The organism is Lelliottia nimipressuralis, assembly GCF_004115925.1.
GTDB lineage: Bacteria > Pseudomonadota > Gammaproteobacteria > Enterobacterales > Enterobacteriaceae > Enterobacter > Enterobacter nimipressuralis.
Genome location: NZ_SDDX01000015.1, coordinates 171927 through 229091, shown reverse-complemented (window position 1 = coordinate 229091; position 57165 = coordinate 171927). Strand labels below are relative to the sequence as shown.

Below are 57165 nucleotides of genomic sequence, written 5' to 3'. Positions count from 1 at the left end.
CATGGACTGTCCGGTCGGAACGGTTCGTTCGCGAATCTTCCGTGCGCGAGAAGCTATTGATAATAAAGTTCAACCGCTTATCAGGCGTTGACGATAGCGGGATACTGGAAAAGGTATTAGGCATGCAGAAAGAAAAACTTTCCGCTTTAATGGATGGTGAAACGCTGGACAGTGAGCTGCTTAACGAGCTCTCTCACTCTCCCGAGATGCAAAAGACCTGGGAGAGTTACCATCTCATCCGCGACTCTATGCGTGGTGATACGGGCGATGTTCTCCATTTCGATATCTCAGCACGCGTAATGGCGGCAATTGAGAACGAGCCTGTACATCAGACCACTCCGCTGATCCCTGAAGCTCAACCTGCGCCGCATCAATGGCAGAAGATGCCATTCTGGAAAAAAGTGCGCCCGTGGGCGAGCCAATTGACCCAAATGGGCGTAGCTGCATGCGTATCGCTTGCAGTTATCGTTGGCGTCCAGCACTATAACGGTCAATCAGAAGCTAACCAGCAGCCTGAAGCGCCAGTGTTCAATACACTGCCGATGATGGGTAAAGCAAGTCCGGTTAGCTTGGGTGTGCCATCTGCCGATGCCTCAGTCAGCCCGGGCCAGCAACAGCAGGTCCAGGAACAGCGTCGTCGCATTAATGCGATGCTGCAGGACTATGAGTTGCAGCGTCGTTTGCACTCTGAGCAGCTCCAGTTTGAGCAGGCACAGACCCAGCAGGCTGGTGTGCAAGTGCCAGGAAACCAAACTTTAGGAACGCAATCGCAGTAATGAAGCAACTTTGGTGCGCCATGTCCTTAGTGGCGGGTAGCCTGTTCTTCTCTACCAACGCCTCGGCTGATTTATCGTCCGGGGCGTTGTTGCAGCAGATGAATATGGCGAGCCAGTCACTCAACTACGAGTTGGCCTTTATCAGTATCAACAAGCAAGGTGTAGAGTCGTTACGCTACCGCCATGCCCGTCTTGATAACCAGCCGCTCGCCCAGCTTTTACAACTCGACGGCCCGCGCCGTGAGGTTGTACAGCGCGGTAATGAAATCAGCTACTTTGAGCCAGGCCTTGAGCCGTTTACGCTTAATGGCGATTACATTGTCGACTCGCTCCCGGCCCTCGTTTATACCGACTTCAAACGTCTGTCGCCTTACTACGATTTCATTTCCGTTGGCCGTACGCGCATTGCGGACCGGCTTTGTGAAGTGATTCGCGTAGTGGCAAGAGACGGCACACGCTATAGCTACATCGTGTGGATGGATGCGGAGAGCAAACTGCCGATGCGCGTCGATCTCCTCGATCGGGACGGCGAAACGCTGGAGCAGTTCCGCGTGATTTCCTTTACGGTGAATGGTCAGGTGGGTAACAGCATGCAGAATTTGGCGAAAGCGAGCCTTCCGCCGCTTCTGTCAGTGCCTGCGGGCGATACGGTGAATTTCAACTGGGTGCCAGCGTGGATCCCACAAGGTTTCAGCGAGATATCCAGTAGCCGTCGTCAGCTTCCGACCATTGAAACGCCGGTCGAGTCGCGTCTCTATTCTGACGGCTTGTTCAGCTTCTCGGTGAACATCAATCGTGCGTCTGCCAACAGCAGCGAGCAAATGCTTCGTACCGGACGCCGGACCGTGAGCACGACGCTGCGGGATAACGCCGAAATCACGATTGTGGGTGAACTGCCACCGCAGACGGCGAAACGCATTGCTGACAGCATTAAATTCAGGGCCGCACAATGATCAAAGAATGGGCCACCGTTGTCTCGTGGCAAAATGGCGTTGCGCTAGTGAGCTGTGACGTGAAAGCGTCATGCAACAGCTGCGCCTCGCGCGCTGGCTGCGGTAGCCGGGTGCTCAATAAGCTGGGGCCGCAAACCACGCACACCATCTCTGTGCCAAGTGCAGAACCGCTTGCTGTTGGGCAAAAGGTGGAACTGGGGATTGCTGAAGGCAGCCTGCTGGGGTCCGCCATGCTGGTGTATCTCTCCCCGCTGGTGGGTTTGTTTGTGGTCGCCGGAATTTTCCAGATGCTGTTTGGCACCGATCTCGCGGCGATGAGCGGCGGAGTGCTCGGCGGCGTGGGCGGTTTTATGCTGGCGCGCGGCTTTTCTCAAAAGCTTGCTGAGAAAGAAGCCTGGCAGCCCGTTATCCTCAGCGTGGGGCTTCCGCCAGACATGCTGCGTGTGGAAACGCTCTCTTCAGAAGCCCGATAATTCATCGGGCTTTATCTTTATTTACATCCCATAAAACAAAACGTCCTTCTCTGACGCTATGCTTGGCTTTAACAGCATTTCCTGGTGACGAAGATGTAGTGTAGAATGCTGCGTTTTCGCACTGAAAAACGTCAGGCTAAGAACAGCGGCCTCCAGGAATTCGTAAGGCATAATTATTTAACTATATGAAGAACATACGTAACTTTTCGATCATTGCTCACATTGACCACGGTAAGTCGACGCTTTCTGACCGTATTATCCAGATTTGCGGTGGCCTGTCTGATCGTGAAATGGAAGCCCAGGTACTGGACTCCATGGACCTGGAACGCGAACGTGGTATCACCATCAAAGCGCAGAGCGTAACGCTCGACTACAAAGCCCTTGATGGTGAAACATATCAACTGAATTTCATCGACACCCCAGGCCACGTTGACTTCTCTTATGAAGTTTCTCGTTCGCTGGCAGCCTGCGAAGGCGCGCTGCTGGTGGTTGATGCCGGGCAGGGCGTAGAAGCTCAGACCCTGGCCAACTGCTACACCGCGATGGAAATGGATCTCGAAGTGGTGCCGGTGCTTAACAAAATCGACCTGCCGGCTGCCGATCCAGAGCGCGTGGCGGAAGAGATTGAAGACATTGTCGGTATTGACGCCACAGACGCAGTGCGCTGCTCGGCGAAGACCGGTGTCGGTGTTCCTGATGTGCTGGAGCGTCTGGTGCGCGATATCCCGGCACCAGAAGGTGACGCAGATGCGCCGCTGCAGGCGCTGATCATCGACTCCTGGTTCGATAACTACCTTGGCGTGGTCTCGCTGGTGCGTATTAAAAACGGCACCATGCGTAAAGGCGACAAAATCAAAGTGATGAGCACCGGTCAGGTGTACAACGCTGACCGTCTGGGTATCTTCACACCGAAACAGGTTGATCGTACTGAACTGAAATGCGGCGAAGTTGGCTGGCTGGTTTGCGCCATCAAAGACATCCTGGGCGCGCCAGTGGGCGATACCCTGACTCAGGCACGTAATCCGGCTGATAAAGCGCTGCCAGGTTTCAAAAAAGTGAAGCCTCAGGTTTACGCAGGCCTGTTCCCGGTCAGCTCTGACGATTACGAAAACTTCCGTGATGCGCTCGGCAAGCTGAGCCTGAACGATGCTTCCCTGTTCTATGAACCAGAAAGCTCTACCGCGCTGGGCTTCGGCTTCCGCTGTGGCTTCCTGGGTCTGCTGCACATGGAGATCATTCAGGAGCGTCTTGAGCGTGAATACGATCTGGATCTGATCACCACGGCACCGACCGTAGTGTATGAAGTCCAGACCACCAACAAAGACGTTATCTACGTCGACAGCCCGTCTAAGCTGCCGCCGCTGAACAATATCGAAGAGCTACGTGAGCCGATCGCGGAATGTCACATGCTGCTGCCGCAGGAGTTCCTTGGCAACGTCATTACGCTTTGTATCGAGAAGCGTGGCGTGCAGACCAACATGGTTTACCACGGTAACCAGGTGGCGCTGACCTATGAAATCCCGATGGCGGAAGTGGTGCTCGACTTCTTCGACCGTCTGAAGTCTACCTCTCGCGGCTATGCGTCGCTGGACTACAACTTTAAACGTTTCCAGGCGTCCAACATGGTGCGTGTGGATGTGCTGATCAACGGCGAGCGTGTTGATGCGCTGGCGCTGATCACCCACAACGATAACGCGCCGTACCGTGGCCGCGAACTGGTCGAGAAAATGAAAGAGCTGATCCCGCGTCAGCAATTTGATATCGCGATTCAGGCCGCCATCGGCAACCACATCATTGCCCGCTCTACGGTGAAACAGCTGCGTAAAAACGTCCTGGCGAAATGCTACGGCGGCGACGTAAGCCGTAAGAAGAAACTGTTGCAGAAACAGAAAGATGGTAAAAAACGTATGAAGCAGGTCGGTAACGTTGAGCTGCCGCAGGAAGCGTTCCTTGCCATTCTGCACGTGGGTAAAGACGGAAAATAATCCTTAAGGAGTTGGCATGGCGAACATGTTTGCCCTGATCCTGGTCATAGCGACCCTGGTGACGGGGCTGTTGTGGTGTCTGGATAAGTTTATCTTCGCCCCGAAACGTCGCGAACGTCAGTCTATTACGGGTGAACAGCTGGATGCGAAAACCATGAAGAAAGTCAGCCCGAAACCGGGCTGGCTGGAAACAGGGGCTTCCGTATTCCCGGTTCTGGCGATTGTTCTGGTGGTGCGTTCGTTTATTTACGAACCTTTCCAGATCCCGTCCGGTTCGATGATGCCTACGCTGCTGATTGGCGATTTTATTCTGGTAGAGAAATATGCCTACGGCATTAAAGATCCTATCTATCAGAAAACGTTAATCGAAACCGGTCATCCAAAACGCGGTGACATTGTGGTCTTCAAATACCCTGAAGATCCGCGTCTGGATTACATCAAGCGTGCCGTTGGCTTGCCAGGCGATAAAGTGAGTTACGATCCTGTCGCGAAAGAAGTGACCGTTCAGCCGGGCTGTAGCTCCGGTACGGCGTGTGAGAACGCGCTGCCGATCACCTATTCGAACGTGGAGCCGAGCGACTTTGTGCAGACCTTTGCCCGTCGTAACGGCGGCGAAGCGACCAGCGGTTTCTTCCAGATGCCGAAAGGCGAAACCAAAGAGAACGGGATTCGTCTGGTTGAGCGTAAAGAGACCCTGGGTGACGTGACGCATCGCATTTTGACGGTTCCGATCGCGCAGGATCAGCTGGGTATGTACTACCAGCAGCCAGGCCAGCAGCTCGCCACCTGGATCGTTCCGCCAGGGCATTACTTCATGATGGGTGATAACCGCGACAACTCTGCGGACAGCCGTTACTGGGGCTTTGTTCCGGAAGCGAATCTGGTCGGTAAAGCGACCGCGATCTGGATGAGCTTCGAAAAACAGGAAGGGGAGTGGCCGACCGGCGTTCGTCTGAATCGCATTGGCGGAATCCATTAATTCCTGATAATTGCACACGTAACCCTCTTAAATGAGGGTTACGTGAATTATTTAAGAGATAATCTCTCCTGGCTAACGACATACCCTGTCGTTGCGTATAGAATATTCCCCCGAAGTTTAAGGTTGGCGCTGACTCAGTGCCACGGCACACGAAACCGCGTTGGTCTTATCAGGTCGGTTTCGTGTGCTGCATTTTTGACGCATTCATTTACTGGTATCGCATGAACCCCATCGTAATTAATCGGCTTCAACGGAAGCTGGGCTACACTTTTCAGCATCAGGAGTTGTTGCAACAGGCATTAACCCACCGCAGTGCCAGCAGCAAACACAATGAGCGCCTCGAGTTTTTAGGCGACTCCATTTTGAGTTACGTGATCGCAAATGCGCTTTATCACCGTTTCCCTCGTGTGGATGAAGGTGATATGAGCCGTATGCGCGCTACGCTGGTGCGCGGCAACACGCTTGCCGAGATTGCACGCGAGTTTGAACTGGGCGAATGCCTGCGACTTGGGCCGGGTGAACTGAAAAGCGGTGGTTTTCGCCGTGAATCAATTCTCGCGGATACTGTCGAAGCATTAATCGGTGGTGTTTTCCTCGACAGCGATATTCAGACGGTAGAGCAACTCATTCTGAACTGGTATCAAACGCGTCTGGACGAAATAAGCCCGGGCGATAAACAAAAAAATCCTAAGACTCGTTTGCAGGAATATCTGCAGGGTCGCCACCTTCCGCTGCCATCTTATCTGGTGGTGCAGGTGCGCGGCGAAGCACACGATCAGGAATTTACCATCCATTGCCAGGTTAGCGGCCTGAGTGAACCGGTGGTTGGCACAGGTTCTAGCCGTCGCAAGGCGGAACAGGCTGCCGCCGAACAGGCGTTAAAAATGCTGGAGCTGGAATGAGCGAAGAAAAGAGTTACTGCGGTTTTGTTGCCATTGTCGGACGTCCTAACGTCGGCAAATCAACCCTGCTGAATAATCTGCTTGGGCAGAAAATATCCATTACATCCCGTAAGGCGCAAACCACGCGTCACCGTATCGTCGGCATCCACACGGAAGGCGCGTATCAGGCGATTTACGTCGATACCCCAGGCCTGCATATGGAAGAGAAGCGTGCCATCAACCGCCTGATGAACAAAGCGGCGAGCAGCTCTATCGGTGATGTTGAACTGATCATCTTCGTGGTGGAAGGCACCCGCTGGACGCCAGACGATGAGATGGTTCTGAACAAACTGCGCGATGGCAAATCGCCAGTGATTCTTGCGGTCAACAAAGTTGATAACGTGCAGGAAAAAGCCGATTTGCTGCCGCACCTGCAGTTCCTGGCAAGCCAGATGAATTTCCTCGACATCGTTCCCCTGTCTGCGGAAACGGGCATGAACGTCGATACCATCGCCGGTATCGTGCGTAAACATCTGCCGGAGGCGATCCATCACTTCCCGGAAGATTACATCACCGACCGTTCCCAGCGCTTTATGGCCTCTGAAATCATCCGTGAAAAACTGATGCGTTTCCTCGGTGCCGAACTGCCGTACTCCGTTACCGTGGAAATCGAACGTTTCCAGACTAACGAGCGTGGCGGGTACGACATCAACGGGCTGATCCTCGTTGAGCGAGAAGGGCAGAAGAAGATGGTGATTGGCAACAAAGGCGCCAAAATCAAAACCATCGGCATCGAAGCGCGTAAAGACATGCAGGAGATGTTTGAAGCACCAGTTCACCTGGAGCTGTGGGTGAAGGTGAAATCAGGCTGGGCTGATGACGAGCGCGCCCTGCGTAGTCTCGGTTACGGCGACGACGTCTAAGACAAAACATCGTGGATGGATGGCAGCGAGCCTTTGTCCTTCACAGCCGTCCGTGGAGCGAAACCAGCCTGATGCTGGACGTCTTCACGGAAGAATCGGGTCGCGTGCGCCTGGTTGCAAAAGGCGCACGTTCCAAACGCTCTAACCTGAAGGGGGCGTTACAACCCTTCACCCCGCTGTTGGTTCGCTTTGGCGGACGCGGCGAAGTCAAAACCCTGCGCAGTGCCGAAGCCGTCTCCCTGGCGCTTCCTCTGTCAGGCATCACGCTCTATAGCGGTTTGTACGTCAACGAACTCATCTCACGCGTCCTTGAACACGAAACACGCTTCTCCGAACTCTTTTTCGACTACCTGCACTGTATCCAGGCGCTGGCTGGCGCAACAGGCACGCCCGAACCCGCACTACGCCGGTTTGAGCTGGCGCTGCTTGGCCACCTCGGTTACGGCGTTGATTTTTTGCATTGCGCGGGAAGCGGCGAATCCGTAGAGGACGCCATGACCTATCGCTATCGCGAAGAGAAGGGGTTTATTGCCAGCGTGGTGATCGACAACACGACGTTCACCGGGCGGCACCTCAGGGCGCTCTATGAGCGAGAATTTCCTGACCAGGATACCTTACGCGCGGCAAAACGCTTTACCCGAATTGCCCTCAAGCCGTATCTTGGAGGCAAGCCCTTAAAGAGCCGCGAATTATTCAGGCAGTTTGTGCCAAAGCGTTAATGAACAATGAGAAAACCGAGGATTGTCATGGCTGAATTACTGTTAGGCGTCAACATCGATCACATCGCCACGCTGCGTAATGCGCGCGGTACTGCTTATCCTGATCCGGTTCAGGCGGCATTTATCGCCGAGCAGGCTGGCGCCGACGGCATTACCGTTCACCTGCGTGAAGACCGCCGCCACATCACCGATCGTGACGTACGCATCCTGCGCCAGACGCTGGACACACGCATGAATCTGGAGATGGCGGTTACGGAAGAGATGCTGGCGATCGCCTGTGAAACCCAGCCGCATTTCTGCTGCCTGGTGCCGGAAAAACGTCAGGAAGTGACCACCGAAGGCGGGCTGGATGTCGCCGGTCAGCGTGACAAAATGCAGGATGCCTGCAAACGCCTCGCCGATGCCGGTATCCTGGTTTCCCTGTTTATCGATGCGGATGTTGAACAGATCAAGGCCGCTGCGGAAGTCGGTGCGCCGTACATCGAAATTCATACCGGTTGCTATGCGGATGCCAAAGACGAAGCCACCCAGGCCAAAGAACTGGATCGCATTGCCAACGCAGCCCGCTATGCCGCGAGCCTGGGTCTGAAAGTCAACGCCGGTCACGGCCTGACATATCATAACGTCAAGGCGATCGCTCAGATCCCGGAAATGCACGAGCTGAATATCGGCCACGCGATTATCGGTCGCGCGGTGATGAGCGGTCTGAAAGAGGCCGTTGCCGAGATGAAACGTCTGATGCTGGAAGCGCGTCAGTAATGGCGATTCTGGGCTTAGGCACGGACATCGTTGAGATTGCACGTATCGAAGCGGTGATCGCCCGCAGTGGCGATCGCCTGGCAAAACGGGTGCTCAGCGATAACGAATGGGCCATTTGGGAAGCGCACCAGCAGCCGGTGCGCTTTCTGGCGAAGCGCTTTGCGGTAAAAGAAGCCGCGGCAAAAGCCTTCGGGACCGGGATTCGTAACGGGCTGGCGTTTAATCAGTTCGAAGTGTTTAACGATGAGCTGGGCAAACCCCGTCTGCGGTTATGGGGCGAGGCGCAAAAGCTTGCAGAAAGACTCGGTGTGAACCATATGCACGTTACGCTGGCGGATGAACGTCATTACGCCTGCGCCACGGTGATCATCGAAAGCTAGAGTTTGTCAGCGTGATGCAGCTGCACGAACTTATCCCACAGCTGCTCTTCTGATTCGGCATGGACCGGATCTTTGAGAATGGTGTTGGGGATCGGGCACACTTTCTGACAGGTCGGCGTTTCGTAATGGCCGATGCACTCGGTGCAGCGCTCGCTGTTAATCTCATAAATGCTATCACCCATTGAAATGGCCTCGTTAGGGCATTCGGGTTCGCACATATCGCAATTGATGCATTTTTTGGTGATTAACAGCGCCATCAGGAAAATCTCAGAAACATCACAAACAGGGCGGGCATTATACGCTCATTCCCTGCTCAAACCAGTTTTTTTACCAGCTCTTCGCTGTGACGAATGCGTCCCGGCGCATGTTCCAGATCCTGCTGTACCAGTGCCACAAAGAGCAGATCCGTCAGCATCATCTGCGCGCTGGTAGAGGAAATCGCCGCGCTGCGGGTGGCCTGTTCTTCGGCAATGGTGTACAAGCAGCGCGTGGCCCGCTGCTGCAGGGCATTCGGGTTAAAACCGGTAATCGCCAGGATTTTACCCCCGACGCGCAGCGTTTCATCAGACGCCAGATTGATCTCCCGACGTTCTCCGGAATAGGAGATGGCTAACAGCAAATCATTCGGGTCCATCGCCTGCACGGTAGACAGCAGGGCGTGCATGTCCTGTTCAACCACGGCGTTATAGCCGATCTTAGTCAGTTTCCAGCCAAAATTACGCGCCACCAGCCCCGACGCGCCAATGCCGGTCAGGATAATTCGCCGCGCCGCGCGCAGCATCGCCACGCTCTCTAGCAGTTTCTCTTCGCTGTTCACGTCAAGCGTAGCGTGCATCGCCGTTACGTTCTCTTTGATCAGCTTTTCACCGACCAGACGCATCGGATCGTCGCCGCGAATCTGATTGTGCAACGGCATGGATTGCGGATTTGGATTGTTGACCAGCGCTTCGCTGATCGCCAGTTTTAGTGCCGGAAAACCTTTAAAACCAATCTTTTGCGCGAATTTCACCACGCTGGACTGGCTCACGCCCGCTTCACTTGCCAGCTGCTGAGAACTGAGATGACGCGCATGATCGGGCTGGGAAAGCAGGAAATCCGCGAGTTTTTTATCGCTCTGGGCAAAGCCCGCGTACCGCTGGCGAATACGAATTAAACAGTTCATACGCCTCCTGGCGAAATGTGATTGCTGCTGCAAAACAGAATTTTGCTCGCCTGAATGAATTTTATATTCCATTATAGTACGGTTAATATGAATTAAAAATTCCTGAGGGACAAAAAATGAATCTTGGCTCACTCGTTTCAGAAACCCGTAATCCGCAAACCATGGATCTCGATGCGCTCTCCACGCTCGATCTTGTTAACCGTTTTAATCAACAGGATACGCTGGTCGCGCTGGCAGTGAAAGAGACATTGCCTGAGGTGGCAAAAGCCGTTGATGCCGCCGCCGCCGCGCTGAAAGCCGGTGGACGCATTATTTACATGGGAGCGGGGACCAGCGGACGTCTCGGGGTACTGGATGCCTCTGAATGCCCGCCGACCTTTGGCGTGCCGCACGGTCTGGTGATTGGGCTGATTGCCGGTGGGCCGGGGGCGCTGTTGAAAGCGGTCGAAGGGGCTGAGGACAATAAACAGCTGGGCGCGGATGATCTCGCCGCCCTGAGCCTGACCAAAAACGATCTGGTGGTCGGCCTGGCGGCATCCGGGCGTACGCCTTATGTCATCGGCGGTCTGGAATATGCTAAACAGCTGGGCTGCACGACGGTGGCGATCTCCTGTAACCCCGGTTCGCCGATTGCACAGGTTGCGGCGATTGCCATCTCTCCCGTCGTGGGGCCAGAAGCGCTGACCGGATCGACGCGCCTGAAATCGGGCACTGCGCAAAAGCTGGTACTCAACATGATCTCCACGGGGGCAATGGTGAAATTCGGCAAGGTCTACCAGAACCTGATGGTGGACATGAAAGCTACCAACATCAAGCTGGTGGATCGTGCCTGCCGTATGGTTGTGGAAGCCACCGGCGCCAGCCGTGAAGAGGCTGAAGCTGTTCTCCAACAAACCGATCACGACGTTAAACCGGCCATTCTGATGATTCTGAGCGGACTGGACGCCACAGCGGCACGCGCAAAACTGGAAGCCCATCAGGGATTCTTGCGGTCTGCATTACAAAACTAAAACTGAGGCGTATATGGAAAAAACAGCAGCGCTCGCCAGCGACATCTTGCAGGGGATTGGCGGGGAGAAAAACATCCGCCGTCTCGAAAACTGCATGACGCGCGTGCGGGTCGAAGTTCAGGACGACGGCCAGCTCGATCTGGCGCGTCTGAAAAAGCTCCCCGGCGTCAGCGGCTACGTAAAGCAGGGCGCACAGCACCAGCTGATTGTCGGGCCGGGTAAAGCCGCGCAGGTCGTTGATGCGATGCGTGCGCTGATGATCGGTGAAAGCGCTGAGGTTTTAGGCGATGTGGATCGCAACAAAGCGCAGGCCAAAGCCAAATACAAAGCCCCGATGAGCGATGCGCTGCGCCAGTTGGCCAACGTCTTTATTCCCCTGATCCCGGCGTTTATCGCGTCGGGTCTGATTACCGGGATTATCAATATCCTCAAACGCCCGGATATCGTCGGCGATTTTGCGACCCATTATCCAAACCTGCTTGGGATTCTGGGCATCTTTGGTAGCGCAGTATTTGCCATCATGAACATTCTAGTGGGTGTCAACGCGGCGAAAGTCTACGGCGGTTCGATGGCGATGGGCGGCGTGATGGCGGGGATCCTCTCCAGCCCGCAGCTGGCGCAAATCACCCTGTTTGGCGAAGCGCTCCAGCCCGGACGCGGCGGTGTCATCGCGGTGCTGCTGGTCGTCGCCCTGATGTGCTGGGTCGAGAAGCGTCTGCGCAGCCTGCTGCCGGGCTCGATTGAGCTGATACTCAATCCGCTGCTGACCACCCTGATCACCGGTACGGTCGCGATTGTGGCCTTGCAGCCGCTGGGCGGCTGGATCTCCGAGGCGATTGCGCACGGGGCGTCGATGGCTATCGATCGTGGTGGTTTGCTGGTGGGGGCGGTGCTGTCCGGTACCTTCCTGCCGCTGGTGTTAACCGGGCTGCACCAGGGGCTGGTGCCGATTCACGTGGAGCTTGTGCAGGCGCACGGCTACAACGCGCTGCTGCCGATTCTGTCGATGGCGGGGATGGGGCAGGTCGGTGCTGCGATTGCTATCTTGCTGAAAACCCGTAATGACCGGCTGAAAAAAGTGATCAAAGGTGCATTGCCGGTTGGATTGCTGGGCATCGGTGAGCCGCTGATTTTCGGCGTCACACTGCCGCTTGGCAAACCTTTCCTCGCGGCCTGTCTGGGGGGCGCGATGGGCGGGGCGTTGATCAGCTACTGGAAAGTGGCTACCGTTATTACTTTCGGGATCTCCGGTTTACCGCTGGCATTAACCATCGTGACCGGAAAAGTCATGCTCTATCTGTTAGGCTGTTTGGTAGCGATTATCGCCGGGTTCTTGTTTACCTGGCTGTTAGGATTCCACGATCCAGAGGAGTAAGGTTTGGTTAATCACGAACGCCGCGTTGTCTTTTTCGATTTGGATGGAACGCTACATCAGCAGGATATGTTTGGCAGTTTTATGCGCTATCTGTTGCGTCGCCAGCCCTTGAACGCGCTGCTCGTGCTGCCACTTTTGCCGATCATCGGGATCGCACTGTTGATAAAAGGGCGCGCGGCGCGCTGGCCAATGAGCCTGCTGTTATGGGGCTGCACCTTTGGGCACAGCGACGCGCGGCTCAGCCAGCTGCAACAGGATTTCGTCCACTGGTTTCGCGGGCACGTCACCGCGTTTCCGGTGGTTCAGGACCGGCTAACGGAGTACCTCAACGCCAGTGACGCCGATATCTGGCTTATCACCGGCTCGCCGCAGCCGCTGGTGGAACAGGTCTATTTTGACACGCCGTGGTTGCCGCGCGTAAATCTGATTGCCACTCAAATGGGGCGAGCCTACGGCGGATGGGTGCTGACGCTGCGCTGTCTGGGGCACGAGAAAGTGGTGCAGCTCGAGAAAAAAATCGGCACGCCCCTGCGCCTTTACAGCGGCTACAGCGACAGCAAGCAGGACAACCCGCTGCTCTATTTCTGCCAGCACCGCTGGCGCGTTACCCCTTCAGGCGAACTTCAGCAACTGGAATAGTGTTAATCATAACGGGTGTGTATAATGCCGCCCGCTTTCCGACTGGAGTACCTTTCGTTGTCTGACCTTGAACTCAATCATGAATACTGGATGCGCCATGCGCTTTCCCTTGCAAAACGCGCCTGGGATGAGGGCGAAGTGCCCGTGGGTGCCGTTCTGGTGCATAACAATCAGGTGATTGGCGAAGGGTGGAACCGTCCGATAGGGCGCCACGATCCGACTGCGCATGCCGAAATCATGGCTCTGCGTCAGGGCGGGCTGGTACTGCAGAACTACCGTTTGCTGGATACAACGCTGTATGTCACGCTGGAACCCTGCGTGATGTGTTCTGGTGCGATGGTGCACAGCCGCATCGGGACGCTGGTGTATGGCGCGCGGGATGAAAAGACAGGCGCTGCGGGTTCCTTAATGGACGTACTCGGTCATCCGGGCATGAACCACCAGGTCCAGATTATCGGTGGGGTACTTGCACCAGAGTGTTCGGGGCTATTAAGCGATTTCTTTCGAATGCGCCGTCAGCAGAAAAAGCAACAAAAGGCAGAATTGAAGTCGTCGGGTGATTAAGCTCATTCGGTGATACCACCGGATAGCTCTGCGCAAGCTGCTCGGCCTCCATCACTTCCTTCTCTTTCTCCTGCAGATAGCCTTCCAGGCTTATCTGATACTTGCGGATATTTTCCACATACGCGTAGGCTTCGTGCCCGCGCGCATAGCCGTACGTGAGTTTATTGTACCAGGGCTTCTGACTGAGCAGCGGCAGACGCTGTTTAACGTCAGACCAGCTGTCAGGATTGCCTTTGGTCTTGGCGGTCAACGCGCGGGCGTCGAGCATATGCGCGTAACCCATGTTGTAGGCCGCCAGTGCAAACCAGATCCGCTCCTCTTCCGGCACCGTTTCCGGCACTTTCGCCATCATATCCTGCAGATAACGCGCGCCGCCGCTGATGCTCTGTTCTGCGTCGGTGCGATCCGTCAGGCCGAGACTTTGCGCCGTATTCTTGGTGAGCATCATCAGGCCACGCACGCCGGTGGGTGAAGTCGCCTGGGCGTCCCAGTGAGATTCCTGGTAAGAAATCGCCGCCAGCAGGCGCCAGTCGATCGCCTGGGCGTATTTCTCGAACAGCGGCTGGAGTTCCGGCAGCACACTGTCGACCGCGCGCAGGAAGCTGCGGGTATCGACATAATCGAAATCGCCGCCGTGACCGAGATACTTCTCCTCAAGCCGCGCGAGGGTACCTTCTTCGTTCATCGAATTGAAGAAATCAAGGATCGCGGCGGCGAGGGTTTGATCTTCGTCGAGAGGGCTAAACCAGGTAACGGGCTGTTCGTCGGTCACGTCCAGCGCCACGGCCAGCTCCGGATGCACGCGCTGGAACAGACTGATTGCCACGGAATCGGCGATGGTGTACGCCAGCTTTTTATCTTTTACCTGTTCCAGTAGGGCCGTAGTGCCGAGTTTGTCATCGACCTTCCAGCTGAGATCCGGGTATTTCTTCTCTTTCAGGGAGCGCAAATCGTCAATCACCACATGGCCTGGCGCGATGGTGAGTTGCTGATCGTTAAGGGCAGCAAGCGTACGCGGGCGCACTCCGCCCACGCGATAGACAAGTTGCTGAGAAACGGAGTAGTAGGTCGGCCCTGGCTGATAGTTCTTGCTGCGCTCGCTGTTATAGACCAGCCCGGCGGCGAGCATATCGGCATCGCCGTTATCCAGGTCGTCAAACAGCTGGCTGATATTCTGGCGAACGGTGATTTTGAGTTTCACGCCCAGGTAGTCGGCAAACTGCTGCGCCAGTTCGTAATCGAGACCGGTAATTTTGCCGTTAACGTTGTTGTAGGTCAGCGGAGAGCTGATGGTACTGACACGCAGCTCCCCCCGCGACTGGATCGCGGCGATACGGTTTTCGGCTTTGCCGAACCAGGGGATTGAAGGCCACAGGGCCGCTGCCAGCAGCAAGGTTACAATGCCGATGAGCAGATAATTAATCTTTAATTTTTTCAATTAGTTAATTCTCTGCGCCGTGCGTTGCCTCAGTGTGCTGTAGCCATGTTAAGAATAAGGTTTGCCATTGATTGAGCGGCATTTTGCGCAAACTTACGACAGTTGGCAACAAATTAGAGAGACAGGTCACACCTATGGATAAAAATGCGAGATGATTTTATTTCGACGCAAACGGTTTCGTCGGCGCTCAGGATTCTCTATAATGACGCCCGTTTTCCCCTTGCGCACACTGTAAGCGCCTCAGGCGCTTCGAAGACGAGAGACTTATGATGGAAATTCTGCGTGGTTCGCCTGCACTGTCTGCCTTCCGTATCAACAAACTGCTGGCACGTTTTCAGGCTGCCGACCTTCCGGTAAGCAATATTTACGCTGAGTATGTCCATTTTGCTGACCTGAATGCTCCCTTAGATGCGCAGCAGCGCGAGCAGCTTGAACGCCTGCTCAAGTATGGCCCGAGCCTGAGCAGCCATACGCCAACCGGCAAACTGATCCTTGCGACGCCTCGCCCTGGCACCATCTCCCCCTGGTCTTCTAAAGCCACTGACATTGCCCACAACTGCGGCCTGAGCCAGATTAATCGTCTGGAGCGCGGCATGGCGTATTACGTTGAAGCCTCGACGTTGACCGCTGAACAATGGCAGGCCGTTACCGCTGAGCTGCACGACCGCATGATGGAAAGCGTTTTCGCGTCGCTGGATGATGCACAACAGCTGTTCTCTCACCATCAGCCTGCGCCCGTTCAGAGCGTGGATCTGCTGGGTGAAGGCCGCCAGGCGCTGATTGATGCCAACCTGCGTCTGGGTCTGGCGCTGGCAGATGACGAGATTGACTACCTGCAGGATGCGTTCGTGAAGCTGAACCGCAACCCGAACGACATCGAGCTCTATATGTTCGCGCAGGCCAACTCCGAGCACTGCCGCCATAAGATTTTCAACGCCGACTGGGTTATCGACGGTGAAGAACAGCCGAAGTCGCTGTTCAAAATGATCAAAAACACCATGGAACAAACGCCTGACCACGTCTTGTCTGCCTATAAAGACAACGCGGCAGTAATGGAAGGTTCTGAGGTGGGCCGCTTCTTCGCCGATCGCGAAGCAGGGCGCTATGCATTCCATCAGGAGCCTGCGCACATCCTGATGAAAGTGGAAACGCACAACCACCCGACGGCGATTTCGCCATGGCCGGGCGCAGCGACCGGTTCCGGCGGCGAAATCCGTGACGAAGGCGCAACCGGACGTGGGGCAAAACCAAAAGCGGGCCTGGTCGGTTTCTCCGTCTCTAACCTGCGTATTCCTGGCTTTGAACAGCCATGGGAAGAAGATTTCGGCAAGCCAGAGCGCATTGTCACCGCGCTAGACATCATGACCGAAGGCCCACTGGGCGGCGCGGCGTTTAACAACGAATTTGGTCGCCCGGCGCTGAACGGCTACTTCCGTACCTATGAAGAGAAAGTCGACAGCCACAACGGCGAAGAGCTGCGCGGCTACCACAAGCCCATCATGCTGGCAGGCGGGATCGGCAACATCCGCGCCGATCACGTGCAGAAAGGTGAGATCACCGTCGGCGCGAAACTGATCGTTCTCGGCGGCCCGGCGATGAATATCGGTCTGGGCGGCGGGGCGGCCTCTTCGATGGCCTCTGGTCAGTCTGACGCAGACCTCGATTTTGCTTCCGTACAGCGCGATAACCCTGAAATGGAGCGCCGTTGCCAGGAGGTGATCGACCGCTGCTGGCAGCTTGGCGATGCCAACCCTATTCTGTTCATTCACGACGTCGGCGCGGGCGGTCTCTCTAACGCCATGCCGGAGCTGGTGAGTGACGGCGGCCGAGGGGGGCGTTTCAACCTGCGCGATATTCTGAGCGATGAGCCAGGCATGAGCCCGCTGGAAATCTGGTGTAATGAATCCCAGGAACGCTACGTGCTGGCGGTCTCTGCGGACCAGTTGCCGCTGTTCGACGAACTGTGCCGCCGCGAGCGCGCACCGTACGCGGTCATTGGTGAAGCGACGGAAGAGCTGCATCTCACCATGAACGATCCGCATTTCGACAATCAGCCGATTGATCTGCCGCTTGACGTGCTGCTGGGCAAAACGCCGAAGATGACCCGCAACGTGCAAACCCGTAAAGCCGCAGGCAAAGCGCTGGATGTGCGCGGGATCGCCATTGCTGATGCCGTGAATCGCGTCCTGCACCTTCCGGCGGTAGCGGAAAAAACCTTCCTCGTGACCATCGGCGACCGCTCGGTGACCGGTATGGTGGCCCGCGATCAGATGGTTGGGCCATGGCAGATCCCGGTGGCGAACTGCGCGGTGACCACGGCGAGCCTCGACAGCTACTACGGCGAAGCGATGGCGCTGGGCGAACGTACCCCGGTTGCACTGCTGGACTTCGCCGCCTCGGCCCGTCTGGCGGTCGGCGAAGCGCTGACCAACATCGCTGCGACCCAGATTGGCGATATCAAACGCATCAAACTGTCCGCAAACTGGATGGCCGCAGCCGGGCACCCTGGTGAAGACGCGGGTCTGTATGAAGCCGTAAAAGCGGTCGGCGAAGAACTCTGTCCGGCGCTGGGTCTCACCATTCCGGTCGGCAAAGATTCTATGTCGATGAAAACCCGCTGGCAGGAGGGCAACGAGCAGCGCGAAATGACCTCTCCGCTGTCGCTGGTTATCACCGCTTTTGCCCGCGTGGAAGATGTGCGTCACACCATCACGCCACAGCTGGCTACGGAAGATAACGCCCTGCTGCTGATTGATCTCGGTAAAGGCCATAACGCTCTCGGTGCCACTGCGCTGGCGCAGGTTTATCGTCAACTGGGCGACAAACCGGCAGATGTGCGTGACGTGGCGCAGCTGAAAGGCTTCTACGACGCCATTCAGGCGCTGGTAGCCGATCGCAAACTGCTGGCCTATCACGACCGTTCAGACGGCGGCCTGCTGGTGACACTGGCCGAGATGGCTTTCACCGGCCACTGCGGTGTGGAAGCAGATATCGCTTCGCTGGGCGACGACCGTCTGGCGGCGCTGTTTAACGAAGAGCTGGGCGCGGTCATTCAGGTCCGTGCCGCTGACCGCGATGCCGTTGAAGTGCTGCTGGCGCAGCATGGTCTGGCGGATTGCGTACACTATCTGGGTAAAGCCGTCAGCGGCGATCGCTTCGTGATTGAAGCGGACGGTCACGCGGTATTTAGCGAAAGCCGCTCCACGTTGCGTATGTGGTGGGCCGAAACCACCTGGCAGATGCAGCGTCTGCGCGATAATCCTGAGTGCGCCGATCAGGAGCATGAAGCCAAAGCGAATGACAGCGATCCGGGTCTGAACGTGAAGCTCTCCTTCGACATTAACGAAGACGTGGCGGCACCTTACATTGCGACCGGCGCGCGTCCGAAAGTGGCGGTTCTGCGCGAGCAGGGCGTGAACTCCCACGTGGAAATGGCGGCAGCGTTCCACCGTGCGGGCTTTGACGCTATCGACGTCCACATGAGCGACCTGCTGGCAGGGCGCACCGGGCTGGACGATTTCCAGGCACTGGTTGCCTGCGGCGGCTTCTCTTACGGCGACGTGCTGGGGGCAGGTGAGGGATGGGCGAAATCCATTCTGTTCAACAATCGCGTGCGCGATGAGTTCGAAACCTTCTTCCACCGTCCGCAGACGCTGGCGTTGGGCGTGTGTAACGGCTGCCAGATGATGTCGAATCTGCGCGAACTGATCCCTGGCAGTGACGCCTGGCCGCGCTTTGTGCGTAACCAGTCCGACCGCTTCGAAGCGCGCTTTAGCCTGGTTGAAGTGACCCAAAGCCCGTCTCTGCTGCTGCAGGGGATGGTGGGCTCGCAGATGCCGATTGCGGTTTCACACGGTGAAGGGCAGGTGGAAGTCCGCGATGCTGCGCATCTGGCTACGCTCGAAAGCAAAGGGCTGGTGGCACTGCGCTTCGTCGATCACTTCGGCAAAGTGACGGAAACCTATCCGGCAAACCCTAACGGCTCTGCAAACGGCATTACTGCCGTGACCAGCGAAAGCGGCCGCGCCACCATCATGATGCCGCACCCTGAGCGTGTATTCCGTACCGTCAGCAACTCCTGGCACCCGGAAAACTGGGGCGAAGACAGCCCGTGGATGCGTATCTTCCGCAATGCGCGTAAGCAGTTAGGTTAATCAGCCTGTCAATGCCGGGCGGCACTGTGTTTGCCCGGCCTTCAAAAGGCTTAAATCGGAGGCCCGGTGAGCGCTAGCGCCATCGGGCTTTTTTTGTCGCAAAAATGCGACAAACGCATAACAACCCTGTCGCTAAAAGGAGACATGTAACTCGTTGATTTTAAATGGGTGCGTAAGAGTGGTGAGAAGGTGTATCTAATTAGCGACACTTAGCCTGGAAATCGTTCAGTCAGCAACTAACACTGTTTTGCCACAAATCTGTTAAATATCATGAAGATAATAATTTGTTTTGCATTCTGGCACGGCTGTTGCATAATATTAATTAGTGGCTCATTCACCCTCTTATGTCAGCCCCTTCGGGACGCGCTACATAAACTTCGAATGACGCACAACAAGGTGCCTGCCGTCCAACTACTGATTATAGCGATGCTTTATCAGACCCAGGGCGAAACGTCGAGTAAGGCACCGCCTCTTTTCGCAACAAAGCCGGGTTTTTACCCGGCTTTGTTGTATCTGACGGGCTGACTCAGTTAGCATCACTCAACACCCACATTGAGAGAGTCATGCGTTGAAACGCTGGTCAATTTTCCCTCGCTCCCTGCGACAGCTCGTTATGATGGCATTCCTGCTGATCCTGTTACCCTTGCTGGTTCTGGCCTGGCAGGCGTGGCAGAGCCTCAATGCCCTCAGCGCTCAGGCGGCGCAAACTAACCGCACAACGCTGATCGATGCCCGTCGCAGCGAGGCGATGACCAATGCCGCGCTGGAAATGGAGCGTAGCTACCGCCAGTATTGCGTGCTCGACGACCGCACGCTGGCGAAGGTCTATCAGAACCAGCGCAAGCGCTACAGCGAAATGCTGGACGCACATGCGGGCGTTCTCCCCGACGACAAACTCTATCAGGCGCTGCGTCAGGATCTTAACGATCTGGCGCAACTGCAGTGCAAAAACAGCGGGCCGGACGAGGTCGCGACCGCACGCCTCGAAGCCTTTGCTAACGCCAATACCGAGATGGTGCAGTCCACGCGCACCGTTATATTCTCTCGCGGACAACAGCTTCAGCAGGAGATCGCCGAACGCGGTCAGTTCTTTGGCTGGCAGGCGCTGGTGCTGTTTCTGGTTAGCCTCGGTCTGGTGCTGCTGTTTACCCGCATGATCATCGGCCCGGTGAAGGGCATCGAACGGATGATTAACCGTCTGGGGGAGGGCAAATCCCTCGGCAACACCGTGGTGTTTAAAGGCCCGCGTGAGCTGCGATCCGTCGGTCAGCGCATCATTTGGCTCTCCGAGCGCCTACAGTGGCTGGAATCACAGCGCCATCAGTTTTTACGTCATATCTCTCATGAGCTGAAAACGCCGCTCGCCAGTATGCGCGAAGGCACCGAGCTGCTGGCTGACGAAGTGGCGGGGCCGCTGACCCCCGAGCAAAAAGAAATTGTTGAGATTCTCGATGACAGTAGCCGCAATCTGCAGAAGCTGATTGAGCAACTGCTTGATTACAACCGCAAGCTGGCCGACGGTGCCGTCGAGCTGGAAAACGTCGAGATTGAGCCGCTGGTGGATATGGTGCTCTCTGCCCACAGCCTGCCTGCGCGAGCTAAAATGATGCATACCGACCTGGATCTCCAGGAGCCGGTCTGTTTTGCCGAACCTATGCTATTAATGAGTGTGCTGGATAATCTTTATTCCAATGCGGTGCACTATGGTACTGAATCCGGTAACATTTATATTCGCAGTTTTACCCACAATTCACGGGTCTGTATTGACGTCGCCAACACCGGTAGTCCCATCCCGGATGACGAACAGAAGATGATTTTTGAGCCCTTTTTCCAGGGAAGTCATCAGCGAAAAGGTGCGGTTAAAGGGAGCGGTTTGGGCTTAAGCATTGCCCGCGATTGCATACGGCGGATGCACGGGGAGTTATATATCTCCCACGACGATCGCGCTGATGTCTGTTTTCGCATTGAGCTGCCCCTTGAGCCGGAAAAATCAATGAAATGAATCTAAGTCTGGTGAGTATGTCACACGTCTTTTTCCGCGCGGTTAACGCGACGTTTTCCAGTAAAATTTTACGCTTAGGTCTGCCATGTCTGCTGCTGGCGGGCTGCGTGGCGCACACGCCAAAAAGTGCGATCAGCGATAAACAAGAAGATAAATTACCTGAACATCAGCTGGCCGATTTCCTCTCCACCGATTGCGATGATATCTGGCAGCTCAACGGCCATGATGTCGAATCGAACCCGCTGTTCTGGCTGCGCGGCATGGATTGCGCCGAGCGTCTCGCGCCAGCTGTGGCGCGCGCGCAGGCGCATCAGTGGGTCGACGACACCTGGCAGGACACCTTTAAGCGCGGCATTCTGTTGGCCAATGCGAAAATTAATCCCGTAGAGCGTCGCAATAATACGTCGCGGATGGATGCGCTCAGTCCGCAGATCCCGGCGCAGATCCGCCCTCTGTATCAGCTGTGGCGTGACGGGCAGGTGCTACAGCTGCAGCTCGCCGAAGAGCGCTTCCGCTACAGCAAACTGCAACAGTCCGCAGATGGTGAACTGGATACCCTGCGCCAGCAGCAGCAATACTTACGTTCCCAGCTTGATACGACCACCCGCAAGCTGGAAAACCTGACGGATATCGAACGTCAGCTCTCCACTCGCAAGCCGTCCAGCAACTATTTGCCGGATAATACGAAAGGCACTGCGCAGCCCGCCAAAACGCCGGAGCAGGAGAGCGAGACGCCGAAACAAGAGGATGTGAAGCCATGACAAGCCGCAAACCTGCCCATCTCCTGCTGGTGGATGACGATCCCGGCCTGCTCAAGCTGCTGGGAATGCGTCTGGTCAGCGAGGGCTACAGCGTGGTCACTGCCGAAAGCGGCGCTGAAGGACTGAAAGCGCTGGGGCGCGAGAAGGTCGATCTGGTGATTAGCGATCTGCGCATGGACGAGATGGACGGGATGCAGCTGTTTGTCGAAATTCAGAAGCTGCAGCCGGGAATGCCGGTGATTATCCTCACCGCCCACGGCTCGATTCCTGACGCGGTCGCCGCCACGCAGCAGGGGGTGTTTAGCTTCCTGACCAAGCCGGTGGACAAAGACGCGCTGTACAAAGCCATCGACGATGCGCTGGAACACTCCGCCCCGTCGGTGGATGAGAAGTGGCGCGAATCCATTGTAACCCGCAGCCCGGTGATGCTGCGCTTGCTGGAGCAGGCGCGGATGGTGGCCCAGTCTGATGTCAGCCTGCTGATTAACGGCCAGAGCGGTACCGGGAAAGAGATTCTGGCCCAGGCGATCCACAACGCCAGCCCGCGCAGTAAAAATGCCTTTATCGCCATCAACTGCGGCGCATTGCCGGAACAGCTGCTGGAGTCTGAACTCTTTGGTCATGCGCGCGGGGCCTTTACCGGCGCGGTCAGCAGCCGTGAAGGGCTGTTCCAGGCGGCGGAAGGCGGCACGCTGTTTCTTGATGAAATTGGTGATATGCCTGCGCCGCTACAGGTCAAGCTGCTGCGCGTATTGCAGGAGCGCAAAGTGCGCCCACTCGGCAGCAACCGGGATATCGATATTAATGTGCGCATTATTTCGGCCACGCACCGTGACCTGCCGAAAGCGATGGAGCGCAAAGAGTTTCGTGAAGATCTCTACTACCGCCTTAATGTCGTAAACCTGAAAATCCCCGCTCTGGCGGAACGTTCAGAAGATATTCCCCTGCTCGCGAACCATCTTTTGCGCCAGTCAGCCGATCGCCACAAACCCTTCGTGCGCGCGTTCTCCACCGACGCCATGAAACGCCTGATGACCGCCAGCTGGCCGGGCAACGTGCGTCAACTGGTCAACGTGATTGAGCAGTGCGTGGCGCTGACCTCTTCGCCGGTGATCAGCGATGCGCTGGTGGATCAGGCGCTGGAAGGGGAAAACACCGCGCTGCCCACGTTTGTCGAGGCGCGTAACCAGTTCGAACTCAACTATCTGCGTAAGCTGCTGCAGATCACCAAGGGTAACGTCACCCACGCCGCGCGCATGGCCGGGCGTAACCGCACTGAGTTCTACAAACTGCTGTCGCGGCATGAGCTGGAAGCGAACGATTTTAAAGAGTAGTACCGCAAAATTTGACTGACTATGATACTGTGAGCAATCGATTACGAGGCTACAGACAGGCGAGCGTTTAAGGACCCACCATGAAAAAGATTGATGCGATTATTAAACCTTTCAAACTGGATGATGTGCGTGAAGCGCTGGCGGAAGTCGGTATCACCGGGATGACAGTCACCGAAGTGAAAGGCTTTGGTCGCCAGAAAGGTCATACCGAGTTGTACCGTGGCGCAGAGTACATGGTGGATTTCCTGCCGAAAGTGAAAATCGAAATTGTGGTGACTGACGATATCGTCGATACCTGCGTGGATACCATTATCCGCACGGCGCAGACCGGTAAAATCGGTGACGGCAAGATCTTCGTCTTTGACGTGGCGCGTGTCATCCGCATTCGTACTGGTGAAGAAGACGACGCGGCAATTTAAGACGGCGTCGATGTCATACGCGGGTAGAGCGAACTGCCAGGCGTAATAAAAAGCCCCTCTGAAAGGGGCTTTTTGCGTTACAGCACTTTGTGTGGGCCAAAGCATTCGTAATGGATCTGCTCTGCTTTAATACCCAATTCAACCAGCTGCTTCGCGGCAAACTGCATAAAACCGACCGGACCGCAGAGATAAAACTGCATGGCCGGATCGCTGAACGCCCCTTCCTGAGTCCATAAATCCATCAGCCCTGCGCTATCAAACACGTCATCGCTTTCCGGTTTGTTATACCAGATGTGAGAGGTGAAGCGCGGCAGCGTGGCACCCAGCGTTTTAACGTCTTGCGCAAAGGCATGGACCTGGCCGTTTTCCGCCGCGTGGAACCAGTTCACCTGCGCGCTGTGGTTTGCCGCTGCGAGGGTATCGAGCATCGCCAGCATCGGCGTTTGGCCGACACCCGCAGAGATCAGCGTGACAGGCGTGTTCGCTTCTACCGCCATAAAGAAATCACCCGCCGGTGCCGCCAGATGCACCACGTCGCCGACGCTGGCGTGATTATGCAGCCAGTGAGAAACCTGACCGCCGTCTTCACGTTTCACCGCAATACGATAGCCTTTTCCATTCGCTTTACGCGTCAGAGAGTACTGACGAATTTCCTGATGCGGGAACCCTTCTGGTTTCAGCCATACGCCGAGATACTGACCCGGCTGATAATCCGCAACTGGTTTGCCGTCGACGGGTTCAAATTCAAAGCTGGTGATCAGGGCACTGCGCGGGGTTTTATCGGCGATACGGAACGCGCGCGTGCCTTCCCAGCCGCCGTTTTTCGTCGCGTGCTCGCTGTAGATTTGCGCTTCACGATTGATGAACACATTCGCCAGCACGCCGTAGGCTTTGCCCCAGGCGTCCAGCACTTCCTGGCCTGGGCTGAACATCTCGTCGAGCGTCGCCAGCAGGTGGCTACCAACGATATCGTACTGCTCAGGTTTAATCTGGAAACTGGTGTGCTTCTGGGCAATTTTCTCAACCGCAGGCAGCAGCGCGGCCAGATTTTCAATATTGCTGGCATACGCGGCGATGGCGTTAAACAGCGCCTCGCGCTGATCGCCGTTGCGCTGATTGCTCATATTGAAAATCTCTTTCAGCTCTGGGTTATGAGCGAACATGCGATCGTAAAAATGGGCGGTCAGTTTCGGTCCGGTTTCGACCAGCAGGGGAATGGTGGCTTTAACGGTAGCGATGGTTTGAGCGTCTAACATAGCAACTTCCTTCGATTGTTACTCTAATGATGTATTTTAAATGCATCTTATAAAAAATAGCCCTGCTTTGTAAATGGTTCTTTGCATGATGAAATAGTTGCATCACAAACCTGAAAAGAAATCCATTGAAAATCGCGAGGTCTTTATTCCTCAAACCCTTGCGTGGCGGGTAGGTAAACGTTTGCGTAAAATCCTTTGTCAAGACCTGTTATCGCAACACTATTCGGTTATACTGTTGCCCGTCGTCTATCAGGACAGCCTTTTCAGGCCAAAATTTTATTGTTAGCTGAGTCAGGAGATGCGGATGTTAAAGCGTGAAATGAACATTGCCGATTATGATGCCGAACTGTGGCAGGCTATGGAGCAGGAAAAAGTACGTCAGGAAGAGCACATCGAACTGATCGCCTCCGAGAACTACACCAGCCCGCGCGTAATGCAGGCGCAGGGTTCTCAGCTGACCAACAAATATGCAGAAGGTTACCCGGGCAAACGCTACTACGGCGGTTGCGAATACGTTGATATCGTTGAACAACTGGCGATTGACCGTGCTAAAGAGCTGTTTGGCGCAGACTACGCGAACGTACAGCCGCACTCTGGTTCTCAGGCGAACTTCGCGGTTTACACCGCGCTGCTGCAGCCGGGCGATACCGTTCTCGGTATGAACCTGGCGCAAGGTGGCCACCTGACTCACGGTTCCCCGGTTAACTTCTCCGGTAAACTGTACAACATCATCCCTTATGGTATTGATGAGTCCGGTAAAATTGACTACGAAGACATGGCGAAGCAGGCGCAGACCCATAAACCGAAGATGATCATCGGCGGTTTCTCTGCTTACTCCGGCGTGGTTGACTGGGCAAAAATGCGTGAAATCGCAGACAGCATCGGTGCATACCTGTTCGTTGATATGGCGCACGTCGCCGGTCTGATTGCAGCAGGCGTTTACCCGAACCCGGTTCCACATGCACACGTTGTCACCACCACGACCCACAAAACCCTGGCGGGTCCGCGCGGCGGCCTGATCCTGGCGAAAGGTGGTGACGAAGATCTGTACAAAAAACTGAACTCTGCCGTCTTCCCAAGCGCTCAGGGCGGCCCGCTGATGCACGTTATCGCAGCAAAAGCCGTTGCCCTGAAAGAAGCGATGGAGCCAGAGTTCAAAGTTTACCAGCAGCAAGTGGCGAAAAACGCGAAAGCGATGGTGGAAGTGTTCCTGAACCGCGGTTACAAAGTGGTTTCTGGCGGTACTGAGAACCACCTGTTCCTGCTGGATCTGGTTGATAAAAACCTGACCGGTAAAGAAGCCGATGCCGCGCTGGGCCGTGCTAACATCACCGTTAATAAAAACAGCGTACCAAACGATCCGAAGAGCCCGTTTGTGACCTCCGGTATCCGTATCGGTTCTCCGGCTGTCACTCGCCGCGGTTTCAAAGAAGCGGAAGTGAAAGAGCTGGCTGGCTGGATGTGTGATGTTCTCGATAACATCAACGATGAAGCTGTGATTGAACGTGTTAAAGGTAAAGTGCTGGATATCTGCGCACGTTTCCCTGTCTACGCGTAATCCTGCTCGCAGAAATAATAAAGGCCGCGTAAGCGGCCTTTATGTTATCTAGCGACGGTCGACAGATATTGCTCCCGGCCCGGTCACGGCCAGCAACAAAAAACGCGCCGGCAATGCTGATATTCTTGTAGAAGTTAATCATGTTAGGCATAACCGCATCACCGCTCATATCCCAGTAGTGGTGACCAATCACCGCTGTCCCAAGCGTATAGAGGACAAAGAGCAGCGCCAGCGGCCGGGTGAAGAACCCGAGCACAATCAGAATCGCGGCGGGCACTTCCATGATCACCGCAATAATCGCCGCCAGCATCGGCATCGGTGCGCCGAGCGACGTCATATATTGCACCGTTCCATCAAAACCGGTCATTTTCGGAATACCAAAAATAATAAACAACACAACAATCGCGATACGTGCAATCAGCAGTACCAGCGGGCGGGACTGTCCGAAATCGAAATAGCGTAGAGTGTTCATGGCAGGCTCGTTATTGGATGGGGCTTATCTTAAAGCTAATACACAACCGGTAACTCCGCCATAAGACCAAATTATCAGCCGCTTAACCCTTCGCAAGTCTGCTCCATGACCCCGTGCATTTCGACTCGCTTCCTGCCCCGTTCCCGCTTTTGGCGGCCTGAATGCAATCTCGATAATCCGTTGGCGTAAGCGTTTCAGGAGCGAATAAACAGGCGCTGTCTGGCAGAGGTAATGTGATGGTTATCACAATATCATCGCAAACTCCGTGGCTGATGCTGTTTCGAATGTCGGGTGAACCACGCTTATGCCTCGAACCTCAGCGCCATCCGGTGAATGCCCGTCATCAGGCCGGACAACCAGGTTTAGCAGCGTTAGCCCAGGATGAGCGCACCCGTTTAGCCTCAGAAATTGCCGCCGAATCAACGGCAAATTCCTGTTAATCAGCTGTTAATAGCCGCTTGCGTCGGCCACTTTTTAGCGCCAGACTAGCGCCTCCAAAACGGGAGGGATTCATGGGTTTGCATTCCACGCGCTGGCTGGCGCTCAGCTATTTTACCTACTTTTTTAGCTACGGTATTTTTCTGCCTTTCTGGAGCGTCTGGCTCAAAGGTATCGGCCTGACGCCGGAAACCATCGGCATTCTGCTGGGTGCAGGCCTGGTGGCGCGATTCCTGGGCAGCCTGCTGATTGCGCCGCGCGTCAGCGATCCCTCTCTGTTGATTAAGGCCATGCGCATCCTCGCGCTGCTGACGCTAGTGTTCCTCGCGGGCTTCTGGGTGAATCAGCAGTTTGCGTGGCTGATGGTGGTGATGGTCGGTTTTAACCTCTTCTTCTCGCCGCTGGTACCGCTGACGGACGCGCTGGCGAACACCTGGCAAAAACAGGTGACGATGGACTACGGACGCGTGCGCCTGTGGGGGTCCATCGCCTTTGTGATTGGCTCGGCGCTGGTGGGCAAACTGGTCAGTCTCTACGACTATCGGGCGATTCTGGCGCTGTTAAGCGTCGGTATTGCCTCAATGCTGCTGGGGATGTTGCTGCAGCCGTCGGTGAAACCGCAGGGCGAAAGCCGTCACCAGGAGAGCACCGGCTGGGCCGCCTGGCGGTCACTGATTAAACAGAGCTGGCGTTTTCTGGCCTGCGTCTGTCTGTTGCAGGGCGCTCACGCGGCCTACTACGGTTTTAGCGCCATTTACTGGCAGGGGGCGGGGTATTCCGCGTCGGCAGTGGGTTATCTCTGGTCGCTGGGCGTGGTGGCGGAAGTCATTATCTTTGCTCTCAGCAAGAAGCTGTTCCGCCGTTTTGGTGCGCGCGATCTGCTGCTGCTCTCCGCCGTCTGCGGCGTGTTGCGCTGGGGCATTATGGGCTGGACCACCGATCTCCCCTGGCTGATTGTGGCTCAGATCCTGCACTGCGGTACCTTTACCGTGTGCCATCTGGCGGCGATGCGCTACATCGCTGCGCGTCAGGGCAGCGAAGTGATTCGTCTCCAGGCGGTCTATTCGGCGGTGGCGATGGGCGGCAGTATCGCCGTGATGACGGTGTTTGCGGGCTTCCTCTATCAGCACCTCGGCCACGGCGTGTTCTGGGTGATGGCGCTGGTGGCGCTGCCAGCGATGGTGGTTCGTCCCAAAGTGGCAGCGCGCAGCGAAGCGCTATGATTCCAGCATGGCGCGTATATGTTCCTGCTGCTGCGCATTCAACGTCTCTACGGCATGAATGAGCGGCGGCGAGAACAGCGGCAGGGCGGTAGGGTACGGAGTAATAATCAGCGCCGCCTCGCGCGGTGCGCCGTCTTTCTGAAACGTCTGGAGCGACACATAGCGGATATTCAGAGGCAGCAGCGTCAGCTCGCGCAGCTGCTCTTCAATCATCACTTCGCAGGCTTTATCATCGCCCGTTAACAGCACCACCTGTTTTTCATGCAGGTCGGTCTCCTGCATCAGCCAGGCGCCGAAAATCACCGCCACCAGGCTCATCTCCTCATCGGAAAACCGCAGGCCAAATTCTGCTTCCACTTCAAACAGCACATCCCGGGTAGTGCGCATCAGGCGCGGATAGAGGCGACCGATCTCTTCGGGCAGACTGTTGTCGATACCAACGCCAAACAGCGAGCGGTCCAGCGCCTGGGAAAGATGGATGTACAGCTGATCCGTCAGCCCCTGTTCGTCGCTAAAGCGCATTCCTGTTTGCCCGCGAAAGCGCCCGATCATCCGCGAGATGGCGTGGCGCAGGCGTTGATCCAGTTGATGCGCATCGCGCAGCGGATCGGGCGTGCGCAGCATCATAAACAGCAGTGACAAAAACAGCGGCTCATCGGCATGCGGGCTTTGCCGCACGCGGCGCTGCCAGTGGCGGACGATCTCTTGTGCTGCCAGATATTCACCGCGCGAATGCGCCCAGTGGCGCTGGACAGCGGAGAACTGTGGCGTCTGCCCCAGATGATGCTGGATCAGGCAATATTGCAGATAGAGCTGCAAAAACTGCACGTCGCGACACTCGAAGTGGCGCTGCAGGCGGCGCGAACAGAAGTTGATCAGCGCGCGCAGATTGGTATCGTCATACAGCGTACGCGCAATGCCGAGTTGTTTAAGCTCGGTTTTGAGCGCCGGGGTAAACTGTTGTGTAATAAAATGCGGACAGAGCCGCAATGCCCGTCGCAACCAGTGCAGCAGGCATAAACGTTGATCGAGCGTCGTACCTTCAATTCGGTAGCTGCCGTCATGATGCGTCACGATGTTCAGCCGGTGATAGCGCTGGATCTCATCGCGTGTCTCGGCTATATCTTGCCGTGCAATGTCGTCGTCCACCCCATTGATATCAACAATACTTTGCGGGGTCACGGCAATACCTGGCAGGTAAAGCATCAAAAGCACCTGGCAGCGGCGCTGCGAACTGGAAAGCACAGATGGGTTTTCGAGGGTCGTCATCATCTGTCGGGTATCCAGTAGGAGTATTCGATAAGAATAGCTAAAGGATGTGCGCAGGAAAGCGCACCCGTGGGTCTTTCCGTCAGGAATGCGGGAGAACATCACAGAATTTTTGACGTGAGGAATCGATGCAAATAGTTAAACACAGCGCCACGGCGCTATTTTTGGCGGTTTTATCTTCTGCCGCCGTTGCGCATCCTCACAGTTTTATCAGCCTGCAGACGGAGATTGTCGCAGACGATACGCACCTGAGCGGGCTGAAAATGCGCTGGACGATGGATGAAATTACATCAGCCGATCTACTCTATGACGCGGGCGATGCGAAACCGGGCGATGAGATCTGGAAAAAACTGGCGGCGGAAGTGATGGCCAACGTACTCGGTCAGCACTATTTCACCGAGTTCTGGCACAACGGTCAGAAAGTGAAATTTCTTAATCGCCCCACGACCTACGGCATGGAGCGCGACGGGCACCAGGCGGTGTTAACCTTTATTCTGCCGCTGGCCGAACCTCAGCCGTTGGCGGGGCAGAAGTATACGTTTTCAACCTTTGACCCGAGCTACTACGTTGACATGAGTTATGCCGAAGACAAAGACGCAACGTTGCCCGCGGTGCTGCAAAAGCGCTGCACGATTGCGGTTCATACGCCAAAACCCAGCGAAGAGACGATGAATTTTGCGCTCTCTCTCGATAAAGCGGATGCGCCGCCGGAAGATATGGATCTGGGTAAACAGTTTGCGCAGCAGGTGACCGTGCAATGTCAGTGATCTCCACTTCACTCAGCAAAAAACGCCGCTGGCTGCACCTGTGGCCGCTGGCACTGTTTCTGATCTTAGCGGCCATCGGGGCGTTATGGCTCTGGCAGGCGTGGCCGCAGGTGATGATGAAAAGCATCCTCTGGCAGCGCGACGTGAATCAGCAAATGAGCGGGCTGCTCAAGGCCGTGGCGGAAAACCCGACCAAAGCGGGCGGCTCGCTGCTGATCTTCAGCTTTTTGTACGGCGTGCTGCATGCCCTGGGGCCAGGGCACGGGAAGATCGTCATCACCACCTGGCTTGCGACTCACCCTTCAAAGCTCAAATCCAGTATCGGCTTAACGCTCGCCTCTTCGTTGTTGCAGGGGCTGGTGGCGATTGCGCTGGTGATCGTGGTGCTGACGGTGCTGCAACTGCCTGCCCGACAGCTGCACATGAGCAGCTTCTGGCTGGAGAAGGGCAGTTATGCGCTGGTGGGCGTGCTGGGGGTGCTGCTCTGCTGGCGGGCGATCAAAAAACTGCGGGCATTACTTCGAAAACCAACGTTTAAAGCCTTCACGGCGCATCATGTTCACGACGCACACTGCGGCTGCGGGCATCAACATCTGCCGACGCAGGAGCAGTTACAGGGCACAGATGACTGGCGCGCGCGGCTGATGATTATTCTGTCGATGGGAATGCGGCCCTGTTCCGGGGCGATCATGGTGCTGCTGTTCAGTAAGGTGATTGGTGTATTTAGCTGGGGCGTGGTCTCCGCGCTGGCGATGGCGGCGGGGACGTCGCTCACGATTACCTCGCTGGCATTGTTGGTCCACAGTTTTCGCCAGTTGGCGGTCAAACTGAGCGGCAACACAACGCCGGTACTGTGGCGGCAGGTTGGCTGGACGACGCTGGCGTTAGCGGGCGGGGTGATTTTACTGGTGGCGGCGGTGACGATGTGGATCAGTGCGGTGCCGGTAGGGCGGGGGTTGCGGCCGTTCTAAAACGAACGATGGCACTGCACTTATCCGGCCTACAGGATCGTAGGCCCGGGAAGTACAGTGCCACCGGGCACAACAGACGGAATTAACGCTTCAGCGCTTCACTCAGTTCGTCACGCATGTTTGCCAGCATAGCTTTCACCACACGCGGGTTACCGGCCACGATGTTACCGCTCAGCATGTAGTTGTGACCGCCGGTGAAATCGCATACCAGTGCGCCTGCTTCACGGGCAATCAGCTCGCCTGCAGCAAAATCCCACGGCTTCAGCGCGATTTCGAAATAACCATCAACGCGGCCAGCGGCAACGTAGGCCAGATCCAGCGCAGCAGAACCGGTGCGACGGAAATCCGCGCATTCGGTGTAGAGCTTGCCGAGGATTTTCATGTAGGTCTGAGCGTGCTGTTTCGCCTTGAACGGGAAACCGGTCGCCAGAATTGTGCCATCCAGATCGCGAGAGTTGCTGCCGCGCAGACGGTAGCCGTTCAGCTGTGCGCCCTGACCACGGGTAGCCGTGAACAGTTCGTTACGCATTGGATCGTAAACAACGGCCACTTCAGTACGGCCTTTGATGCGTACAGCGATAGAAACAGAAAAATGAGGAAGGCGTTTAACGAAGTTGGTGGTGCCATCCAGTGGATCGATTACCCATTGAACATCCTGATCTTCGCCTGCGTGTTCACCGCTTTCTTCGGTGATGATGGTGTGCTGCGGGTAAGATTTGCGAATGGTTTCGATAATAATCGCTTCTGCGGCTTTATCGACGTTAGTCACAAAGTCATTGCTGCCTTTCTGGCTGGTTTCTACAGAATCTGGAGTTTCGTAGTGTTTGGCAATTACATTACCCGCCTTGCGCGCTGCGCGCACGGCGATGGTCAACATAGGATGTTGCATCGGTTACTCTCACTGGATGTTAAAGAACAGGGGAAACGAAAACGGCCCAGAGTATAGCAGCGAGTTCGGATCATGTCTCTCGTTTATGATAATATGGCCGAATATTCTTCAGACACTGGCTTCAGACAAAACTAATTATGCTGCAAAACATCCGAATCGTACTGGTCGAAACATCGCACACCGGCAATATGGGCTCTGTCGCCCGCGCTATGAAAACCATGGGGTTAACCAATCTGTGGCTGGTCAATCCGCTGGTTAAACCCGACTCGCAGGCCATTGCACTGGCTGCAGGGGCGAGCGACGTGATCGGCAATGCTCAGATCGTCGATACCCTTGATGAAGCGTTGGCGGGCTGTAGCCTGGTCGTTGGCACCAGCGCACGTTCACGTACGCTGCCGTGGCCGATGCTCGATCCGCGCGAATGCGGCCTGAAAAGCGTTGCTGAAGCCCAGCAGGCGCCGATCGCACTGGTGTTTGGCCGTGAACGCGTTGGCCTGACCAACGACGAGCTGCAGAAGTGTCATTACCACGTGGCGATTGCCGCGAACCCGGAATACAGCTCTCTGAACCTGGCGATGGCGGTGCAGGTTATTGCCTACGAAGTGCGTATGGCGTGGCTGGCGACCCAGGAAAAAGGCGTCACCCCGGAGCAGGAAGAAGACGCCGCGTATCCGCTGGTGGACGATTTAGAGCGTTTCTACGAACATCTTGAGCAAACGCTGCTGACGACGGGCTTTATTCGCGCGTCGCATCCAGGCCAGGTGATGAACAAGCTGCGCCGTCTGTTTACCCGCGCCCGCCCGGAAACGCAGGAGCTGAACATTCTGCGCGGGATGCTGGCGTCGATTATTGAGCAGAAGAATAAGCAACAGTAACGCCTGATTGCCCGGCTGCGCTTCGCTTGAGCGGGCCGACGTTCTGGTCAGTCGGGTGAGCAAAGCGCCACCCGACAAGGCTTAGAGCGCACATAAGGCTAAATACTTGACTAAAACAGTCAAGTAAATAGTTGACCAATTTAGTCGGGAATGTCAGACTTGGCCCTGCTATGCAATACCCCCCATTTTACAATAAAAAACCCCGGGCAGGGGCGAGTTTGAGGTTAAGTAAGACATGAGACTGACATCTAAAGGGCGTTATGCTGTGACCGCGATGCTGGACGTTGCGCTCAACTCTGAATCGGGCCCGGTTCCGTTGGCTGATATTTCTGAACGTCAGGGTATTTCCCTCTCTTATCTGGAACAGCTGTTCTCCAGATTGCGTAAAAATGGACTGGTTTCCAGCGTTCGCGGCCCAGGCGGCGGATATCTGCTGGGTAAAGACGCGGGCAGTATTGCAGTTGGCGAAGTCATTAGTGCTGTTGATGAGTCTGTTGATGCGACCCGTTGCCAGGGCAAAGGCGGCTGTCAGGGCGGCGATAAATGCCTGACCCATGCGCTGTGGCGCGATCTGAGCGACCGTCTGACCGGCTTTCTGAATAACATCACCCTCGGTGAACTGGTTAATAACCAGGAAGTTATGGAAGTGTCTGGCCGCCAGCATAATCACGAAAACCAACGCAGCACCCGCGCGCAAGACGCAATCGACGTTAAACTGCGCGCGTAAAAAAACGATAAGATTTTTCGAATCAGGCCGGGGCACCCGTTGCCCCGTGTACTCGGCCGTACATCCAGCCGGTTAGCCTGATTCCTTGCATTGAAGCGATGTACGGAGTTTATAGAGCAATGAAATTACCGATCTATCTCGATTACTCCGCAACCACGCCGGTGGACCCGCGTGTTGCCGAGAAAATGATGCAGTGTCTGACCCTGGACGGAAACTTTGGTAACCCAGCTTCCCGTTCTCACCGTTTTGGCTGGCATGCTGAAGAGGCGGTTGATATCGCCCGTAATCAGATTGCTGAGCTGGTTGGCGCCGACCCGCGTGAAATTGTTTTCACCTCCGGTGCAACCGAATCCGACAACCTGGCGATCAAAGGCGCTGCCAACTTCTATCAGAAAAAAGGCAAGCACATTATCACCAGCAAAACCGAACACAAAGCCGTGCTGGACACCTGTCGCCAGCTTGAGCGTGAAGGTTTTGACGTCACCTATCTCGCCCCTCAGAGCAACGGTATTATCGACCTGAAAGAGCTCGAAGCGGCCATGCGTGACGACACCATTCTGGTGTCCATCATGCATGTTAACAACGAAATCGGCGTGGTTCAGGATATCGCGACTATCGGCGAACTCTGCCGTGCGCGCGGCATCATCTATCACGTTGACGCGACCCAGAGCGTGGGCAAACTGCCTATCGATCTGAGCCAGCTGAAAGTGGACCTGATGTCCTTCTCCGGCCACAAAATTTATGGTCCGAAAGGTATCGGCGCGCTGTACGTTCGTCGTAAACCACGTATTCGCATCGAAGCACAGTTGCACGGCGGCGGTCATGAGCGCGGCATGCGTTCAGGAACTCTGCCTGTTCACCAGATCGTGGGCATGGGCGAAGCCTACCGTATCGCGAAAGAAGAGATGGAAAGCGAGATGGCGCGCCTGCGCACGCTGCGTAACCGTCTGTGGGACGGCGTGAAAGATATGGAAGAAGTCTATCTGAACGGCGATCTCGAGCAGGGCGCTCCGAACATTCTCAACGTCAGCTTCAACTATGTTGAAGGCGAATCGCTGATTATGGCGCTGAAAGACCTCGCGGTCTCTTCCGGTTCTGCCTGTACTTCTGCAAGCCTCGAGCCATCCTACGTGCTGCGTGCACTGGGCATGACCGACGAGCTGGCACACAGTTCTATCCGTTTCTCTTTAGGTCGCTTCACTACCGAAGAAGAGATTGACTACACCATCAAGCTGGTTCGTAACTCCATTGGCCGTCTGCGTGACCTTTCTCCACTGTGGGAAATGTTCAAACAGGGCGTGGATCTGAACAGCATTGAATGGTCACATCACTAATCGGTACGAAGGAGAATTCAACATGGCTTACAGCGAAAAAGTTATTGATCATTACGAGAACCCACGCAACGTTGGCTCTTTCGACAACAGCGACGAAAGCGTTGGTAGCGGCATGGTCGGCGCGCCAGCGTGTGGCGACGTGATGAAGTTGCAGATTAAAGTCAACAATGAAGGTATCATTGAAGACGCGCGTTTCAAGACTTACGGTTGCGGTTCTGCTATCGCTTCCAGCTCCCTGGTCACCGAGTGGGTGAAGGGCAAGTCTCTGGACGAAGCACAGGCAATTAAAAATACCGATATTGCTGACGAACTCGAACTGCCACCGGTGAAAATTCACTGCTCTATTCTGGCAGAAGACGCGATCAAAGCCGCTATTGCGGATTACAAAAGCAAACGTGAAGCGAAATAAGAAGAGTTGAGGTTTTGTTATGTCGATTACCCTTAGCGACAGCGCTGCCGCGCGAGTAAGCGCCTTTCTGGCGAACCGTGGTAAAGGCTTTGGCCTGCGACTGGGCGTACGTACCTCCGGCTGTTCCGGGATGGCTTATGTACTGGAATTTGTTGACGCACCGGCGACTGATGACACCGTGTTTGAAGACAAAGGCGTGAAGGTAGTAGTCGATGGCAAGAGCCTGCAATTCCTCAACGGCACTCAGCTGGACTTCGTTAAAGAAGGCCTGAACGAAGGGTTTAAATTCACTAACCCGAACGTAAAAGACGAGTGCGGTTGCGGCGAAAGCTTCCACGTTTAACTGCGTTCCGCTGTTATACCGATTAATTCGTGTTGCAGAAAGGCGGCGAGCGAGTGAATCTCCGGGAGCTTACTTAAGTAAGTGACCGGAGTGAGCGAGCGCAGGCAACGCATCTGCAACGCGAAGTAAGAAGGTATAACCCCACCGTGGCCTGGCTGCGTGTGGGGTTTGTTCTAACTGGCTAACCCTGAGATTGTTATGGATTACTTCACCCTCTTCGGGTTGCCCGCCCAGTACCCGATCGATATCCAGGCCCTGACGGTTCGTTTTCAGGATCTGCAACGTCAATTCCATCCTGATAAATTTGCCAGCGGGTCTCAGGCGGAGCAACTGGCTGCCGTTTCGCAGTCAGCCACCATTAATCAGGCGTGGCAAACGCTGCGCAGCCCTTTAGCGCGTGCGGAATATCTGCTCTCGCTGCACGGTTTTGATCTGGCAAGTGAACAACACACTGTACGCGACACCGCTTTCCTGATGGAACAGCTGGAGCTTCGCGAAGAGCTGGATGAGATCGAACAGGCGAAAGACGAAGTGCGTCTTGAAAGCTTCATCAAACGGGTGAAAGCGATGTTCGATACCCGCCATCAGCAGATGGTTGAACAACTGAATAACGAGACGTGGGACGTGGCGGCAGATACTGTACGCAAGCTGCGTTTTCTCGATAAACTGCGAAGCAGTGCTGAACAACTCGAAGAAAAGCTGCTCGATTTCTGATTTTGGAAGCTTAACATGGCCTTATTACAAATTAGTGAGCCTGGTCTGAGCGCCGCACCGCACCAGCGTCGTCTGGCGGTGGGCATTGATTTAGGCACCACCAATTCCCTCGTAGCGACCGTACGCAGCGGCCAGGCAGAAACGCTGGCAGACGCCGAAGGGCGTCATCTGCTGCCCTCTGTCGTTTACTACCAGCAGCAGGGCCATTCGGTGGGATATGACGCGCGCGCCAATGCCGCGAAAGATCCGGCCAATACCATCAGCTCGGTAAAACGGATGATGGGCCGCTCGCTGGCCGATATTCAAACGCGTTACCCGCATCTGCCGTATCAGCTGCAGGCCAGTGTTAACGGCCTGCCGATGATTGCCACCGACGCCGGGTTGCTCAACCCGGTTCGCGTCTCTGCCGATATTCTCAAAGCGCTCGCGGCGCGCGCGACCGCGACGCTCGAAGGCGAACTGGATGGCGTTGTTATCACCGTTCCAGCCTATTTCGACGACGCACAGCGTCAGGGCACGAAAGACGCTGCGCGTCTGGCGGGCCTGCATGTGCTGCGCTTGCTCAACGAACCGACCGCTGCGGCGATTGCTTACGGTCTCGATTCCGGCCAGGAAGGGGTGATTGCCGTTTACGATCTCGGCGGCGGCACCTTTGATATCTCCATTCTGCGCCTCAGCCGTGGCGTATTTGAAGTGCTGGCAACCGGCGGCGACTCAGCCCTCGGCGGCGATGACTTCGACCACCTGCTGGCGGATTACATTCGCGAGCAGGCGGGTATTCCCGATCGCAGCGACGTGCGCGTTCAGCGCGAACTGCTGGATGCCGCTATCGACGCCAAAATTGCGCTTAGCGATGCCCAGTCAGTCACCGTTGACGTGGCGGGCTGGCGCGGCAAAATCACCCGCGAGCAGTTCAACGAACTGATTGCTGCGCTCGTAAAACGCACGCTGCTGGCCTGCCGTCGCGCGCTGAAAGACGCCAACGTCGACGCGAGCGAAGTGCTGGAAGTGGTGATGGTCGGCGGCTCAACGCGCGTACCGCTGGTACGTGAACGCGTGGGTGAATTCTTTGGCCGCACGCCGCTCACCTCCATCGACCCGGATAAAGTGGTGGCGATTGGGGCCGCGATTCAGGCGGATATTCTGGTCGGTAACAAGCCGGACAGCGAAATGCTGCTGCTCGATGTGATTCCGCTCTCTCTGGGGCTGGAAACCATGGGCGGCCTGGTCGAGAAAGTGATCCCCCGTAACACCACCATTCCGGTGGCGCGCGCGCAGGAGTTCACCACTTTCAAAGATGGCCAGACTGCGATGTCTATCCACGTAATGCAGGGCGAGCGCGAGCTGGTCCAGGATTGCCGTTCGCTGGCGCGCTTCGCGCTGCGCGGTATTCCTGCGCTGCCAGCAGGCGGGGCGCATATCCGCGTCACCTTCCAGGTGGATGCCGATGGTCTGCTCAGCGTCACGGCGATGGAAAAATCGACCGGCGTGGAGTCATCCATCCAGGTGAAACCGTCTTACGGTCTGACCGACGGCGAAATCGCCTCCATGATTCAGGATTCAATGAGCTATGCCGAACAGGATGTGAAGGCACGTATGCTGGCGGAACAGAAAGTGGAAGCCGCGCGCGTGCTGGAAAGTCTGGAAGGCGCACTCACTGCCGATGCCGCGCTGTTAAGTGCCGCAGAGCGCCAGGCCATTGACGACGCCGTTGCGCAGCTACGCGCAGTGGCGGTTGGCGATGACGCTGACGCAATAGAACAAGCGATTAAAAACGTTGATAAACAAACCCAGGATTTCGCCGCTCGCCGCATGGACCAGTCTGTCCGTGTCGCGCTGAAAGGCCAGTCCGTGGACGAGGTTTAATATGCCAAAGATTGTTTTTCTGCCTCATGCGGACCTCTGTCCGGATGGCGCAGTTCTGGAAGCTGAGACCGGCGAAACCATCCTCGACGTTGCCCTGCGCAACGGTATCGAAGTGGAACACGCCTGTGAAAAATCCTGTGCCTGCACCACCTGCCACTGCATCGTGCGTGAAGGTTTTGACTCCCTCGCGGAAAGCACCGAAGACGAAGACGACATGCTGGATAAAGCATGGGGTCTGGAGCCAGACAGCCGTTTAAGCTGCCAGGCGCGCGTCACCGATGAAGACCTGGTGGTCGAAATCCCGCGTTACACTATCAACCATGCGCGTGAGCATTAACAGGGGGTAGTATGGGACTGAAGTGGACCGACAGCCGCGAAATCGGTGAGGCGCTGTACGACGCCAACCCGGATCTCGATCCGAAGACCGTACGATTCACCGATATGCATCAGTGGATCTGCGATCTGGAAGATTTTGACGATGATCCCAGCGCATCCAATGAAAAAATTCTGGAGGCGATTCTGTTAGTCTGGTTAGATGAAGCAGACGTTTAACAGAAAGAAAGATCATACGGGCTGCCTTCTGGCGGCCCGTTTGCTCGTTGCGAATAAGGAAAAATAAAATGACCGAAGCGATGAAAATTACGCTCTCTACACAGCCTGCTGACGCACGCTGGGGCGACAAAGCCACCTACAGCATCAACAATGACGGCATCACCCTGCACCTGAATGATTCCGACGATTTGGGTCTGATCCAGCGCGCCGCGCGTAAAATTGACGGCCTGGGCATCAAGCATGTCACTCTGGCCGGAGAAGGCTGGGACACGGATCGCAGCTGGGCATTCTGGGCGGGTTACAAAGGCCCGAAAGGCACCCGTAAAGTCGAGTGGGCAAACCTGGACGAATCCGCGCAGAAAGAGCTGGAAAACCGTCTGACCATCATCGACTGGGTACGCGACACCATTAACGCTCCGGCGGAAGAGCTGGGCCCTGAACAGCTGGCGCAGCGCGCGGTCGATCTGCTGTGTAAAGTCGCAGGCGATAAAATGTCTTATCGCATCACCAAAGGTGAAGATCTGCGCGAGCAAAACTACATGGGGATTCACACTGTAGGGCGCGGCTCTGAGCGACCACCGGTGCTGCTGGCTCTCGATTTCAACCCGACCGGTGACAAAGAAGCGCCGGTTTACGCGTGTCTGGTCGGCAAAGGCATTACCTTTGATACCGGCGGTTACAGCCTGAAGCAGAGCGCGTTTATGGACTCAATGAAGTCCGACATGGGCGGCGCGGCAACCATTACCGGCGCACTGGCGTTCGCCATCACCCGCGGTCTGAACAAGCGCGTAAAACTGTACCTGTGCTGTGCAGACAACATGGTGAGCGGCAATGCGTTCAAGCTGGGCGATATCATTCGCTACCGTAACGGTAAAAATGTCGAAGTGATGAACACCGACGCCGAAGGCCGTCTGGTGCTGGCGGATGGTCTGATTGACGCCTCTGCGCAGAAACCTGAGCTGATCATCGATATGGCGACCCTGACGGGGGCGGCGAAAACCGCTCTGGGTAATGACTATCACGCGCTGTTCAGCTTCGACGACAAACTGGCCGCACGCCTGCTGGCGAGTGCCGCCGCTGAAAACGAACCTTTCTGGCGTCTGCCGCTGGCGGAATTCCACCGCAGCCAGCTGCCGTCTAACTTTGCCGAGCTGAACAACACCGCAAGCGCAGCGTATCCGGCTGGCGCAAGCACCGCGGCAGGCTTCCTGTCCCACTTCGTTGAGAACTATCACGAAGGCTGGCTGCACATCGACTGCTCCGCCACCTACCGCAAAGCGGGCGTGGAACAGTGGTCTGCGGGCGCTACCGGTCTGGGTGTACGTACGATTGCGAATTTGTTGACTGCTGAGTAGTCCTCCTGCCGGGTAGCGTAGCCGCTGCCCGGCCTACAAACCCCGTAGGCCCGTGCAAGCGCTGCGCCGCCGGGCGATTAACGTAACGAAACTATGTCCGAAACCAAAAACGAATTAGAAACCCTGCTGGAGCAGGCGGCCACTGAGCCAGCCCACCGTCCGGCATTTTTCCGCACCCTGCTGGAGTCCACCGTCTGGGTTCCGGGAACGGCGGCGGAAGGCGAGCAGGTTGTGGAAGACAGCGCGCTGGATCTGCTGCACTGGGAAAAAGACGACGGCACGTCTGTTATCCCGTTTTTCACCTCGCTGGAAGCCCTGCAGCAAGCGGTGGAAGACGAACAGGCGTTTGTCGTCATGCCCGTGCGCACGCTGTTTGAAATGACGCTCGGTGAAACGCTCTTCCTCAATGCAAAACTGCCGACCGGGAAAGAGTTTACTCCGCGTGAAATCAGCCATCTGATTGGCGAAGAGGGCAACCCGCTTAGCACGCAGGAAGTGCTGGAGGGTGGCGAAACGCTGCTGTTGTCTGAAGTGGCTGAGCCTCCGGCGCAGATGATCGACTCTCTGACCACTCTGTTCAAAACCATCAAGCCGGTGAAACGCGCGTTTCTGTGCTCTATCAAAGAGAGCGCAGAAGAACAGCCCGTGCTATTGATTGGGATTGAAGCCGATGGTGACATCGACGAGATCATTCAGGCGGCGGGAAGCGTTGCGACCGACACGCTCCCGGGCGATGAGCCGATTGATATCTGTCAGGTCGTGAAAGGTGAGAAGGGCATTAGCCACTTTATTACCGAGCACATCACGCCGTTCTATGAACGTCGCTGGGGCGGATTCCTGCGCGATCTGAAAACTACCCGTATTATCTGATATTCGCGGGGTGAACACTCACCCCGTTGCTTCCAGCAGTAACAAATCCATCAGCAAAACCAGATTCGATTCAAATGACGTCACGCCTGCGGCCTCGGCGGCATAATGCACGGCTTCGTCATACAATGCGAAATGCAAATCCGCCATCCCGGCAAGCGTATTCGCTGACGCACGGGTAAAGGCAATCACCGTCATGCCGACGTTTTTGGCGATCCGCGCTTTATCCAGCACCTGCTCTGTTTCACCACTGCGCGACACCGCGATAAACACCTGATAGCGCGCGGCGTTGCTCAGAAAAATATTCCGGCTGTCGCCCGGCCCGGAGATAAAGGCCGTTTTGCCCAGCACCTGCAGCTTTTTCGTCAGGTACTCCGCGAACAAATAGGAAAACCCGGCACCGTAAAGAAAGAAACTCTCTTTCTCGCGCAGCAGCGTGGCAAACTGACGGCGCTTCTCTTCCGTGACCCACTGAAACGTCTGCTGATAGTTGGCGATAAACTGGCTGAACAGGGCGGGCAGGTGAGGCAAATCCTGCGCCTGTGCCGCAATGTGCGGTGTGTCGGTCAGCAGCTGTTTGCAGTGCCAGATGAACTCGCTAAAACCGCTAAACCCCAGCTTCTGACACAGGCGCATAATGGTGGCCGTCGAGACAAAGGTCGCCTGCGCCAGCTCGCGTACCGTGATATTGCCCACCAGCAGCGGATGCTCCGTGAGATGAGCCAGGACGCGATATTCCGCGCGGGTCAGGGACTCCCCGCGCGTGAGCAGTGTTGCCAGTCGGTTATCCATTACTGAGCAGGTTCAATCGGCAGATCGTCCCTGGCACCCCATTCGCTCCACGCACCGTCGTACAGCGTCACGTCGGTCACGCCGAGCGTTGCCAGCGCCAGAATCACCACGCAGGCGGTCACGCCGGAGCCACAGCTGGCAACCACAGGCTTATGCAAATCCACCCCCTGGCGGGCAAAAATCTCGCTCAGTTCATCGGTGGTTTTCAGCTCGCCTTCAAATACCAGATCGCCCCACGGTACGTTGAGCGCGCCGGGAATGTGTCCGCGTTTCAGGCCTGGACGGGGTTCATCAGCCTGGGCTGCAAAGCGTGGCGCCGGTCGGGCATCGACAATTTGCGCCGTTTTCTCGTGGCTCACCAGCAGAACGTCGGTGAGACGTTTCACGGCGTTTGGGTCCAGCGTCGCGTCAAAGTCGCCTTCCGGCAGAGCGACATTCCCCTGCTGAAGCGGCAGTTCATTGCGCTGCCAGCCTGCCAGGCCACCGGCCAGAATAGATACATTCTCTACGCCGAAGGTTTTCAGCATCCACCATGCGCGCGGAGCGGAGAACAGATTGCCCTCATCGTAAACGACCAGATGTTTATCGCGGCTCACGCCCAGCTCACGCATGGCCACGGCAAAGGCCTCCGGGCGCGGCATCATATGGGGCAGGGGAGAGGTGTGATCGGAGAGGGCTTCGATATCAAAAAAGACCGCGCCCGGAAGATGTCCGGCGCGGTATTCAGCGGGAACGTCGCGATGCTCCTGCCCTGGCGGGGCCATGCGCGCGTCGAGGATTTGCACTTCCGGGTCGTCGCTATGTTCGAGAAGCCAGTCGGCTGCGACAAAATATGAGGTGGACATGGGTGCCTCCATTTTTTCCTTAAAAAAGGATTGTCGGTGTTTTATCTGACACCGACAAGCAAACCACGTTCAACTCGCGAGCAACCCCCTATTTTTTCACCGCTTCGCCGTCCTGCCAGGCTTTTTGCAGCGCGGGCCAGTAGTCGCGGTTGGCCTCGATCATCTCATCGAGAATGGCTTTTGCATGTTCCATCGTCGGCACGGTGCGGTTCAGGGTGAATGCCTGCAGCGCCTTTTCGTAGCTGCCTTCGATGGTCGCTTCCACCAGCAGTTGCTCAGAGGCGAGCTGTTGTTGCAGCAACGTCTGATGGAACAGTGGCACCTGGCCCACGCGGATCGGCTCAGGCCCTTCGGAGGTGATATAGGCCGGGACTTCCACTACCGCGTCGTAAGGCAGGTTGGTGATCGCCCCTCGGTTTTCGACCATCACCAGATGGCGCTGACGCAGGTTGAACGCCAGCGAACGGGCCACATCGACAATAAACTCGCCATGCACGCCGACGTGGAAGGCATCGGACAAAATCCCGGTACGCTTATACGCTTCGGCGGCGGCAAACAGCTTTTTCTCGCGCCCGTTCATCACTTCGTTGGCACGGGTATAATCCGGGTTTTGATGCTCAACAATCTGATTTGGCATCAGGTAATACTGCAGATACGGGTTCGGCAGATATTCCGGGAAGTTATCCATGATCGGCTTAATGTTGCGCCAGGTTTTCACCCATGAGGGATCTGAGTGCTGCGGGTCGGTTTTGGCTGCATCTTCCGTCAGCAGACCATATTTTGCGATATGGCGGCGCAGCTCCGGCAATCTGTCCACGCCATCGACCAGCACACGAGTAAACCAGCCGAAGTGGTTCAGGCCGAAATAGTCCACTTCCAGCTTGTGACGATCGACGCCCAGAATCGCGCCCATATTTCGCATCGCTGCCACCGGCATATCGCAGATGTTCAGCACGCGGGCGTTCGGGCGCAGGCGGCGTACGCCCTCAGCCACAATTGCCGCCGGGTTGGAGTAGTTCACGATCCACGCTTTCTCGTGTGCGTATCGCTCTACCAGATCGATCAGTTCGACCATCGGCAGAATTGTGCGTAGCCCGTATGCCAGCCCGCCAGGGCCGCAGGTTTCCTGACCGACGACGCCGTGGCGCAGGGGGATCTTCTCGTCCTGCTCGCGCATTTTATACTGACCAACGCGCATCTGGGCGAACACAAAATGGGCACCACTGAAGGCCACTTCCGGGTCGTGCGTCACGGTGAATTTAATGCTCTGGCTGTGGTCGCGAATCACTTTCTCGACCACGGGTGCGATGGTGTCCTGGCGCGCGGCGTCGATGTCGTAGAGGCGGATTTCTGCCAGCGGGAAATCCTGCAGCTGGACCATCAGGCTTTTCACAATGCCGGGTGTGTAAGTGCTGCCACCACCGGCAATGGAGAGAATAAAGGGAGGTTTAAACATGTTTGGCTCCTTCAGAGAAACGTCTCAACGGCTTCTCGCATTTTTTTGACGTGCAGCCCGTAGACCACCTGAACGTTGTTACCTTGTTTGATAATTCCTTTTGCACCCGTCGCCTTGAGCCGTGGCTCATCGATGATGTCGACATCTTTCACGGTGACGCGCAGTCGGGTGTAGCAGTTATCCACCACTTCAATATTTTCTCGCCCGCCGAGACCGACCACGATGGACTCGCCCAGCCCGTCGTTGCTGCCTTTCGCCTGATACTCCTGCTTGCTGTACAGACGAGTTTCCTGTTCGTCGTCCTCACGGCCCGGCGTTTTCATGTTAAAACGCAGGATCAGGAAGCGGAACACGATGAAATAGAGCGCGAACATAATCAGCCCGACGACGATATACATCGGCCAGTTGGACTTCTCCGTGCCCAGCGGCAGGTTGTAGAGAATGAAATCGATAATGCCGTTGGCGCCGATGGCATGAACGCCAAACAGATAGAACAGCATCATGCCAATCCCGGTCAGCACCGCGTGCACCACAAACAGCAGCGGGGCGACAAACAGGAAGGAGAATTCGAGCGGTTCGGTTACGCCGACCAGCAGCGAGGTTAGCGCCGCTGGGATCAGGATGGCTTTCGCCAGCGCTTTGCGCTCCGGTCGGGCGGTCATATACATCGCCAGCGCCGCGGCAGGCAGGCCGAACATTTTGCTTATTCCGCGTGCATCCCACACGACCGTGCTGCTGAGCTGTTTCACTTCCGGGCAGGCCATTTCGGCGAAGTAGATGTTCCGTGCGCCCTGATAGACGGTGCCGCACACCTCCTGCGTCCCGCCTAGTTCGGTGTACAGGAACGGCGTATAGACCAGGTGATGCAGGCCGGTTGGCACCAGAATGCGCTCAAGGAAACCGTAAATTGCCACGCCAAACGGACCAGAACCTTTAATGGCTAATGCCATGGCGCTAATGCCATGCTGGGCAAAGGGCCACAGCTCGCTCATCACCACGCCAAGCAGCATCGACACGGGCAGCATGATAATCGCCACGAAACAGTGCCCGGAGTAGATCGCCATAGCGCCATTAAACTGTACGCCAGAGTATTTGTTGTACAGATATCCCGACAGGGCACCGGTCAGAATACCGGCGAAAACGCCCATCTCCAGAACCTGCACGCCTAATACCATGCTCTGTCCGGCGGCTTTCATCTGATCGGCGGGGGCGAGATGCCCTTGTAGCTGGAGCGTCACATTCATGGCGTTGATAAACACCACAAAAGTCACCAGACCGATAAGCACCGCGTAACCTTTGTCCCGCGTGGCGAGGCCAACAGGAATGCCCACTGCAAAGACCAGCGCAAGATTGACCAGCACCGAGACCGCAGATTTAGCAATCAGCTGGCCAATGTGTTGAATCAGAGGATGGCCGAGAAACGGCACATACTCGGCAAGATTACCGTTACCCAGCACGTTGCCGAAGGCGATAAACAGCCCGACAATCGGTAAGATAAGTACCGGTCCGTAAAGTGATTTTCCGAAATTTTGTAGGGCGTTCACGGCTCGTTTCATGGCTATCTCTCTTAGTGAACCGCGCACTCAGCGTGCGTCTAAGATGTAAACTAGCAGGTGATCTGTCTGGATATCTAGCTATCTTATTGTTTTAAAAACAAATGACGCTAAAGGTTACATGTAACCTTTAGCACTGTGATCTGAACGATGATCGGTATCGCAGCCGCAGGAGAGTCGGGAGCAATCTGCGAGGCGCTTTCCAGATTCTAAGATTGGACTTTTGTATTCGTGAAACTTGCGGATAATACTTATTCGGATGACGACTAACAGGCTCCACGGACCAGGGATAAAGGATGACACCGTTTCGCTTAGCTGCGCTTTCGCTCGCGCTTCTCACCACGTTTACACTCGTTGGTTGCGATAACAACGAAGATAAACCTCAGGCGGCCGCACCCGCGGCTTCCACCACCACATCAGAAGCGCCCGCCAAACCGGATGCGGATAAGCTCGCGAAACTCGCCGCGCAGAGTGAGGGTAAAGCGCTCACGCTGCTCGATGCCTCAGAAGTTCAGCTCGATGGCGCATCCACTCTGGTTCTGACGTTTTCAGTTCCACTTAACCCCGATCAGGATTTTGCCCGCACGGTTCACGTCGTCGATAAAAAGAGCGGCAAAGTGGACGGTGCCTGGGAGCTCGCGCCAAATCTGAAAGAGCTGCGTCTGCGCCATCTGGAGCCGAATCGCAATCTGGTGGTCACCGTGGAGCGCGATCTGCAGGCGTTGAACAAAGCGACCTTTGGCATCGACTACGAAAAGGCGATCACCACTCGGGATATTGAACCGACTGTCGGCTTTGCCAGCCGGGGCTCGCTTCTGCCGGGTAAAGTGGTCGAAGGCCTGCCAGTGATGGCGCTGAACGTCAACAACGTGGATGTAAACTTCTACCGCGTGAAGCCGGAATCGCTGGCCTCATTTGTGAGCCAGTGGGAGTACCGTAACTCCCTGAGCAACTGGGAATCGGATAATCTGCTTAAGATGGCCGAGCTGGTCTATACCGGGCGTTTCGATCTCAATCCGGCGCGCAATACCCGCGAAAAACTGCTGCTGCCGCTGCGCGATATCAAACCGTTGCAGCAGTCCGGCGTCTATATCGCGGTGATGAATCAGGCGGGGCATTACAACTACAGCAATGCTGCCACGCTCTTCACCCTCAGTGACGTGGGCTTGTCTGCGCACCGCTATCACAATCGTCTCGATATCTTCACTCAGAGCTTAGAGAACGGCGCGGCACAGTCCGGTGTTGAAGTCCTGCTGCTGAATGACAAAGGCCAGACGCTGGCGCAGGGCACCAGCGATGGCGACGGCCATGCAAAACTCGAAACGGACAAAGAGGCGGCGCTGATTCTGGCCCGTAAAGACGGCCAGACGACGCTACTGGATCTTAAACTCCCGGCGCTGGACCTGGCGGAATTTGATATCGCAGGCGGGCCTGGTTATAGCAAGCAGTTCTTTATGTTTGGCCCGCGCGATCTCTATCGTCCCGGGGAGACCGTGATCCTCAACGGTCTGCTGCGCGACAGCGACGGCAAACCGCTGGCCGATCAGCCTGTGAAGCTGGAAGTGCTGCGCCCGGATGGGCAGGTGGCGCGAACCGTCGTCAGCCAGCCTGAAAATGGTCTTTATCGCTTCAACTATCCACTGGAAAGCGGCGCGCAGACCGGCATGTGGCATGTGCGCGCGAATACGGGCGACAATCAGCAGCGTTTGTGGGATTTCCACGTCGAAGATTTCATGCCAGAACGTATGGCACTGAATCTGACCGGGCAGAAAACGCCGGTTTCGGTACAGGATGAGGTCAATTTCGACGTTGTCGGCTACTACCTGTACGGCGCACCGGCTAACGGCAACAGTCTGCAGGGCCAGCTTTTCCTGCGTCCGCTGCGTGAAGCGGTCAGCGCGTTGCCGGGATTCCAGTTCGGTGATATTGCGGAAGAGAATCTCAGCCGCAGCCTCGATGAAGTGCAATTGACGCTGAACGAGCAGGGGCGTGGTCAGGTTGCCACGGAAAGCCAGTGGAAAGAGGTGCACTCTCCGCTGCAGTTGATTCTGCAGGCCAGCCTGCTGGAGTCTGGCGGTAGGCCGATCACGCGCCGTGCAGAACAGGCCATCTGGCCTGCTGCTGCGCTGCCGGGTATCCGCCCTCAGTTCGCCAGCAAAGCGGTGTATGACTATCGCACTGACACCACGGTGAACCAGCCGATTGTAGATGAAAATGGTAACGCCAGTTTTGACATTGTTTATGCCGACGCCAGCGGCGCGAAAAAAGCCGTATCGGATCTTCAGGTGCGCCTGATCCGCGAGCGCCGCGACTACTACTGGAACTGGTCTGAAAGCGACGGCTGGTTGTCTCAGTTCGATCAGAAAGATCTGGTGGAGGGCGAGCAGGCACTGACGCTCAAGGCCGACGAAACGGGCAAAGTGACCTTCCCCGTTGAGTGGGGCTCTTACCGTCTGGAAGTCAAAGCCCCTGACGATATGGTCAGCAGCGTGCGTTTCTGGGCCGGTTACAGCTGGCAGGATAACAGTGACGGCACCGGGGCCGCGCGCCCTGACCGCGTCATGCTGAAACTCGATAAACCCGCTTATCAGCCAGGTGACACCATTAAACTGCATGTTGCAGCACCGGCAGCGGGTAAAGGCTACGCAATGATCGAATCCAGCGAAGGACCGCTGTGGTGGAAAGAGATCGACGTCCCGGCGAACGGGCTGGATCTCTCCATTCCGGTCGATAAAGCCTGGAAGCGTCACGATCTTTACCTCAGCACCCTGGTGGTACGTCCGGGAGATAAATCCAAATCCGCCACGCCGAAACGCGCGGTGGGCATTCTGCATCTGCCGATGGGCGATGAAAATCGTCGACTGACACTGGCCCTGGATACACCGCAGAAAATTCGCCCGAATCAGTCGCTGTCAGTGAAGGTCAAAGCCAGCGTGAAAGACGGCAGCGTGCCACAGAAAGTGAACGTGCTGGTGTCCGCTGTCGATAGCGGCGTACTGAACATTACCGATTATGTCACGCCCGATCCATGGGAAGCGTTCTTTGGCCAGAAGCGTTACGGCGCGGATATCTACGACATTTACGGTCAGGTGATTGAAGGGCAGGGAAGGATGGCGGCACTGCGCTTTGGTGGTGACGGCGATGAGCTGAAACGCGGCGGTAAACCGCCGGTGAATCATGTCACCATTATTGCCCAGCAGGCGCAGCCTGTGGCGCTGGATGCCAATGGCGAAGGGACGATTACTCTGCCGATTGGCGACTTCAACGGCGAGCTGCGCGTCATGGCGCAGGCCTGGACGGCGGATGATTTTGGTAGCAGCGAGGGCAAAGTGATTGTTGCGGCGCCGGTGATTACCGAACTCAACACGCCACGCTTCCTGGCCAGTGGTGACTCAACAAGGCTGACGCTGGATCTGACTAACCTCACCGACAAACCGCAGACCCTGAACGTCGCGTTGAGCGCATCGGGATTGATGGCGCTTGAAGGCGCACAACCGCAGCCCGTTCAGCTTGAACCGGGCACGCGAACCACGCTGTTTGTTCCGGTGAGAGCCCTGGACGGTTACGGTGACGGTGAAATCACCGCGCAGGTGACTGGCCTTCAGTTGCCAGGAGAAACCTTCGCACCGCAGAACAAGAGCTGGAAAATTGGCGTGCGTCCGGCGTTCCCGGCACAGACGGTGAATACGGGAACCATGCTAAACCCAGGCGAAAGCTGGACGGCACCGGCTCAGCACATCACGGGATTCTCACCGGCTACCCTGCAAGGTCAACTGCTGCTCAGCGGTAAACCACCGCTGAACCTGGCGCGTTATATCCGCGAATTGCAGGCCTATCCATACGGTTGCCTGGAACAAACCGCAAGCGGCCTGTTCCCGTCGCTCTATACCAACGCGGCGCAGCTGACTGCGCTCGGCATCAAAGGCGATACGGATGACAAACGCCGTGCGGCCATTGATATCGGCATCTCCCGTTTGCTGCAAATGCAGCGTGATGACGGTGGTTTTGCCCTTTGGGATAAAAATGGCCCGGAAGAGTATTGGCTGACGGCCTACGTCACCGATTTCCTGGTCCGTGCGGGTGAGCAGGGTTACAGCGTTCCGGCCGAGGCGGTGAACAATGCCAACAACCGTCTTCTGCGCTATCTGCAGGATCCTGGCATGATGTCTATTCGCTACAGCGATGATACGCAGGCGAGTAAATTTGCAGTTCAGGCCTATGCGGCATTGGTGTTGGCCCGCCAGCAAAAAGCACCGCTGGGTGCACTGCGTGAAATCTGGGAGCGTCGTGCGCAGACCGGTTCGGGTCTGCCGTTGATGCAGCTGGGGATGGCGCTGAAACTGATGGGTGATGCGCCACGCAGCCAGCAGGCGCTGGATCTGGCCTTGAAAACCTCGCGGAGTGACAGCAAAAACTGGATGGCGGATTACGGCAGCCAGCTGCGTGACAACGCTCTGATGCTCTCCCTGCTGGAAGAGTACAAACTGCTGCCGGATGCGCAGAACACGCTGCTGAATACGTTGTCTCAGCAGGCGTTCAGCCAGCGCTGGCTCTCAACACAGGAAAGCAACGCGCTGTTCCTGGCCGGTCGTCTATTGCCGACACTTTCAGGCACCTGGCAGGCAACCACCAGCCTCTCGGATAAAGCGCTGAGCGGCGATAAGGCTCAGACACAAAATGTGAGTGGCGATCAGTTGGGCGCATTGCAGGTCACCAACAGTGGCACCACGCCGCTGTGGGTCCGTCTCGACAGCACGGGCTATCCGGATTATGCCCCAGAGCCATCGTCCAACGTTCTGCAAATCGAGCGTCATATTCTCGCAACCGATGGCAGCAGCAAATCGCTCTCTTCTCTGAAAAGCGGTGAACTGGTGCTGGTGTGGCTGGAAGTGAAGGCAAATCAGAATGTCCCGGATGCGCTGGTGGTCGATTTACTTCCGGCAGGGCTTGAGCTGGAAAACCAGAACCTGGCCAGCAGCAGCGCCAGCCTTCAGGATAGCGGCAGCGAAGTGCAGAATCTGCTCAACCAGATGCAACAGGCGGACATTCAGCATATGGAGTTCCGCGACGATCGCTTTGTTGCTGCGGTGCCCGTGAACGAAGGGCAGCCTGTGACGCTGGTGTATCTGGCTCGTGCCGTTACACCGGGAACGTATCAGGTTCCGGTACCGATGGTGGAATCTATGTATGTTCCGCAGTGGCGGGCAACGGGCGCAGCAAGCGGCCCGCTGATTGTTGTTCCGTAAGGTGACGTTATCTCGACTCATTCGCTCCCGTTGGCTTTGGCTGGCGGGAGCGATTCTTATTGTATGGGCGCTGATTGTTGTCGCCGATCGCCTGTGGCCGTTGCCTTTAAAAGAGGTCAACCCTGCACGGGTGGTGGTCGATGAGAAAGGTACACCCCTCTGGCGTTTTGCCGATAGCGACGGGATCTGGCGCTATCCGGTCACCATTGAAGATGTCTCTCCGCGCTACCTTGAAGCCCTGATCCAGTATGAAGATCGCTGGTTCTGGGATCATCCCGGCGTTAATCCGTTCTCCGTTTTACGTGCGGCCTGGCAGGATCTGAGTTCCGGTAAAGTGGTTTCGGGCGGCAGTACCCTTACCATGCAGGTGGCACGACTGCTTGATCCGCATCCACGTACTTTTGGCGGTAAAGTGCGTCAGCTATGGCGGGCGATGCAGCTCGAATGGCACCTGTCAAAACGCGAGATCCTCACGCTCTATCTCAACCGTGCGCCCTTTGGGGGGACGTTACAGGGCGTCGGTGCGGCCAGCTGGGCCTATCTCGGGAAATCACCGGCGCAGTTAAGCTACTCAGAGGCTGCGTTGCTGGCCGTTCTTCCTCAGGCACCGAGCCGTCTGCGTCCGGACCGCTGGCCAGAGCGCGCGGAGGCCGCGCGTAATAAAGTGCTCGAGCGCATGGTGACGCAGGGCGTCTGGAGTGCGCAGCAGGTTAAAGAGTCGCGTGAAGAGCCGGTCTGGCTTGCCCCCCGGCAAATGCCACAGCTGGCTCCGCTATTTTCCCGCATGATGCTGAGTAAAAGTCGCGACAACAAAATTGTCACTACGCTGGATGCTTCGCTGCAACGTCAGATGGAAGAGCTGGCGATGAACTGGAAATCCCGGCTTCCGCCGCGTAGCTCACTGGCGATGATCGTTGTTGATCACACTACGATGAAAGTACGCGGTTGGGTTGGCTCAGTGGATATCAATGACGACAGTCGTTTTAGTCATGTCGATATGGTGAGCGCGATCCGATCGCCGGGATCGGTGCTAAAACCCTTTGTCTACGGAATGGCACTCGATGAAGGCCTGATCCATCCCGCCTCTTTGTTACAGGATGTTCCGCGGCGCACGGGAGATTACCGACCGGGTAACTTCGACAGTGGTTTTCACGGCCCGATCAGCATGAGCGAGGCGCTGGTGCGCTCGCTGAACCTTCCCGCCGTGCAAGTGCTGGAGGCGTATGGCCCAAAACGTTTCACCGGAATGCTCAGCAATGTTGGTTTACGCCTGATCCTTCCGCCTGGCGCGCAGCCTAATTTATCGCTGATCCTGGGCGGTGCGGGGGCGCGGCTCTCAGACATTACCGCCGCTTACAGCGCCTTTGCCCGTCAAGGGAAAGCGGGTCGGTTACGCCTGCAGCCGGGCGATCCGTTGATTGAGCGTCCGCTGCTCTCGCCTGGCTCGGCGTGGATCATTCGCCGAATTTTAGGCAACGAAGCGCAGCCGCTGCCGGATAGCGCACTGCCGCAGGTTGCACCGCTGGCGTGGAAAACCGGTACCAGCTATGGCTATCGTGATGCCTGGGCCATTGGCCTGAATGCGCGCTACATCATTGGGATCTGGACCGGACGCCCGGACGGGACATCCGTTGCCGGGCAGTTTGGATTCGCCAGCGCCGTGCCATTGCTGAACCAGGTCAACAACATGCTGCAGTCGAGTTCAACGGTGGATGAAGGGCGCTTGCCGCGCGATCCGCGCCCGGCTTCGGTCAGTCGCGGTGTGATCTGCTGGCCCGGCGGGCAATCCCTGCCTGAAGGGAGTGAGAACTGCCGTCGCAGGCTCGCGACCTGGTTGCTTGACGGCAGTCAGCCGCCCACGCTGTTATTGCCAGAGCAAGAGGGGATTCGCGGGATCCGCTTCCCGGTCTGGCTGGATAACCAGAGCAAACGCGTCGCGGCTGATTGCCCCGGCGCGCAGGAGAAAATCCTCGACGTTTGGCCGCTACCGCTTGAACCCTGGCTTCCCGCTTCTGAACGCCGGGCGGTACGCGTTCCGGCACCGTCAACCACCTGTCCTCCGCTGGCGCAAGATTCCCCTGCGCCGTTGATGCTCTCCGGCGTGCGTGAGGGGGCATTGATCAAACGCCTGCCCGGTGAGTCGCGCGTATCGCTGCCGCTACAGGCAATTGGTAGCGACAGTGAGCGCTGGTGGTTCCTCAATGGCGAACCGCTGAATGTGAAAGGGCGCGCTTACACTTTACAGCTTGATAAAGCAGGGGATTATCAGTTACTGGTAATGGATGAGACGGGGCAAGTCGCTACGGTCAATTTCACCCTGCAGTAGCGAAAAACCCATCCGGGATGTGAGCTGTTGCTAAAACTCGTCTTATTTTAAAAAAATGTTACGTCGAACCATAGGCAATGGCGTTTTTGCTCTCTATAATCCGCGCCATCTTATACAGATGTATGCAAAACAACAGAACATAACACAGAGGTTATCATGGCTATTGAACGTACTTTTTCCATCATCAAACCAAACGCGGTGGCAAAAAACGTTATTGGCAGCATCTTTGCTCGCTTTGAATCTGCAGGGTTCAAAATCGTTGGCACCAAAATGCTGCATCTGACCGTTGAACAGGCTCGCGGTTTCTACGCTGAGCACGACGGCAAACCTTTCTTCGACGGCCTGGTTGAGTTCATGACCTCCGGTCCAATCGTGGTTTCCGTACTGGAAAGCGAAAACGCAGTACAGCGTCACCGCGATCTGCTGGGTGCAACTAACCCGGCTAACGCACTGGCTGGCACTCTGCGTGCAGATTACGCTGACAGCTTCACCGAGAACGGCACCCACGGTTCCGACTCTGTAGAATCTGCTGCGCGCGAAATCGCTTACTTCTTCGCCGAAGGCGAAGTGTGCGCTCGTACCCGCTAATTCCTCAGGGAAGGGTATAAATTTGGTAAAAGTCGCGTGCAAACGTGGCATCCCTGCGCCAGACTTTGTACAATGCAACGCCCCGGAAGAGCAAAGCGCTCACCGGGGCGTTTCTTTTCAACCCTCCACGGGCCATAACGTGTAACAACGAGGCCGGAAAATATTATGTCTGAACTAGTTAACACCTCTGAAGTCGCCATTGCCGCGGTTCCTAATAAAAATGGAAAAATTAACCTGCTGGATCTGAACCGTCAGCAGATGCGCGAGTTTTTCAAAGAGATGGGCGAGAAGCCGTTTCGTGCCGATCAGGTCATGAAATGGATGTACCACTATTGCAGCGACAACTTTGATGACATGACTGACATCAACAAAGTGCTGCGTAACAAACTCAAAGAAGTCGCTGAAATCCGCGCACCGGAAGTGGTGGAAGAGCAGCGTTCTTCTGACGGCACCATCAAATGGGCGATTGCAGTTGGCGATCAGCGCGTTGAAACCGTGTACATCCCGGAAGAAGATCGCGCGACTCTGTGCGTCTCCTCTCAGGTTGGTTGTGCACTGGAGTGCAAATTCTGCTCGACGGCGCAGCAGGGCTTTAACCGTAACCTGCGCGTGTCTGAAATTATCGGCCAGGTATGGCGCGCGGCGAAAATCGTCGGCGCGGCAAAAGTGACCGGCACACGTCCTATCACCAACGTGGTGATGATGGGCATGGGCGAGCCACTGCTGAACCTGACAAACGTCGTTCCGGCGATGGAAATCATGCTTGATGACTTCGGCTTTGGTTTGTCCAAACGTCGCGTGACCCTCTCCACCTCTGGCGTTGTGCCTGCGCTGGATAAACTGGGCGACATGATTGACGTGGCGCTGGCGATCTCCCTGCATGCACCGAACGATGAAATTCGTGACGAAATTGTGCCGATCAACAAAAAGTACAATATCGAAACCTTCCTCGCGGGCGTGCGTCGCTACCTCGAAAAGTCCAACGCCAACCAGGGCCGCGTGACCATCGAATATGTGATGCTGGATCATGTGAATGACGAAACCGATCATGCGCATCAGCTGGCTGAATTGCTGAAAGACACGCCGTGCAAGATTAACCTGATCCCATGGAACCCGTTCCCGGGCGCGCCGTATGGCCGTAGCTCTAACAGCCGTATCGATCGTTTCTCCAAGGTACTGATGGAGTATGGTTTCACTACCATCGTGCGTAAAACCCGTGGTGATGATATCGATGCCGCCTGCGGCCAGCTGGCCGGTGATGTGATCGACCGTACTAAGCGTACGCTGCGTAAGCGCATGCAGGGTGAGGCGATTGAGGTCAAAGCTGTGTGATTAGTATGCGTCGCGGTGCAGGTTTGTACCGTGACGCATTAGCTTACTGAATATTCAGCCACGTAGATTGTGATTGCTGAATAATTACGGTGCGTTTCAGACGACTTTAAGGCAGTATGTAACGTCGCAACAACAGTTTAGCCTCATGAGTAGCGCTGCACTGTCAACTAAAGCCGGACAGTCTTATACTAACTGTCTGTCTAAGGTTAAATGACCAGAAGTTTCGCGGTGCGGGTGGCATTGTGACTCACCGGCGCCTGAACCCTAATTTACACGTACCAGTAAGTAGTTGTAGCGAATGAATACTGAAGCCACTCACGACCAAAATGAAGCACTCTCCACGGGCGTTCGTCTTCGCAATGCCCGTGAACAACTCGGACTCAGCCAGCAAGCTGTTGCAGAACGCTTGTGCCTGAAGGTTTCCACGGTTCGCGATATTGAAGAAGACAAGGCTCCGGCCGATCTTGCTTCAACGTTTCTGCGTGGTTACATCCGCTCTTATGCAAAACTGGTGCATATCCCTGAAGAAGAACTGTTGCCAATGATGGAAAAACAGGCACCGGTACGTGCGGCGAAAGTCGCGCCGATGCAGACCTTCTCTCTGGGCAAACGTCGCAAAAAACGTGATGGCTGGCTGATGAGCTTTACCTGGCTGGTACTGTTTGTGGTGATTGGTCTGACGGGCGCATGGTGGTGGCAAAACCACAAAGCGCAGCAGGAAGAGATCACCACGATGGCTGACCAGTCCTCTGCCGAGCTAAACAATTCCGGTAACGACGGCGCGCAAAGCGTGCCGTTAAACACCGATAGCAGCGCCACTTCCGGCGAACCGCAAACTGCTGCTACCGATTCTCAGGCTGTTGAACCTGCCCAAACGCCAGCGCCGGCCACCACACCGGACCAGACGACAGCGCAAAATGCTGTTGTCGCACCGTCTCAGGCGAATGTGGATAACGCTCCAGCGGCGACAACACCTGCCGCTACGGCGAACACCACACAGCCGCTGCCAACCGACCAGGCTGGCGTCGCAGGGGCAACCACTGCCGATCCTAACGCGCTGGTGATGAACTTCTCTGCCGACTGCTGGCTGGAAGTGACGGATGCAACAGGTAAAAAACTGTTCAGCGGCCTGCAGCGTAAAGATGGCACATTAAATCTAACCGGTCAGGCTCCGTATAAGCTTAAAATCGGTGCTCCGGCTGCGGTGCAGATCCAGTATCAAGGAAAACCTGTCGATCTGAGCCGTTTTATCAGAACTAACCAGGTTGCGCGTCTTACCGTTAATGCCGAACAATCAGCAGCACAGTAACAGGCGAGTAACGCGGGAGACTTTTCATGCATAATCAGGCTCCGATTCAACGTAGAAAATCTAAACGGATTTACGTTGGGAATGTGCCGATTGGTGATGGTGCACCCATCGCCGTTCAGTCGATGACCAACACCCGTACCACGGATG

Annotated in this window: 51 protein-coding genes and 2 pseudogenes (2 of these 53 running past the window's edge); 42 read left to right on the top strand and 11 right to left on the bottom strand. The window is 56.1% G+C overall.

Features of this window, described 5'->3' with window-relative positions:
- From rpoE to acpS, 11 genes are all read left to right on the top strand, one after another.
- Positions 1-91, top strand: the final stretch of a protein-coding gene (rpoE, locus tag ETG88_RS13785; protein WP_100779275.1) for an RNA polymerase sigma factor RpoE. Its footprint begins 485 nt before the window's first position; only the last 91 of its 576 coding nucleotides appear in the window; its start codon lies off the left edge, out of view; its stop codon occupies positions 89-91.
- 31 nt (positions 92-122) lie between these two features.
- Positions 123-776 (top strand): anti-sigma-E factor RseA, encoded by a 654-nt coding sequence (gene rseA, locus ETG88_RS13780; protein WP_100779276.1) that lies wholly within the window; start codon positions 123-125, stop codon positions 774-776.
- Positions 776-1729, top strand: coding sequence for a sigma-E factor regulatory protein RseB (gene rseB / locus ETG88_RS13775; protein ID WP_100779277.1), 954 nt, complete (start codon positions 776-778; stop codon positions 1727-1729). The genes rseA and rseB overlap by 1 nt, the downstream gene beginning before the upstream one ends.
- Positions 1726-2202 (top strand): SoxR-reducing system protein RseC, encoded by a 477-nt coding sequence (rseC, locus tag ETG88_RS13770; protein ID WP_123427053.1) that lies wholly within the window; start codon positions 1726-1728, stop codon positions 2200-2202. Before rseB ends, rseC begins: the two co-directional genes overlap by 4 nt.
- A gap of 185 nt (positions 2203-2387) precedes the next feature.
- Positions 2388-4187, top strand: a complete 1800-nt coding sequence (gene lepA / locus ETG88_RS13765) for a translation elongation factor 4 (protein WP_100779279.1) — start codon at positions 2388-2390, stop codon at positions 4185-4187.
- Positions 4188-4203: 16 nt separating this feature from the next.
- Complete coding sequence (lepB, locus tag ETG88_RS13760) at positions 4204-5166, top strand: signal peptidase I (protein WP_100779280.1); 963 nt, start codon at positions 4204-4206, stop codon at positions 5164-5166.
- 221 nt (positions 5167-5387) lie between these two features.
- A complete protein-coding gene (rnc, locus tag ETG88_RS13755) occupies positions 5388-6068 on the top strand; it encodes a ribonuclease III (RefSeq protein ID WP_129035590.1) in 681 nt (226 codons plus the stop codon).
- On the top strand, positions 6065-6970 hold the full coding sequence (era, locus tag ETG88_RS13750; protein ID WP_100779281.1) for a GTPase Era: 906 nt from the start codon (positions 6065-6067) through the stop codon (positions 6968-6970). The genes rnc and era overlap by 4 nt, the downstream gene beginning before the upstream one ends.
- 11 nt (positions 6971-6981) lie before the next feature.
- Positions 6982-7689 (top strand): DNA repair protein RecO, encoded by a 708-nt coding sequence (recO, locus tag ETG88_RS13745; RefSeq protein ID WP_102104996.1) that lies wholly within the window; start codon positions 6982-6984, stop codon positions 7687-7689.
- Positions 7690-7716: 27 nt separating this feature from the next.
- Complete coding sequence (gene pdxJ / locus ETG88_RS13740; protein WP_102104995.1) at positions 7717-8448, top strand: pyridoxine 5'-phosphate synthase; 732 nt, start codon at positions 7717-7719, stop codon at positions 8446-8448.
- On the top strand, positions 8448-8828 hold the full coding sequence (gene acpS / locus ETG88_RS13735; RefSeq protein WP_100779284.1) for a holo-ACP synthase: 381 nt from the start codon (positions 8448-8450) through the stop codon (positions 8826-8828). Before pdxJ ends, acpS begins: the two co-directional genes overlap by 1 nt.
- On the opposite strand, the gene ETG88_RS13730 is transcribed toward acpS, so the two are convergent.
- On the bottom strand, positions 8825-9085 hold the full coding sequence (locus tag ETG88_RS13730; protein ID WP_129035589.1) for a YfhL family 4Fe-4S dicluster ferredoxin: 261 nt from the start codon (positions 9083-9085) through the stop codon (positions 8825-8827). The genes acpS and ETG88_RS13730 overlap by 4 nt on opposite strands.
- A 56-nt stretch (positions 9086-9141) precedes the next feature.
- Positions 9142-9990 carry a MurR/RpiR family transcriptional regulator gene (locus ETG88_RS13725; RefSeq protein ID WP_100779286.1) on the bottom strand — a complete coding sequence of 283 codons (849 nt, stop codon included), beginning with the start codon at positions 9988-9990 and terminating at the stop codon, positions 9142-9144.
- Between the two features lie 116 nt (positions 9991-10106).
- Between ETG88_RS13725 and murQ the strand changes: the two genes are divergently transcribed.
- Genes murQ through tadA form a run of 4 tightly spaced genes read left to right on the top strand, consistent with a single transcriptional unit; the run spans position 10107 to position 13578 of the window.
- Positions 10107-11000 (top strand): N-acetylmuramic acid 6-phosphate etherase, encoded by an 894-nt coding sequence (gene murQ / locus ETG88_RS13720; protein ID WP_129035588.1) that lies wholly within the window; start codon positions 10107-10109, stop codon positions 10998-11000.
- Between the two features lie 13 nt (positions 11001-11013).
- The gene (locus ETG88_RS13715; RefSeq protein ID WP_129035587.1) at positions 11014-12375 is read left to right on the top strand and encodes a PTS transporter subunit EIIC; all 1362 of its coding nucleotides are present in this window, start codon (positions 11014-11016) and stop codon (positions 12373-12375) included.
- A gap of 3 nt (positions 12376-12378) precedes the next feature.
- On the top strand, positions 12379-13014 hold the full coding sequence (gene yfhb, locus ETG88_RS13710; protein ID WP_100779289.1) for a phosphatidylglycerophosphatase C: 636 nt from the start codon (positions 12379-12381) through the stop codon (positions 13012-13014).
- 24 nt (positions 13015-13038) lie between these two features.
- A complete protein-coding gene (tadA, locus tag ETG88_RS13705; RefSeq protein WP_107703097.1) occupies positions 13039-13578 on the top strand; it encodes a tRNA adenosine(34) deaminase TadA in 540 nt (179 codons plus the stop codon).
- On the opposite strand, the pseudogene mltF reads toward tadA, so the two are convergent.
- Positions 13466-15031: pseudogene (gene mltF, locus ETG88_RS13700) on the bottom strand (membrane-bound lytic murein transglycosylase MltF); the annotation flags it as partial. The gene tadA and the pseudogene mltF overlap by 113 nt on opposite strands.
- Positions 15032-15282: 251 nt before the next feature.
- Between mltF and purL the strand changes: the two are divergent.
- The 5 genes from purL (at position 15283) to glnB (ending at position 23686) form a co-directional block, all read left to right on the top strand.
- A complete protein-coding gene (gene purL, locus ETG88_RS13695) occupies positions 15283-19170 on the top strand; it encodes a phosphoribosylformylglycinamidine synthase (protein WP_129035585.1) in 3888 nt (1295 codons plus the stop codon).
- 568 nt (positions 19171-19738) lie between these two features.
- A complete protein-coding gene (qseE, locus tag ETG88_RS13690; RefSeq protein WP_164971801.1) occupies positions 19739-21172 on the top strand; it encodes a two component system sensor histidine kinase QseE/GlrK in 1434 nt (477 codons plus the stop codon).
- The gene (gene qseG, locus ETG88_RS13685) at positions 21169-21933 is read left to right on the top strand and encodes a two-component system QseEF-associated lipoprotein QseG (RefSeq protein ID WP_129035584.1); all 765 of its coding nucleotides are present in this window, start codon (positions 21169-21171) and stop codon (positions 21931-21933) included. The genes qseE and qseG overlap by 4 nt, the downstream gene beginning before the upstream one ends.
- Complete coding sequence (glrR, locus tag ETG88_RS13680; protein WP_100779295.1) at positions 21930-23267, top strand: two-component system response regulator GlrR; 1338 nt, start codon at positions 21930-21932, stop codon at positions 23265-23267. Before qseG ends, glrR begins: the two co-directional genes overlap by 4 nt.
- Positions 23268-23347: 80 nt before the next feature.
- Positions 23348-23686, top strand: a complete 339-nt coding sequence (glnB, locus tag ETG88_RS13675; RefSeq protein WP_002914032.1) for a nitrogen regulatory protein P-II — start codon at positions 23348-23350, stop codon at positions 23684-23686.
- 77 nt (positions 23687-23763) lie between these two features.
- On the opposite strand, the gene hmpA is transcribed toward glnB, so the two are convergent.
- Entirely contained in the window at positions 23764-24942 is a 1179-nt protein-coding gene (gene hmpA / locus ETG88_RS13670) for an NO-inducible flavohemoprotein (RefSeq protein ID WP_129035583.1), read from the bottom strand.
- A 304-nt stretch (positions 24943-25246) separates the two neighbouring features.
- Here hmpA and glyA point away from each other — a divergent pair, with 304 nt between their 5' ends.
- Positions 25247-26500 carry a serine hydroxymethyltransferase gene (gene glyA, locus ETG88_RS13665; RefSeq protein ID WP_100779297.1) on the top strand — a complete coding sequence of 418 codons (1254 nt, stop codon included), beginning with the start codon at positions 25247-25249 and terminating at the stop codon, positions 26498-26500.
- Positions 26501-26548: 48 nt separating this feature from the next.
- Here the strand turns inward: glyA and ETG88_RS13660 are convergent.
- Positions 26549-26972 (bottom strand): annotated as a pseudogene (locus ETG88_RS13660) (DoxX family protein).
- 236 nt (positions 26973-27208) lie between these two features.
- Between ETG88_RS13660 and ETG88_RS13655 the strand changes: the two are divergent.
- Both ETG88_RS13655 and ETG88_RS13650 read left to right on the top strand, forming a co-directional pair.
- The gene (locus ETG88_RS13655) at positions 27209-27412 is read left to right on the top strand and encodes an aldose epimerase family protein (RefSeq protein WP_420890801.1); all 204 of its coding nucleotides are present in this window, start codon (positions 27209-27211) and stop codon (positions 27410-27412) included.
- 72 nt (positions 27413-27484) lie between these two features.
- Positions 27485-28633 (top strand): 3-phenylpropionate MFS transporter, encoded by a 1149-nt coding sequence (locus tag ETG88_RS13650; protein WP_123427064.1) that lies wholly within the window; start codon positions 27485-27487, stop codon positions 28631-28633.
- Here the strand turns inward: ETG88_RS13650 and csiE are convergent.
- Positions 28628-29905 (bottom strand): stationary phase inducible protein CsiE, encoded by a 1278-nt coding sequence (gene csiE, locus ETG88_RS13645; protein WP_107703108.1) that lies wholly within the window; start codon positions 29903-29905, stop codon positions 28628-28630. The two genes, ETG88_RS13650 and csiE, sit on opposite strands and share 6 nt — an antisense overlap.
- Before the next feature lie 125 nt (positions 29906-30030).
- Between csiE and ETG88_RS13640 the strand changes: the two genes are divergently transcribed.
- Positions 30031-30669 carry a DUF1007 family protein gene (locus ETG88_RS13640; RefSeq protein ID WP_100779301.1) on the top strand — a complete coding sequence of 213 codons (639 nt, stop codon included), beginning with the start codon at positions 30031-30033 and terminating at the stop codon, positions 30667-30669.
- Positions 30660-31640 carry a nickel/cobalt transporter gene (locus ETG88_RS13635; protein ID WP_129035582.1) on the top strand — a complete coding sequence of 327 codons (981 nt, stop codon included), beginning with the start codon at positions 30660-30662 and terminating at the stop codon, positions 31638-31640. The genes ETG88_RS13640 and ETG88_RS13635 overlap by 10 nt, the downstream gene beginning before the upstream one ends.
- Before the next feature lie 82 nt (positions 31641-31722).
- Here the strand turns inward: ETG88_RS13635 and suhB are convergent, their stop codons facing one another.
- Positions 31723-32529, bottom strand: coding sequence for an inositol-1-monophosphatase (gene suhB, locus ETG88_RS13630; protein ID WP_100779303.1), 807 nt, complete (start codon positions 32527-32529; stop codon positions 31723-31725).
- A gap of 137 nt (positions 32530-32666) precedes the next feature.
- Between suhB and trmJ the strand changes: the two genes are divergently transcribed.
- The 11 genes from trmJ to sseB all read left to right on the top strand — a co-directional run bounded on the left by trmJ (position 32667) and on the right by sseB (position 41574).
- Positions 32667-33404, top strand: a complete 738-nt coding sequence (trmJ, locus tag ETG88_RS13625) for a tRNA (cytosine(32)/uridine(32)-2'-O)-methyltransferase TrmJ (RefSeq protein WP_100779304.1) — start codon at positions 32667-32669, stop codon at positions 33402-33404.
- Positions 33405-33639: 235 nt separating this feature from the next.
- The gene (iscR, locus tag ETG88_RS13620) at positions 33640-34131 is read left to right on the top strand and encodes a Fe-S cluster assembly transcriptional regulator IscR (protein ID WP_100779305.1); all 492 of its coding nucleotides are present in this window, start codon (positions 33640-33642) and stop codon (positions 34129-34131) included.
- Between the two features lie 119 nt (positions 34132-34250).
- Positions 34251-35465, top strand: coding sequence for an IscS subfamily cysteine desulfurase (locus ETG88_RS13615; protein WP_129035581.1), 1215 nt, complete (start codon positions 34251-34253; stop codon positions 35463-35465).
- A gap of 22 nt (positions 35466-35487) precedes the next feature.
- On the top strand, positions 35488-35874 hold the full coding sequence (iscU, locus tag ETG88_RS13610) for a Fe-S cluster assembly scaffold IscU (protein WP_005120408.1): 387 nt from the start codon (positions 35488-35490) through the stop codon (positions 35872-35874).
- Positions 35875-35893: 19 nt separating this feature from the next.
- Positions 35894-36217, top strand: a complete 324-nt coding sequence (iscA, locus tag ETG88_RS13605) for an iron-sulfur cluster assembly protein IscA (RefSeq protein WP_100779307.1) — start codon at positions 35894-35896, stop codon at positions 36215-36217.
- 198 nt (positions 36218-36415) lie between these two features.
- Positions 36416-36931 carry a co-chaperone HscB gene (hscB, locus tag ETG88_RS13600; protein ID WP_102104982.1) on the top strand — a complete coding sequence of 172 codons (516 nt, stop codon included), beginning with the start codon at positions 36416-36418 and terminating at the stop codon, positions 36929-36931.
- A 15-nt stretch (positions 36932-36946) separates the two neighbouring features.
- Complete coding sequence (gene hscA, locus ETG88_RS13595; RefSeq protein WP_129035580.1) at positions 36947-38797, top strand: Fe-S protein assembly chaperone HscA; 1851 nt, start codon at positions 36947-36949, stop codon at positions 38795-38797.
- Position 38798: 1 nt separating this feature from the next.
- On the top strand, positions 38799-39134 hold the full coding sequence (gene fdx / locus ETG88_RS13590; RefSeq protein ID WP_100779310.1) for an ISC system 2Fe-2S type ferredoxin: 336 nt from the start codon (positions 38799-38801) through the stop codon (positions 39132-39134).
- A gap of 11 nt (positions 39135-39145) precedes the next feature.
- Positions 39146-39349 (top strand): Fe-S cluster assembly protein IscX, encoded by a 204-nt coding sequence (iscX, locus tag ETG88_RS13585; protein ID WP_100779311.1) that lies wholly within the window; start codon positions 39146-39148, stop codon positions 39347-39349.
- A 68-nt stretch (positions 39350-39417) separates the two neighbouring features.
- Positions 39418-40704, top strand: a complete 1287-nt coding sequence (pepB, locus tag ETG88_RS13580; RefSeq protein WP_100779312.1) for an aminopeptidase PepB — start codon at positions 39418-39420, stop codon at positions 40702-40704.
- 93 nt (positions 40705-40797) lie between these two features.
- On the top strand, positions 40798-41574 hold the full coding sequence (sseB, locus tag ETG88_RS13575) for an enhanced serine sensitivity protein SseB (protein ID WP_100779313.1): 777 nt from the start codon (positions 40798-40800) through the stop codon (positions 41572-41574).
- An 18-nt stretch (positions 41575-41592) separates the two neighbouring features.
- Here the strand turns inward: sseB and ETG88_RS13570 are convergent, their stop codons facing one another.
- The 4 genes from ETG88_RS13570 to ETG88_RS13555 form a co-directional block, all read right to left on the bottom strand.
- Positions 41593-42363 (bottom strand): MurR/RpiR family transcriptional regulator, encoded by a 771-nt coding sequence (locus ETG88_RS13570; RefSeq protein WP_129035579.1) that lies wholly within the window; start codon positions 42361-42363, stop codon positions 41593-41595.
- Positions 42363-43208, bottom strand: a complete 846-nt coding sequence (gene sseA, locus ETG88_RS13565; RefSeq protein WP_129035578.1) for a 3-mercaptopyruvate sulfurtransferase — start codon at positions 43206-43208, stop codon at positions 42363-42365. Before sseA ends, ETG88_RS13570 begins: the two co-directional genes overlap by 1 nt.
- An 88-nt stretch (positions 43209-43296) precedes the next feature.
- Positions 43297-44664, bottom strand: coding sequence for a 6-phospho-alpha-glucosidase (locus ETG88_RS13560; protein ID WP_129035577.1), 1368 nt, complete (start codon positions 44662-44664; stop codon positions 43297-43299).
- An 11-nt stretch (positions 44665-44675) separates the two neighbouring features.
- A complete protein-coding gene (locus ETG88_RS13555; RefSeq protein WP_129035576.1) occupies positions 44676-46220 on the bottom strand; it encodes a PTS transporter subunit EIIC in 1545 nt (514 codons plus the stop codon).
- A gap of 293 nt (positions 46221-46513) precedes the next feature.
- On the opposite strand from ETG88_RS13555, the gene ETG88_RS13550 reads away from it, so the two are divergent.
- The 6 genes from ETG88_RS13550 to ispG all read left to right on the top strand — a co-directional run.
- On the top strand, positions 46514-51463 hold the full coding sequence (locus ETG88_RS13550) for an alpha-2-macroglobulin family protein (protein ID WP_129035575.1): 4950 nt from the start codon (positions 46514-46516) through the stop codon (positions 51461-51463).
- 1 nt (position 51464) lies between these two features.
- Positions 51465-53789, top strand: coding sequence for a peptidoglycan glycosyltransferase PbpC (gene pbpC, locus ETG88_RS13545; protein WP_129035574.1), 2325 nt, complete (start codon positions 51465-51467; stop codon positions 53787-53789).
- A 156-nt stretch (positions 53790-53945) separates the two neighbouring features.
- On the top strand, positions 53946-54377 hold the full coding sequence (ndk, locus tag ETG88_RS13540) for a nucleoside-diphosphate kinase (protein ID WP_095282894.1): 432 nt from the start codon (positions 53946-53948) through the stop codon (positions 54375-54377).
- A 165-nt stretch (positions 54378-54542) separates the two neighbouring features.
- Positions 54543-55709 carry a dual-specificity RNA methyltransferase RlmN gene (rlmN, locus tag ETG88_RS13535; protein ID WP_100779320.1) on the top strand — a complete coding sequence of 389 codons (1167 nt, stop codon included), beginning with the start codon at positions 54543-54545 and terminating at the stop codon, positions 55707-55709.
- Between the two features lie 298 nt (positions 55710-56007).
- Positions 56008-57018 (top strand): cytoskeleton protein RodZ, encoded by a 1011-nt coding sequence (gene rodZ, locus ETG88_RS13525; protein WP_102104976.1) that lies wholly within the window; start codon positions 56008-56010, stop codon positions 57016-57018.
- A 26-nt stretch (positions 57019-57044) separates the two neighbouring features.
- On the top strand, positions 57045-57165 hold the 5' end (the start) of the coding sequence (ispG, locus tag ETG88_RS13520; RefSeq protein ID WP_100779322.1) for a flavodoxin-dependent (E)-4-hydroxy-3-methylbut-2-enyl-diphosphate synthase. It continues 998 nt past the right edge of the window; the window shows 121 of its 1119 coding nt (coding positions 1-121); the start codon lies at positions 57045-57047; its stop codon lies beyond the right edge, outside the window.

What these genes read in the sequence shown, in the direction of transcription:
- rseA (WP_100779276.1), top strand. Translation starts at nt 123, where the DNA reads ATGCAGAAAGAAAAACTTTCCGCTTTAATGGATGGTGAAACGCTGGAC.
- rseB (WP_100779277.1), top strand. Translation starts at nt 776, where the DNA reads ATGAAGCAACTTTGGTGCGCCATGTCCTTAGTGGCGGGTAGCCTGTTC.
- rseC (WP_123427053.1), top strand. Translation starts at nt 1,726, where the DNA reads ATGATCAAAGAATGGGCCACCGTTGTCTCGTGGCAAAATGGCGTTGCG.
- lepA (WP_100779279.1), top strand. Translation starts at nt 2,388, where the DNA reads ATGAAGAACATACGTAACTTTTCGATCATTGCTCACATTGACCACGGT.
- lepB (WP_100779280.1), top strand. Translation starts at nt 4,204, where the DNA reads ATGGCGAACATGTTTGCCCTGATCCTGGTCATAGCGACCCTGGTGACG.
- rnc (WP_129035590.1), top strand. Translation starts at nt 5,388, where the DNA reads ATGAACCCCATCGTAATTAATCGGCTTCAACGGAAGCTGGGCTACACT.
- era (WP_100779281.1), top strand. Translation starts at nt 6,065, where the DNA reads ATGAGCGAAGAAAAGAGTTACTGCGGTTTTGTTGCCATTGTCGGACGT.
- pdxJ (WP_102104995.1), top strand. Translation starts at nt 7,717, where the DNA reads ATGGCTGAATTACTGTTAGGCGTCAACATCGATCACATCGCCACGCTG.
- acpS (WP_100779284.1), top strand. Translation starts at nt 8,448, where the DNA reads ATGGCGATTCTGGGCTTAGGCACGGACATCGTTGAGATTGCACGTATC.
- ETG88_RS13730 (WP_129035589.1), bottom strand. Translation starts at nt 9,085, where the DNA reads ATGGCGCTGTTAATCACCAAAAAATGCATCAATTGCGATATGTGCGAA.
- ETG88_RS13725 (WP_100779286.1), bottom strand. Translation starts at nt 9,990, where the DNA reads ATGAACTGTTTAATTCGTATTCGCCAGCGGTACGCGGGCTTTGCCCAG.
- murQ (WP_129035588.1), top strand. Translation starts at nt 10,107, where the DNA reads ATGAATCTTGGCTCACTCGTTTCAGAAACCCGTAATCCGCAAACCATG.
- ETG88_RS13715 (WP_129035587.1), top strand. Translation starts at nt 11,014, where the DNA reads ATGGAAAAAACAGCAGCGCTCGCCAGCGACATCTTGCAGGGGATTGGC.
- tadA (WP_107703097.1), top strand. Translation starts at nt 13,039, where the DNA reads ATGCCGCCCGCTTTCCGACTGGAGTACCTTTCGTTGTCTGACCTTGAA.
- purL (WP_129035585.1), top strand. Translation starts at nt 15,283, where the DNA reads ATGATGGAAATTCTGCGTGGTTCGCCTGCACTGTCTGCCTTCCGTATC.
- qseG (WP_129035584.1), top strand. Translation starts at nt 21,169, where the DNA reads ATGAATCTAAGTCTGGTGAGTATGTCACACGTCTTTTTCCGCGCGGTT.
- glrR (WP_100779295.1), top strand. Translation starts at nt 21,930, where the DNA reads ATGACAAGCCGCAAACCTGCCCATCTCCTGCTGGTGGATGACGATCCC.
- glnB (WP_002914032.1), top strand. Translation starts at nt 23,348, where the DNA reads ATGAAAAAGATTGATGCGATTATTAAACCTTTCAAACTGGATGATGTG.
- hmpA (WP_129035583.1), bottom strand. Translation starts at nt 24,942, where the DNA reads ATGTTAGACGCTCAAACCATCGCTACCGTTAAAGCCACCATTCCCCTG.
- glyA (WP_100779297.1), top strand. Translation starts at nt 25,247, where the DNA reads ATGTTAAAGCGTGAAATGAACATTGCCGATTATGATGCCGAACTGTGG.
- ETG88_RS13655 (WP_420890801.1), top strand. Translation starts at nt 27,209, where the DNA reads ATGGTTATCACAATATCATCGCAAACTCCGTGGCTGATGCTGTTTCGA.
- ETG88_RS13650 (WP_123427064.1), top strand. Translation starts at nt 27,485, where the DNA reads ATGGGTTTGCATTCCACGCGCTGGCTGGCGCTCAGCTATTTTACCTAC.
- csiE (WP_107703108.1), bottom strand. Translation starts at nt 29,905, where the DNA reads ATGATGACGACCCTCGAAAACCCATCTGTGCTTTCCAGTTCGCAGCGC.
- ETG88_RS13640 (WP_100779301.1), top strand. Translation starts at nt 30,031, where the DNA reads ATGCAAATAGTTAAACACAGCGCCACGGCGCTATTTTTGGCGGTTTTA.
- ETG88_RS13635 (WP_129035582.1), top strand. Translation starts at nt 30,660, where the DNA reads ATGTCAGTGATCTCCACTTCACTCAGCAAAAAACGCCGCTGGCTGCAC.
- suhB (WP_100779303.1), bottom strand. Translation starts at nt 32,529, where the DNA reads ATGCAACATCCTATGTTGACCATCGCCGTGCGCGCAGCGCGCAAGGCG.
- trmJ (WP_100779304.1), top strand. Translation starts at nt 32,667, where the DNA reads ATGCTGCAAAACATCCGAATCGTACTGGTCGAAACATCGCACACCGGC.
- iscR (WP_100779305.1), top strand. Translation starts at nt 33,640, where the DNA reads ATGAGACTGACATCTAAAGGGCGTTATGCTGTGACCGCGATGCTGGAC.
- ETG88_RS13615 (WP_129035581.1), top strand. Translation starts at nt 34,251, where the DNA reads ATGAAATTACCGATCTATCTCGATTACTCCGCAACCACGCCGGTGGAC.
- iscU (WP_005120408.1), top strand. Translation starts at nt 35,488, where the DNA reads ATGGCTTACAGCGAAAAAGTTATTGATCATTACGAGAACCCACGCAAC.
- iscA (WP_100779307.1), top strand. Translation starts at nt 35,894, where the DNA reads ATGTCGATTACCCTTAGCGACAGCGCTGCCGCGCGAGTAAGCGCCTTT.
- hscB (WP_102104982.1), top strand. Translation starts at nt 36,416, where the DNA reads ATGGATTACTTCACCCTCTTCGGGTTGCCCGCCCAGTACCCGATCGAT.
- hscA (WP_129035580.1), top strand. Translation starts at nt 36,947, where the DNA reads ATGGCCTTATTACAAATTAGTGAGCCTGGTCTGAGCGCCGCACCGCAC.
- fdx (WP_100779310.1), top strand. Translation starts at nt 38,799, where the DNA reads ATGCCAAAGATTGTTTTTCTGCCTCATGCGGACCTCTGTCCGGATGGC.
- iscX (WP_100779311.1), top strand. Translation starts at nt 39,146, where the DNA reads ATGGGACTGAAGTGGACCGACAGCCGCGAAATCGGTGAGGCGCTGTAC.
- pepB (WP_100779312.1), top strand. Translation starts at nt 39,418, where the DNA reads ATGACCGAAGCGATGAAAATTACGCTCTCTACACAGCCTGCTGACGCA.
- sseB (WP_100779313.1), top strand. Translation starts at nt 40,798, where the DNA reads ATGTCCGAAACCAAAAACGAATTAGAAACCCTGCTGGAGCAGGCGGCC.
- ETG88_RS13570 (WP_129035579.1), bottom strand. Translation starts at nt 42,363, where the DNA reads ATGGATAACCGACTGGCAACACTGCTCACGCGCGGGGAGTCCCTGACC.
- sseA (WP_129035578.1), bottom strand. Translation starts at nt 43,208, where the DNA reads ATGTCCACCTCATATTTTGTCGCAGCCGACTGGCTTCTCGAACATAGC.
- ETG88_RS13560 (WP_129035577.1), bottom strand. Translation starts at nt 44,664, where the DNA reads ATGTTTAAACCTCCCTTTATTCTCTCCATTGCCGGTGGTGGCAGCACT.
- ETG88_RS13555 (WP_129035576.1), bottom strand. Translation starts at nt 46,220, where the DNA reads ATGAAACGAGCCGTGAACGCCCTACAAAATTTCGGAAAATCACTTTAC.
- ETG88_RS13550 (WP_129035575.1), top strand. Translation starts at nt 46,514, where the DNA reads ATGACACCGTTTCGCTTAGCTGCGCTTTCGCTCGCGCTTCTCACCACG.
- ndk (WP_095282894.1), top strand. Translation starts at nt 53,946, where the DNA reads ATGGCTATTGAACGTACTTTTTCCATCATCAAACCAAACGCGGTGGCA.
- rlmN (WP_100779320.1), top strand. Translation starts at nt 54,543, where the DNA reads ATGTCTGAACTAGTTAACACCTCTGAAGTCGCCATTGCCGCGGTTCCT.
- rodZ (WP_102104976.1), top strand. Translation starts at nt 56,008, where the DNA reads ATGAATACTGAAGCCACTCACGACCAAAATGAAGCACTCTCCACGGGC.